Source organism: Bacillus sp. JJ1533 (assembly GCF_036965045.1).
In the GTDB taxonomy this organism is placed as follows: Bacteria; Bacillota; Bacilli; order Bacillales; family Bacillaceae_L; genus Ferdinandcohnia.
Map to the genome: position 1 here is coordinate 57,672 of NZ_JBALOV010000014.1, position 57,671 is coordinate 115,342.

Annotated in this window: 51 protein-coding genes, 1 pseudogene and 1 riboswitch (2 of these 53 cut by a window edge); of the genes and pseudogenes, 10 read left to right on the top strand and 42 right to left on the bottom strand. The window is 37.8% G+C overall.

Annotation, left to right across the window (positions count from 1 at the left end):
* From V7138_RS07675 to V7138_RS07745, 15 genes are all read right to left on the bottom strand, one after another.
* Positions 1–467: the 5' portion of an SDR family NAD(P)-dependent oxidoreductase gene (locus V7138_RS07675; protein WP_335395679.1), read on the bottom strand. It extends 301 nt beyond the left edge of the window; the window shows 467 of its 768 coding nt (coding positions 1–467); the start codon lies at positions 465–467; the stop codon falls past the left edge of the window.
* A complete protein-coding gene (locus tag V7138_RS07680) occupies positions 460–1,509 on the bottom strand; it encodes a LacI family DNA-binding transcriptional regulator (RefSeq protein ID WP_335395680.1) in 1,050 nt (349 codons plus the stop codon). The genes V7138_RS07675 and V7138_RS07680 overlap by 8 nt, the downstream gene beginning before the upstream one ends.
* Before the next feature lie 186 nt (positions 1,510–1,695).
* Positions 1,696–3,105 (bottom strand): aldehyde dehydrogenase family protein, encoded by a 1,410-nt coding sequence (locus tag V7138_RS07685; RefSeq protein ID WP_438824327.1) that lies wholly within the window; start codon positions 3,103–3,105, stop codon positions 1,696–1,698.
* Positions 3,106–3,187: 82 nt separating this feature from the next.
* The gene (locus V7138_RS07690) at positions 3,188–4,384 is read right to left on the bottom strand and encodes an iron-containing alcohol dehydrogenase (protein ID WP_335395686.1); all 1,197 of its coding nucleotides are present in this window, start codon (positions 4,382–4,384) and stop codon (positions 3,188–3,190) included.
* Between the two features lie 50 nt (positions 4,385–4,434).
* Positions 4,435–5,202: an SDR family NAD(P)-dependent oxidoreductase gene (locus V7138_RS07695; protein ID WP_335395688.1), complete on the bottom strand. Its 768-nt coding sequence runs from the start codon at positions 5,200–5,202 to the stop codon at positions 4,435–4,437.
* A 7-nt stretch (positions 5,203–5,209) separates the two neighbouring features.
* Positions 5,210–5,971: a cyclase family protein gene (locus V7138_RS07700; protein WP_335395691.1), complete on the bottom strand. Its 762-nt coding sequence runs from the start codon at positions 5,969–5,971 to the stop codon at positions 5,210–5,212.
* A gap of 623 nt (positions 5,972–6,594) precedes the next feature.
* A complete protein-coding gene (locus tag V7138_RS07705; RefSeq protein ID WP_335395693.1) occupies positions 6,595–8,019 on the bottom strand; it encodes an aldehyde dehydrogenase family protein in 1,425 nt (474 codons plus the stop codon).
* A 130-nt stretch (positions 8,020–8,149) separates the two neighbouring features.
* Positions 8,150–10,075, bottom strand: coding sequence for a primary-amine oxidase (locus tag V7138_RS07710; RefSeq protein ID WP_335395696.1), 1,926 nt, complete (start codon positions 10,073–10,075; stop codon positions 8,150–8,152).
* 387 nt (positions 10,076–10,462) lie between these two features.
* On the bottom strand, positions 10,463–11,110 hold the full coding sequence (locus tag V7138_RS07715) for a metalloregulator ArsR/SmtB family transcription factor (protein ID WP_335395699.1): 648 nt from the start codon (positions 11,108–11,110) through the stop codon (positions 10,463–10,465).
* 131 nt (positions 11,111–11,241) lie between these two features.
* Complete coding sequence (locus tag V7138_RS07720; RefSeq protein WP_335395702.1) at positions 11,242–12,507, bottom strand: MFS transporter; 1,266 nt, start codon at positions 12,505–12,507, stop codon at positions 11,242–11,244.
* A complete protein-coding gene (locus V7138_RS07725; RefSeq protein ID WP_335395704.1) occupies positions 12,500–12,952 on the bottom strand; it encodes a MaoC family dehydratase in 453 nt (150 codons plus the stop codon). Before V7138_RS07725 ends, V7138_RS07720 begins: the two co-directional genes overlap by 8 nt.
* Positions 12,953–12,977: 25 nt before the next feature.
* Positions 12,978–14,117: an acetyl-CoA C-acyltransferase gene (locus V7138_RS07730; protein ID WP_335395707.1), complete on the bottom strand. Its 1,140-nt coding sequence runs from the start codon at positions 14,115–14,117 to the stop codon at positions 12,978–12,980.
* A 17-nt stretch (positions 14,118–14,134) separates the two neighbouring features.
* Positions 14,135–14,545 (bottom strand): Zn-ribbon domain-containing OB-fold protein, encoded by a 411-nt coding sequence (locus V7138_RS07735; protein WP_335395710.1) that lies wholly within the window; start codon positions 14,543–14,545, stop codon positions 14,135–14,137.
* Between the two features lie 3 nt (positions 14,546–14,548).
* On the bottom strand, positions 14,549–15,715 hold the full coding sequence (locus V7138_RS07740; RefSeq protein ID WP_335395712.1) for a thiolase family protein: 1,167 nt from the start codon (positions 15,713–15,715) through the stop codon (positions 14,549–14,551).
* Positions 15,712–17,673, bottom strand: a complete 1,962-nt coding sequence (locus V7138_RS07745) for an acetoacetate--CoA ligase (protein ID WP_335395715.1) — start codon at positions 17,671–17,673, stop codon at positions 15,712–15,714. The genes V7138_RS07740 and V7138_RS07745 overlap by 4 nt, the downstream gene beginning before the upstream one ends.
* 586 nt (positions 17,674–18,259) lie before the next feature.
* On the opposite strand from V7138_RS07745, the gene V7138_RS07750 reads away from it, so the two are divergent.
* Positions 18,260–19,558 (top strand): MFS transporter, encoded by a 1,299-nt coding sequence (locus tag V7138_RS07750; protein WP_335395718.1) that lies wholly within the window; start codon positions 18,260–18,262, stop codon positions 19,556–19,558.
* Positions 19,559–19,796: 238 nt separating this feature from the next.
* Here V7138_RS07750 and V7138_RS07755 read toward each other — a convergent pair whose 3' ends face one another.
* The 7 genes from V7138_RS07755 to V7138_RS07785 all read right to left on the bottom strand — a co-directional run bounded on the left by V7138_RS07755 (position 19,797) and on the right by V7138_RS07785 (position 26,726).
* On the bottom strand, positions 19,797–20,141 hold the full coding sequence (locus V7138_RS07755; RefSeq protein ID WP_335395821.1) for a metal-sensitive transcriptional regulator: 345 nt from the start codon (positions 20,139–20,141) through the stop codon (positions 19,797–19,799).
* Between the two features lie 123 nt (positions 20,142–20,264).
* Complete coding sequence (locus V7138_RS07760) at positions 20,265–21,272, bottom strand: ABC transporter ATP-binding protein (RefSeq protein WP_335395721.1); 1,008 nt, start codon at positions 21,270–21,272, stop codon at positions 20,265–20,267.
* Positions 21,265–22,230, bottom strand: a complete 966-nt coding sequence (locus tag V7138_RS07765; protein ID WP_335395723.1) for an ABC transporter ATP-binding protein — start codon at positions 22,228–22,230, stop codon at positions 21,265–21,267. Before V7138_RS07765 ends, V7138_RS07760 begins: the two co-directional genes overlap by 8 nt.
* Before the next feature lie 3 nt (positions 22,231–22,233).
* Positions 22,234–23,094: an ABC transporter permease gene (locus V7138_RS07770; protein WP_335395725.1), complete on the bottom strand. Its 861-nt coding sequence runs from the start codon at positions 23,092–23,094 to the stop codon at positions 22,234–22,236.
* Complete coding sequence (locus tag V7138_RS07775; protein ID WP_335395727.1) at positions 23,087–24,064, bottom strand: ABC transporter permease; 978 nt, start codon at positions 24,062–24,064, stop codon at positions 23,087–23,089. The genes V7138_RS07770 and V7138_RS07775 overlap by 8 nt, the downstream gene beginning before the upstream one ends.
* Positions 24,065–24,139: 75 nt before the next feature.
* On the bottom strand, positions 24,140–25,945 hold the full coding sequence (locus V7138_RS07780; RefSeq protein WP_335395729.1) for an ABC transporter substrate-binding protein: 1,806 nt from the start codon (positions 25,943–25,945) through the stop codon (positions 24,140–24,142).
* Positions 25,946–25,976: 31 nt separating this feature from the next.
* Positions 25,977–26,726: a PIG-L deacetylase family protein gene (locus V7138_RS07785; protein WP_335395732.1), complete on the bottom strand. Its 750-nt coding sequence runs from the start codon at positions 26,724–26,726 to the stop codon at positions 25,977–25,979.
* A 213-nt stretch (positions 26,727–26,939) separates the two neighbouring features.
* Between V7138_RS07785 and V7138_RS07790 the strand changes: the two genes are divergently transcribed.
* The 3 genes from V7138_RS07790 (at position 26,940) to V7138_RS07800 (ending at position 29,995) form a co-directional block, all read left to right on the top strand.
* Positions 26,940–27,881 carry a cupredoxin domain-containing protein gene (locus V7138_RS07790; RefSeq protein WP_335395735.1) on the top strand — a complete coding sequence of 314 codons (942 nt, stop codon included), beginning with the start codon at positions 26,940–26,942 and terminating at the stop codon, positions 27,879–27,881.
* Between the two features lie 453 nt (positions 27,882–28,334).
* Complete coding sequence (locus V7138_RS07795; RefSeq protein WP_335395737.1) at positions 28,335–28,631, top strand: metal-sensing transcriptional repressor; 297 nt, start codon at positions 28,335–28,337, stop codon at positions 28,629–28,631.
* 14 nt (positions 28,632–28,645) lie between these two features.
* A complete protein-coding gene (locus tag V7138_RS07800) occupies positions 28,646–29,995 on the top strand; it encodes an MATE family efflux transporter (protein ID WP_335395738.1) in 1,350 nt (449 codons plus the stop codon).
* 623 nt (positions 29,996–30,618) lie between these two features.
* Here V7138_RS07800 and V7138_RS07805 read toward each other — a convergent pair.
* The 5 genes and pseudogenes from V7138_RS07805 to V7138_RS25270 form a co-directional block, all read right to left on the bottom strand.
* Positions 30,619–32,190, bottom strand: a complete 1,572-nt coding sequence (locus V7138_RS07805; RefSeq protein WP_335395739.1) for a SagB family peptide dehydrogenase — start codon at positions 32,188–32,190, stop codon at positions 30,619–30,621.
* Between the two features lie 21 nt (positions 32,191–32,211).
* On the bottom strand, positions 32,212–34,155 hold the full coding sequence (locus V7138_RS07810; protein ID WP_335395742.1) for a TOMM precursor leader peptide-binding protein: 1,944 nt from the start codon (positions 34,153–34,155) through the stop codon (positions 32,212–32,214).
* Positions 34,152–36,104: a putative thiazole-containing bacteriocin maturation protein gene (locus V7138_RS07815; RefSeq protein ID WP_335395744.1), complete on the bottom strand. Its 1,953-nt coding sequence runs from the start codon at positions 36,102–36,104 to the stop codon at positions 34,152–34,154. Before V7138_RS07815 ends, V7138_RS07810 begins: the two co-directional genes overlap by 4 nt.
* A 164-nt stretch (positions 36,105–36,268) precedes the next feature.
* Positions 36,269–36,448 carry a hypothetical protein gene (locus tag V7138_RS25265; RefSeq protein ID WP_438824326.1) on the bottom strand — a complete coding sequence of 60 codons (180 nt, stop codon included), beginning with the start codon at positions 36,446–36,448 and terminating at the stop codon, positions 36,269–36,271.
* Positions 36,393–36,545: pseudogene (locus V7138_RS25270) on the bottom strand (heterocycloanthracin/sonorensin family bacteriocin); the annotation flags it as partial. The pseudogene V7138_RS25270 and the gene V7138_RS25265, both read right to left, overlap by 56 nt.
* Before the next feature lie 317 nt (positions 36,546–36,862).
* Positions 36,863–36,966: riboswitch (SAM riboswitch) on the top strand.
* A gap of 84 nt (positions 36,967–37,050) precedes the next feature.
* On the opposite strand from V7138_RS25270, the gene V7138_RS07825 reads away from it, so the two are divergent.
* Complete coding sequence (locus V7138_RS07825; protein WP_335395746.1) at positions 37,051–37,248, top strand: Fur-regulated basic protein FbpA; 198 nt, start codon at positions 37,051–37,053, stop codon at positions 37,246–37,248.
* A gap of 455 nt (positions 37,249–37,703) precedes the next feature.
* On the opposite strand, the gene V7138_RS07830 is transcribed toward V7138_RS07825, so the two are convergent.
* The 9 genes from V7138_RS07830 to V7138_RS07870 form a co-directional block, all read right to left on the bottom strand.
* Positions 37,704–38,528: a TPM domain-containing protein gene (locus V7138_RS07830; protein WP_335395748.1), complete on the bottom strand. Its 825-nt coding sequence runs from the start codon at positions 38,526–38,528 to the stop codon at positions 37,704–37,706.
* Positions 38,522–39,601 (bottom strand): hypothetical protein, encoded by a 1,080-nt coding sequence (locus V7138_RS07835; RefSeq protein WP_335395751.1) that lies wholly within the window; start codon positions 39,599–39,601, stop codon positions 38,522–38,524. The genes V7138_RS07830 and V7138_RS07835 overlap by 7 nt, the downstream gene beginning before the upstream one ends.
* A 34-nt stretch (positions 39,602–39,635) precedes the next feature.
* Positions 39,636–40,922 carry an SPFH domain-containing protein gene (locus V7138_RS07840; RefSeq protein WP_335395753.1) on the bottom strand — a complete coding sequence of 429 codons (1,287 nt, stop codon included), beginning with the start codon at positions 40,920–40,922 and terminating at the stop codon, positions 39,636–39,638.
* Positions 40,923–41,206: 284 nt separating this feature from the next.
* Positions 41,207–41,878 (bottom strand): serine/threonine protein kinase, encoded by a 672-nt coding sequence (locus V7138_RS07845; RefSeq protein ID WP_335395756.1) that lies wholly within the window; start codon positions 41,876–41,878, stop codon positions 41,207–41,209.
* A gap of 225 nt (positions 41,879–42,103) precedes the next feature.
* The gene (locus V7138_RS07850; protein WP_335395758.1) at positions 42,104–42,919 is read right to left on the bottom strand and encodes an alpha/beta hydrolase; all 816 of its coding nucleotides are present in this window, start codon (positions 42,917–42,919) and stop codon (positions 42,104–42,106) included.
* A gap of 95 nt (positions 42,920–43,014) precedes the next feature.
* Complete coding sequence (locus V7138_RS07855) at positions 43,015–44,226, bottom strand: ABC transporter permease (RefSeq protein WP_335395761.1); 1,212 nt, start codon at positions 44,224–44,226, stop codon at positions 43,015–43,017.
* On the bottom strand, positions 44,223–44,903 hold the full coding sequence (locus tag V7138_RS07860; RefSeq protein WP_335395764.1) for an ABC transporter ATP-binding protein: 681 nt from the start codon (positions 44,901–44,903) through the stop codon (positions 44,223–44,225). The genes V7138_RS07855 and V7138_RS07860 overlap by 4 nt, the downstream gene beginning before the upstream one ends.
* Entirely contained in the window at positions 44,887–46,146 is a 1,260-nt protein-coding gene (locus tag V7138_RS07865) for an efflux RND transporter periplasmic adaptor subunit (protein WP_335395767.1), read from the bottom strand. The genes V7138_RS07860 and V7138_RS07865 overlap by 17 nt, the downstream gene beginning before the upstream one ends.
* 216 nt (positions 46,147–46,362) lie before the next feature.
* On the bottom strand, positions 46,363–47,037 hold the full coding sequence (locus V7138_RS07870) for a YdeI/OmpD-associated family protein (RefSeq protein WP_335395770.1): 675 nt from the start codon (positions 47,035–47,037) through the stop codon (positions 46,363–46,365).
* Positions 47,038–47,215: 178 nt separating this feature from the next.
* Here V7138_RS07870 and V7138_RS07875 point away from each other — a divergent pair, with 178 nt between their 5' ends.
* On the top strand, positions 47,216–47,848 hold the full coding sequence (locus tag V7138_RS07875; RefSeq protein ID WP_335395773.1) for a LysE family transporter: 633 nt from the start codon (positions 47,216–47,218) through the stop codon (positions 47,846–47,848).
* 53 nt (positions 47,849–47,901) lie between these two features.
* On the opposite strand, the gene V7138_RS07880 is transcribed toward V7138_RS07875, so the two are convergent.
* Positions 47,902–50,391: a DEAD/DEAH box helicase gene (locus V7138_RS07880; protein WP_335395776.1), complete on the bottom strand. Its 2,490-nt coding sequence runs from the start codon at positions 50,389–50,391 to the stop codon at positions 47,902–47,904.
* Between the two features lie 147 nt (positions 50,392–50,538).
* Here V7138_RS07880 and V7138_RS07885 point away from each other — a divergent pair, with 147 nt between their 5' ends.
* Together V7138_RS07885 and V7138_RS07890 are read left to right on the top strand one after the other, a co-directional pair.
* Complete coding sequence (locus V7138_RS07885; RefSeq protein WP_335395779.1) at positions 50,539–51,690, top strand: glycoside hydrolase family 18 protein; 1,152 nt, start codon at positions 50,539–50,541, stop codon at positions 51,688–51,690.
* A 58-nt stretch (positions 51,691–51,748) separates the two neighbouring features.
* Entirely contained in the window at positions 51,749–51,883 is a 135-nt protein-coding gene (locus tag V7138_RS07890; protein WP_335395781.1) for a hypothetical protein, read from the top strand.
* 35 nt (positions 51,884–51,918) lie between these two features.
* Here the strand turns inward: V7138_RS07890 and V7138_RS07895 are convergent, their stop codons facing one another.
* Complete coding sequence (locus V7138_RS07895; RefSeq protein WP_335395782.1) at positions 51,919–52,848, bottom strand: SDR family oxidoreductase; 930 nt, start codon at positions 52,846–52,848, stop codon at positions 51,919–51,921.
* A 132-nt stretch (positions 52,849–52,980) separates the two neighbouring features.
* Between V7138_RS07895 and V7138_RS07900 the strand changes: the two genes are divergently transcribed.
* The gene (locus V7138_RS07900) at positions 52,981–53,145 is read left to right on the top strand and encodes a hypothetical protein (protein ID WP_335395783.1); all 165 of its coding nucleotides are present in this window, start codon (positions 52,981–52,983) and stop codon (positions 53,143–53,145) included.
* A 44-nt stretch (positions 53,146–53,189) separates the two neighbouring features.
* On the top strand, positions 53,190–53,333 hold the full coding sequence (locus tag V7138_RS07905; protein WP_335395785.1) for a hypothetical protein: 144 nt from the start codon (positions 53,190–53,192) through the stop codon (positions 53,331–53,333).
* A gap of 32 nt (positions 53,334–53,365) precedes the next feature.
* Here V7138_RS07905 and glgA read toward each other — a convergent pair whose 3' ends face one another.
* The 4 genes in view from glgA to glgB are tightly spaced (at most 22 nt apart) and all read right to left on the bottom strand, a layout consistent with a single transcriptional unit that may run on beyond the window.
* The gene (gene glgA, locus V7138_RS07910) at positions 53,366–54,802 is read right to left on the bottom strand and encodes a glycogen synthase GlgA (protein ID WP_335395788.1); all 1,437 of its coding nucleotides are present in this window, start codon (positions 54,800–54,802) and stop codon (positions 53,366–53,368) included.
* 12 nt (positions 54,803–54,814) lie between these two features.
* Positions 54,815–55,921: a glucose-1-phosphate adenylyltransferase subunit GlgD gene (gene glgD, locus V7138_RS07915; RefSeq protein ID WP_335395791.1), complete on the bottom strand. Its 1,107-nt coding sequence runs from the start codon at positions 55,919–55,921 to the stop codon at positions 54,815–54,817.
* A gap of 22 nt (positions 55,922–55,943) precedes the next feature.
* Positions 55,944–57,098, bottom strand: a complete 1,155-nt coding sequence (locus V7138_RS07920; RefSeq protein WP_335395793.1) for a glucose-1-phosphate adenylyltransferase — start codon at positions 57,096–57,098, stop codon at positions 55,944–55,946.
* Positions 57,095–57,671, bottom strand: partial view of a 1,4-alpha-glucan branching protein GlgB gene (gene glgB, locus V7138_RS07925; RefSeq protein WP_335395795.1) — the end only. The gene runs 1,367 nt beyond the window's last position; 577 of the gene's 1,944 nt are visible here — the last part of the coding sequence; its start codon lies beyond the right edge, outside the window; it ends in the stop codon at positions 57,095–57,097. Before glgB ends, V7138_RS07920 begins: the two co-directional genes overlap by 4 nt.

The following is a 57,671-nucleotide window of genomic DNA, read 5'->3' on the forward strand; positions in this document are numbered from 1 at the left end:
TTAAAATATCCGACGAATGCCATTTGGGAAGACATATTTATAATTTTTCCTGACTTATTTTTTATCATATGTTTTCCAACTTCTTTGCTTAAAAAGAAGACACTTTTTAGATTGATATCCATCACACGGTCCCAATCCACTTCTGTAATTTCTAAGACTGGTTTAGGTATGAGCAAGCCGGCATTATTTATAAGAATGTCGATTTTACCAAAGTGATTGATTATCGTCTCCACACAGCCTGAAATACAAGGAATAGCGGTGAGGTCAATACTTATAGCTAATGATTCTGACCCAATCTCTCTTATTTCTCTCTCAGTTTGAGTCAGTTCATCCTCACTTCTTGCGAGTAGTACAAGCTTTGCCCCAGCACGGGCTAGTGACAAAGCTATACCTTTCCCTATACCTTTGCTCGCTCCAGTTATTACAATAACCTTTCCAGTTAAATCGAACATGGATAGATTACCCAAAAATCCCCAACCCCTCTTTCGCTTTTTCGTTACATAAGAATGAAGTCGTTTTCCGTTTTATCAGCTTGGGTTCTAGCATAACCTGAACCGGTGAAACTCTGTTAGATTTAGACTCTATTATTTCTATTAGCGAATTTAATGCCATTCGTCCCATTTCTTCTTTTTGGGCGGATATTGTTGTTAAATTAATATAGGGATGGGAAGCAATACCAATATCGCCAAATCCAACTACTGATATATCCCCAGGAACTGAATATCCAAGCTTACTTACTGAATCCATTACTGAAATTGCTTGTTGGTCAGTTGTTGTTACGAATGCTGTAGGTTTTTTTTCGGAAGAAAGTACTTGTTTAACAAAATTATAGATATTTTCATAAGAGAATTCCCCATCATAAATATTTAGCTTATTTTCTTCATTTCCATATTTTATTAACGCATTCTTAAAAGCGAGGTGTCTTTTATAATAAGTTGCAAATCTTGATGGGTAGGTAGTTACGGCAATATTTGTATGTCCTAAGTCGATTAAATGTTCTACTGCAATCGATGAGCCTTTTTCATCATCTAGACACACAAAATGCATATCTTCTCTTTCAGGTATTCGATTTAAATAAACAATTGGAAACCCGGTATTATTTAACTGATTTACAATTGTGTCCTCATGATGAATGGTAGCTATTAATATTCCATCAACTTGTTTTGAAGTTAGTGTCCTGACATTATTTTCAAAAATATCATTATCATAGTCTGTATCCGTAATGATGACATCATAACCTCTCTTTCTTGCTTCGGCCATGATCACCTTGGCGACTTCTGCATAAAAGGGGTTTGATATATCTCCTACAATTAATCCAATTGTTCTAGTTTTTTTGTTTACCATGCTTCTTGCAATTTCATTTGGCGAGTATCCTAATTCATTGATAGCCTTTAATACTTTTTGTCGTGTAGATTCCTTCATTTGAGGAAAATTGTTTAGGACTCTTGATACAGTTGTTTGAGATACTCCTGCTTTCTTTGCAACATCATTTACAGTTACTTTTTTCATACTATACCCTCTCGTGATTTGAATACGTATTCTGAAAACGCATTCAGAATACGTATTCATTTTAACTTCCAATCGTATGCAGTGTCAATGTTTTTTAGGTTGGATTTTAAATATTCTGAAATATTGATATGCAATTTATAAAAAGCATTAAAATAAAATAAACTTTACCTATGCTCGTATATATCTTTATTGTATGTTTATTGCAATCAGTTTTAGTTCAGTCATTTCCTCTAATGAGTATCTGACTCCTTCTTTTCCTATACCACTATTTTTTACTCCTCCATAGGGCATATGATCTACTCGGAAGGTGGGTACATCATTAATAAGGACGCTCCCTGATTGAATACTATCTGCTGCGGCAAATGCCTTTTTCAAATCAGTAGTAAACACCCCCGCTTGGAGTCCATACTGAGAATTGTTAACCTGTGCAATAGCTTCTTCCCAATCTACATATTTATTAATAATTACAATTGGCGCAAATGCTTCATTACAACAAATCGAAACGTCGGTGGATACATTCGTTAAAATAGTTGGTTCAAAGACAGAACTATCTCTGTTCCCCCCGACTACTACAGTTGCTCCATTTCTTTCAGCTTCATTTACCCATTTGGAGATACGAATAGCATCATTTTCATGTATCATTGCTGATACATCAGTATTCTCAGAAAGTGGATTTCCGATTACTAGGTTCTTAGTATATTTTTCAAATTTATCAAGGAAGGAATCATATAATGCTTTTTGAACATAAATTCGCTGGATAGAAATACAAATTTGTCCAGCATAACTAAATGCACCTTCTACACATCGGGCAGCCACTTTATCTAAATCAGTGACACTATCTACAATTACAGGAGCGTTTGAGCCGAGTTCTAGTGTGACTCTTTTTAATCCTGCCTTTTTTTTTATTTCTAGTCCCACTTCCAAGCTTCCAGTAAATGTTACCATTTTTACTCGAGGATCGGTCACTAGAACATCGCCAATTACACTTCCTTTTCCTGTTACAACATTTAAAACACCTGGCGGTAGTCCTGCTTCTTCAAAAGCTTCTGCTGTCAATAATGCAGTTAAAGGTGTCTGTGAAGCTGGTTTGAGTACAACGGAATTCCCACCTGCAATTGCTGGTCCAAGTTTATGAGCTACTAAATTAACTGGAAAGTTAAACGGGGTGATGGCAGCAATTACTCCTAATGGTTCTCGTTTCGTATAGGCAAATCGATTTTGAACGCCTTTTGCAGCATCAAGAGGAATAGTTTCCCCAGATAAACGTTTTGCTTCCTCAGCTGCAAATTTATACGTTTGGATTGCACGAGTAATTTCACTTCGTGCAGCTTTTATTGGTTTTGCGTTTTCTTTAGCCATCGTTTGGGCAAATTCTTCCGTTCTACGTTCTAATATAGTAGAAACCCTCTCCAATATTCCTGCACGTTCGTAGGCAGTCATATTTGCAATTACATGGGCATTTTCTGCAGCTGACGAGATAGCTTTATCAACGTCTATTGGAGTTGCTGAAGGAACCAATCCTATCACTTCATTGTCGTAAGGTGATTTGAGTTCGTATGAAGATGAACCTCCACACCATTGTCCACCTACAGTCATTTTATAGCTTATCAATGAAATCCTCCTTTACAATTTGGTTAGTAAAAATCAATTTAGGACAAAAATCTATAAATAAGACAAGCTAAACCGAATATTTGAATCCATGAAATGCATTTTGATAGATTTCTAGTATTTTTTGCTCATTTAATTCGTAAGGAGTATTTGAAAGCAAACGGTCAATCTTTGATGCTTGCGATGAAAGATTGGGCAGAGTCTCCTCTGGTATTCCTAACGCCTTTAGTGAAGTAGGTAAATCTAAATCAACTAATAATTTATACATGTAATTTACTACTGTCTTCAATGCTTGATGAGGTTGTGCTTCGAAATTACCTAATTGAAGTAAACGAGCAACGTCAACCATTTCTTCAATACAAGCTTTACCAGTCACCTCAAACACATAAGGCATAAGTAACGCATTTGCAATCCCATGCTCAATTTGATACTTTCCACCTAAAGGATAAGCTAATGCATGGACAGCGCCTACTCCAGCATTCGCTAATGAAACACCTGCTAATACGCTTGCCCAGCTCATACCCTCTCTTGCTGCAAGGTCGTTACCCTGAAAGACTGCTTTAGTAATATTTGCTTGAAACAGTTTCATTGCCTTTTCAGCATATATTTTGGTTAATGGTGTAGCTTTAACTGCTATATAGGATTCGATTGCATGAGTAAAAGCATCTACTCCTGAGGCAGCCGTTACGCGAGGTGGGCAAGATTGTGATAATACAGGGTCAATGATAGCAACATCAGGAAGAAATGCTGGACTGACTATTCCACGCTTGAGTTCATTTTGAGTATCTCCAAAAATAGCATTCATTGTAACCTCAGATCCTGTACCCGATGTAGTTGGTAAGAGGATGCAGTGTGTTAATCTTGAAACTACAGTTTGTGTACCAGCTAAATAGGGTTCGATCACTTCATGTTTTGAAAGAGCCGCTGCAGCTTTCGCCACGTCTAATGAACTACCGCCTCCAATACCGATTATCAGATCACAATCCTCATCATTTACAAATGTAACTGCTTCCTTCACGATTTCAAATGTTGGCTCTCCTACAATGTTAGTAAAAGTTACAATTTGAATAGGTAATTCTTTAATTTGATCAAAAATTTTATCAACTAAACCAACTTTTTCTAATCCTTTGTCACTGATGATAGCAACCTTTTGTGCATTCATCTTCCTTATTTCATTATTCAAAGTATAAGATGTATTAACTCCAAATCGAAATAGTTCAGGCATTCTAAAATCATGATAATTGACCGATTTTATAAGAGCATCCATGTGTACCTCCTCCTATGTACTGCACATCAAGAGTATAATAGATTAATTGTCTACCAAACAGTCCATCCACCATCAATAGGGATTGTTTGTCCAGTAACCATATTTGATGATTCTGAGCATAAAAACAAAACAGCACCGTAAAGATCTCCGACTTTAGCCAGTCGTCCAAGCGGAATCCTACTTATTACATCATTATAAAATTCTTTATCCTCAAACATTGGTCCTGTCATAGGAGTTTCAATAAAGGTTGGTGCAATTGAATTCACATTAATTTTGTGCTCTGCCCATTCAATAGCTAAAGCTCTCGTTAGTTGCATTAAACCACCTTTACTTGAACAGTAAGCTGCCCTCTTATAATATCCTACATAAGCCATTTGAGAGGACATATTAATAATTTTCCCTTTTTTTCTTTCAACCATGTACCTTCCAACAGCCTGTGTCAGAAAAAAAACACTTCTTAAATTGAGATTCATGACTCGATCCCAGTCTTCAGCTTTAACCTCTAATGCAGACTTTGGAATATTCGTTCCTGCATTATTTACTAAAATATCAATCTTCCCAAAATGATTATAAATCTCTGCAACCATTTCAGGGATTAGATCTACTTCCAAAAGGTCAAAGGAGATTGGAAGAGCCTTTCTACCTGTATTTTTAATCTCAGAAGCTAGTTCTTTAAGTTCGTTTTTACTCCTCGCAATAATAGCCAAATCTGCCCCGGCTCTCGCAAGCATGATTGAGATTTCTCTTCCAATTCCTTTACTGGCCCCAGATACTATTGCTACTTTTCCGTTAAGATTGAACATGCTCTCTACTTTCATCAAAATATTACTCCCAAAGTGCTAGTGCTCGCACTGGACATCCAGTACCATTAACTAGTTTTAAAGGGGTCATAATAAATTGAAATCGATGTAGAGGTATTTTATTCATATTTGCTATTAACTCTGTATGAACTACTAATCTTTCTCCATGTCTTGTATGATTTGGATACGTAATATCTCCCGGTAAATCGGTACTAATCGCATCTGTACATACGTTGATTACCCCTTGATCTAATATCCAATCCGTTGCTTTTCCACTTAAACCTGGATATTCTGTGACAAAAGCTTCTGCATTATTCCATTTTTCAGAGATTCCAGTATAATACATCAATGTGTCACCTGGTTTTATCGTTTCTCCAGCAGCTGCTAAGCCATTCTTTATATCCTCTAGTTCAATATGTTTACCAGGTCCAACGTAAGAAACATCAATCCAAACAGCGGATGTAAACATATGTTCAACTGGGAATTTTTCAATGGTTAAATCGGGACGATGTTTGTTAAAGTGATAAATAGCATCAACATGTGTAGACACATGATCTGAAGTAACCAACCCTTTAACAGCATACCCTTCAAATGGTGTATCTCCAAGACGCATCACACACTCTTCATGAGTTAGATGCCACCATTGTGAAGTCTTCGCGTGTCCTGGATAAACAGGTATTTTATCACTTAATTCTCTTGTTAAATCTAAGACATTATACTCCTTTCCAAAAATATTAATTTTTGTTTGTTCCTTGTAAGAGATTGGTTCACAAATATTCTTTCTCAAAATATAACCTCCCGCTTATTTTTAAATTTTCCAAGACTCCCTTTGTTAATTTAATTTAAATCTCTAAAGGTATTCTTATATTGGAATCTCGGGGGATTCCCCAAACTGTTTAGTAAGAAGTAAATTTACAATAAAACTTAGTTTTGAATACGTATTCAAAAAATATCTAAAAAATATCCCCAAGGCTTTTCAAATAGTCCATTAAGGTAAATTTTTGAAAGAATGTATTTGTTAAATGGATATTAAATAGTTTTTTGAATACGTATTTATTTTGTCATTGAATACGCTTTCAATTGAGTTACCTAAAATATAAACGTTCAATTTAGAATTGTCAATAATTTCTGATTATATTTTTATTTGAAATTAATTAAAAAAAACTTAGCACCTACTAATTCAATGTATCTTAATAATTTTAAATTTTAATAATGAACTATAACATTATTTCATAAAAGGTATCCTTTTTAAACGGCCTTAACCCTATAGAATATAGAGTTAAAGCCGTCCCAATCTTATTATTATTTCCACTTTCCACTTGACAGTGGGCAAGTTCATCGACTTATTTTTGTTACATCCACTCTTTTTTCGTTTTCAGGTTTTACCACAGTCTCAATTTTTTATTTTTCTTAGGATTGTATCCCCATCACAGCTTTAGGCTCAAGGTATTCTTCTATACCAAAGTCGCCCCATTCGCGTCCGATACCAGATTGCTTGAAGCCGCCAAAAGGTGCTGAGAAATCGAATGGTGCATTATTGACAATGATAATTCCTGCACGGATGCCTGAAGCAGCTTTTTTTAATTCCTCGGGATCCACACCCACGACATAACCCGCTAGACCGTAGACGGTATCGTTTGCAATCTCGATCGCTTCGTCGAGTGAATCATAAGTGATAATCGTTGTTACCGGCCCGAAGATTTCATCTTGGGCAATCGTCATATCATTACGCACATCCGTAAAGACGGTGGGCTTTACAAAATAACCTTGATTCAGCCCTTCAGGTTTACCTGTACCACCCGTCAGTATAGTTGCACCTTCATCTACGCCTTTCTGAATATAACCTTGAATACGATCCCATTGTTTTTTCGAGACAACCGGGCCAACCTCATTGTCTTGTTTTGGGTCACCGACGGTTAATTCAGCAACCAACTCTTTCACTTTCTCTTCGAATTGCGCTTTCATCTCTTTTGGAACAATCACGCGAGTGGCTGCAATACAAGCTTGGCCTGAATTAGTAGAAATATTGGAGACCGCAGTTTTGGCTGCCTTTGCCACATCCGCGTCTTTTAGTACGATTAGCGGCGATTTTCCGCCTAATTCTAGCGAGACTTTTTTAATATCTTTCGACGCGTTCTCCATCACTTTACGACCAGCTACATTTGAACCAGTAAAGGAGACAAAATCGATGTCCGGATGCGCAGTTATGCCATTTCCAATTACTTCACCCGTACCATTAACAAGATTGAAGACCCCTTTCGGGAGACCAGCAGCTTCAAAAATATCTGCAAACATCATTGCCGCATAAGGAGTGATTTCTGCCGGTTTCAAAACCATGGTGCAGCCAGCTGCAAGCGCACTCGCAATTTTAGTTGAGGGTTGGTTAGTCGGAAAGTTCCATGGTGTGATCAAGCCACACACGCCAATCGGCTCTTTGATAATCGTAGATTTCCCGCGTTTTTCTATAAAAGAATAATCTCGAAGTATTTCAGCAGCTTGTTTAAAATGGGCATATCCCAACAAGTAATGGTAGCTTTCCGAGAGCTTAAGTGGGGCACCAAGCTCTTCTGTAATGATCTCGACCAGTTCGTTCTTACGTTTTTCATATTCGTCTGCAATTCTCTCCAGTAAATTTATTCGATATTCTCTGGAAGTTTGTGCAAAAGCTGGAAAGGCGTTCCGAGCTGCTTTGACAGCCCGATCCAGGTCTTCTTTGGTCCCAAGACTAATATGTCCTAAGACTTCCTCGGTCGCTGGATTAAGAACTTCCATCGTCTCTGAACCAGTTGATTCGACCCACTCCCCATTAATATAGTGCTTAAGATAATTACGCATAAGGTGAACCCCCCTCTAAAATAATAATTTCCTTTAACGTACTTCTTATGGGATACGCAACCAAACTCATTAAATCTCCTTTATTAGAAAGATAACTAGTAGGGATTATGAAATAATCCCTACTAATAAGTTAGTTATGGCCACAATGTGATCCCTGCTGATGTTTCGCAGGTGGAACATCAAGAGCAGGATTTTTATCAAAGAATCCATAAGGTATTAAACGAAAGCCCATTTTATGAACCGGCATAACTGGCCAATCCTCTGGGCGAGGAATATGATGATGGTTCATACTGTACCACACCACGATATCAGTATTTTCAATGGATCGATTTTCCTCAGTCCACTTTGGCAACCCATCACCACCCTTATGCTGGTTCGGATAATCTCCACCTGCATATTTTTCATTAGGGTGATAAGGAGTAACCCACAAGTGATTCTTCATAAAGCCAGCACGCTGCATTATACTAGAATCATTATGTGCAAAAGGATAGCCATTTTCCCCCGTTACTAATCGGTAACCAACATGGCCACCAGCGATATTTTTCTTGTCTGGGTTAATTATTTTCCAGGTTCGTGCTGATTCTAAATTAATATTTCTCATTGCTTCACCTTCCGTCTTAAGAAGTGTAGATTTCGCAATGAAAGAATTTTTATACGGATTATGTGGACCCTTAATATCACTTTCAGTGTTCACCTCGTAAACAGAATTATTTATTCCGTCCACCATCATATCCAAACGGATATTAAATACGTGCTGATGATAAGGTGCCAGCAATTGCGGAGCAACGAAACTCGCATAGTTTGATGTTTCTCCTGGTGCAATAGCCATTGTATGGAGAATACCTGTTAACTTTATTTCACAATCAATGGCTCCGTCTTGATAAAAATTCCAGTAGAATCCATACTCATAATTTCCAACAGTTGAGATACTGGAGAGGACTAGGCGGCGTGAACGTCTAACTTCAACCTGTCCGGTCCTCCAATCCTCATGTTTCCACAAAATACCATTATCCTCTTCGTGCAGACAGATTGCATTTGGAATAACAATAGGCTCTCCCTTGCTATTTGTTACAACAGCATCAAAATATCTAATCACACCCAAACAGTCACAACCAAGTTCTAAAGAATTTGCTAGCATCCCAATACCATATTCTCCTGCATCAAAGGCATTATTTCGGTCGGCAGGTTCTTCAGGGGTTCCATAGGGAACGACCATTTCCGATAGAGAAGCACGATATAGAATTGGACGATCTTCTCCTTTATCGTTGTAACTAACAGTATGGAGAACAAGTCCTTCACGGGCATTAAATCCAAATCGAATCTTCCATTTTTGCCAATCAATTTCATGACCATTTACTTTAAAACTTGGTCCTTTAGGTTGAATAATGTCCAGTGGTTTCAGATCATCTCTGTATTTTTCAACCCCTTCAGCATTATAATTACCGTCTGTGGGTGGTAAAGGAATAATCTCTTTATCTACAATTTTTACAACTTCCATTTTATTGAGGTCAACCATGGCATAGAGTCCCGTAATTGGACGAGCATAGCCATTATCAGTCTTGGATGTTTTATACCATAAAAGCACACGGACAAGGCGAGCACCTACTTCATCTTCATGACCAAAGTCACCTGCTGACCATGGATCGGCCATGAGGAGATCAAGGTTTTTAATTCCTCGCTTTAATAATGCCGCTTGCATTTCCGGATTATTTTTCACTACCTCCATCGACTCAAAAAATTCGTCTAGCATAATATTAGGTTGTACACCTGGAATATAAGTCCATGATACGACTTTTTGTTGGTTTAGTGAGACGACAGCCTCATAGGTTTTATTCTCCGAATTATTTAGGAGTACAAAAAACACTTCACGATCAAAAGAATCACCTTGAGTATAATTTAAAACAACATCCTTTGGCGGTTCTTTTAATGATACATTAGCAAAACGATAATTCTCCTTAATCCCATTTTTCTCTTTAAGTATTTTTGTGGCAAGTTTAATTTCATCCGCTGTTAACGGTTCCAATGGGTGCTTGACCTGAATTTGGTTTTTAATCAAAATTTCCCAACTCCTTTTTGATAAATTTAATTCCACATGCAATTTTCAAGTTATTTTTGTAGATTTAACTAGAATTTTAAAATGGTTTTAAATTTAAGTGTATTATAAATCATAATATTGATTATATTCTGACTATTAAAGTGTTAAATTTACCAACCATCAAATTAATAATGGTTGGTCGGTGTCGAAAATGTGTCGGAAAACCTTATTTTACATTTTTCATTTGTAAAAAGTAAAATAACTTATACGCTGAAAATTTCTAGTTAGTACAACACTTTTGCAATTTAATATTGCATAATTTTTTAATAATTTGGTAGATTCCTTGATCTAATAGCTACTATTTTTCATACAACTGTTTTTCACTTTAGTGTAATGCAATCTATTTATTCAATTAAACTTCTTTTTCCAATGCTGGATACCGGGATTTAGACGTTTAGCTTTGTATCCTTTAGAAACTAAATATTGAACGACTTCTGTAGCGTATACACAATAAAAGCCTCTACAATATACGATAATTTCTTTTTCCTTTGGAAGTTTAGAAACTTGGTCCTTGATTGAATCAAAAGGAATCGAAATCGCACCTTCTATATGTGATGCATTATACTCGGTTTCCGGGCGAACATCGACGACCACAATATCCTTCTTGTTATATTCTTCTAAAAATTCCTCTATTTCTAAACTCTCTATTTCTTTTGACCTTACTATAAAATCCATTCGCAGCTGGCGCACTTCATCAAAGCGGTCTTCTGTTACCTTTTGCAGGGATTGCACTAATTCACATACTTTCGTATTCCCTAACGAATAGACCATGAAGTTGCCTCGCCTTCGAAATTTCACTAGTTTTACATCCAATAAAACCTGTAAATGCTGTGATGTATTGGCGATGCTCATCTCCGTTTCATTAGACAACGCCTCGACTGTTTTTGGGCCTTGCGTCAACAAGTCTAAAAGCTCCATTCGTTTTGGACTCGTTAATGCCTTTCCTACCTTTGAAAAATAATAATAGATTGTATCATTAAATTCTCTTTTATTCATAATAACCGTCGAAATTTATCCCCCCTTTCTAATATATCTACTATGATGGTCCTAACTTTATTACTAGATTGATAAAAATCTTCTATAATATTGTTTTTTCATAATGATTCACCATTAACTTACTATAAAAACTACTTAGTCTTTTGATAGAAATTCCTAGCCCCCCCCCTTTTATCCTGATCACTCATTGCAACTCTAGTTTTTATCCGATGTAATCGGTACATCGAAAGGAATCCGAGAACTGGTCCAGGTAATAGAATTAAAAACGTATATTTCCAACCAATAATTGATTCTATAAAAGGTATGAGAAAAATAACAACGATTGTAAGGATATACCCTATGGCCAATTGAACTGTTAAAGATGAACCGACATAACGTTGGTCGGCATGCTCGGTGATGAGCGCTGAGAACTGAGCTGAGTCCGCTATAATACTCACTCCCCAGATGATACCCAATATGGCAATAATCCAAGGAGAACTACCGAAGAAAAATCCAATGATAAGTGTTATTGTTCCAGAAACCCCTAATGACCATAATGTCACTTTTTCCTTACCATTTCGATCGGCAGATACACCTCCAAACCATGCACCAAAAAATCCCGACCCAATAACAACAAATGTAACCATTGAAGCCGCTGAGGAAAAGTTACTCATCCCACTTGCTTTAAAGCTTTCTGATAAAAATAAGCCAAACCAGGACCACATCGCGTAAAGCTCCCACATATGGCCAAAGTAACCGAAGTTTGCAAGGCGTACCTTATGATTTTTGAAAACACGTAGAATGGCTTTTGGATCAAAATTACCTAGTGGCAGTGGGTAAGGTCCTATCTTCACAAAAAGTATTAAGATTCCGGATAAAATGGATAAAAAACCTGTTATAGTTAAAACCAGTTCCCATGAAGAAATTCCAATTCCTTTGAATAAATGGGGACCAGCCGAGCCAATCGTAAGTGCCCCTACGACTAGCCCCAACGCTGTCCCACGCCGAAGACGAAACCAAGTCGATACAAGCTTCAGACCTGGTCCATATACACCGGACAAGGCAATTCCCGTGATAAAACGGAAAATCAATGCAACCATCAAACTATTTGCAAGTAAAGCTGTTAAAATGGTTGAGACTCCCGCTAGCACTGCTGACCAATAGAATAAAATATGTGGCTGGATTCGATCGGGTAGATTTATAAATGCTGAGACCAGGGACCCCACAATAAACCCTAAATTGACCATAATGGTAATATAGCTTACCTTATTGCTGTTCAAATCCCATATATCCATTAAAGTTGGAAGAACCGCCGTCATCGAAAACCAAGTTGTCATTGTGCCTAGCATGGCAAGTGATAACAACAGTAACTTTGTAGTGTGACTTTTTCCGTATTCGAAAGAGTCGTTCTTACTCATCCAATGCAGCAGTATACGTGACCGCCGTACCCTCTAGGCATATTTCATCATTTTGATTACGTACCGTAGTTTTGATTTTACATATTGGTTTATCATCCCGTACTTCAAGTATCTCAACCTTCCCCGTAATCGTATCGCCCACATAGACTGGCTTTTTAAAATCCCATTGTACGGTTAAAAAGACAGAACCTGGACCAGGGAGATTTTCAGCAACAATGGCATTTAAAATACCGGTAGTCACGCCACCTTGTACAATCAACCCGCCAAATCGTGAAGCTTCAGCCGCTTTTTTGTCAGTATGAAGTGGATTTCGGTCACCCGTCATCGCACTAAAAAGTTCAATATCTGCTAAACTAATTTCCTTAACAATTTCCGAGTATTCTCCTACTTTAGGTTGATCAAAACGGCATTTCGTCCACCCATTCATGTTTTTCGCTTCGCTCATCTCAAAACACTCCTTTAAAAAATTGTTAAACATCGATTAGAATTGCCATTCCTTGACCTCCGCCACCACAGAGAGTAGCGATTCCACGTCCTCCACCTCGGCGTTTTAATTCATAGGCTAATGTCAGTAAAAGACGGAAACCACTACCTGCAAGTGGATGCCCAACTGAGATGGCACCACCATTGACATTGACCACATCCATCGACAGACCTAATTTCTTTTGACTTGCGATGACCACTCCTGCGAAGGCTTCGTTGATTTCAAATAAATCGATATCGGAGAGCTTTAATCCCGTGCGATTGAGCAATGCTTGAATCGCATTAGCCGGTTGAAGATGTAACGAAGTATCAGGACCTGACACAGTTGCCCAATCTATTATTGTTGCTAGCGGTTTGACTCCGATTTTCTCAGAGATTTCTAGAGTTGTAACAATTCCTGCACTTGCGCCATCTGACATTTGGCTGGCATTTCCGGCTGTGATGGTGCCTCTGGCTTCGATTGGTTTCAGTTTGGTTAATTTTTCAAACGTCGTCCCTGGCCTTACTCCTTCGTCCTTTTGTAGAAGATTTTCCACTGTCACAATTTCGTCTTCAAATAGTCCTTTTTTCTGCCCATTTGTTGCACGCGTTTGAGAAGTTTCGGCATAGCGGTCTTGTTCTTCTCTCGTAATATTCAACTCAGCATTTGATTTTTCGGCAATCCCAAGCATCGACTGGTCTGAAAGTGAGCACCAAAGTCCGTCATTCAATGTATCGTAAAAGGAGACATTCCCTATCTTTTGTTGGTGGCGAATCACAGATGTGTGCGGGGCGTTTGTCATTGACTCAAAACCGCCGACAATGTAGGTTTCCCCTTCTCCTCTCTCAATTCTCCGTACCGCATCGGCTACTGTCGCTAACCCTGCAAGACAGACACTATTTAATGTTATCGCAGGGATTGTTAAATCTAAGCCAGACTTTACAGCCACTTGTCGGGCAGGATTTTGTCCTTGCCCCGCTTGAATGACTTGAGCTAGGATGACCTCATCAATTTTCACCTCAGGGACTCGCTCGAGAAGCTTTGTGACAACGGTCGCACCAAGGTCTACCGCAGTTTTTTCAGATAAAGCCCCCATAAATCGACCAATTGGAGTTCGACAGCCATCAAGTAAAACTGCTTTTTTCATGGAATACCACCCCTCACTTATTTAAAAAAAGGTAAATAATGCTCCCCACATTTTTGAAAATGAACCTGTAGGGGTAAGCCGATTTCAAGGTTTTGCGGATCATCAATTAATAAATGACTAAGCATTGTTGGTCCTTCCTCTAACTCTACTAATCCCACCATATACGGAATTGCAATGTTCCAACCAGGGTGTCCGGGTTTATGCACAATAGACCAAGTCTTTAATCGTCCTTTCCCAGACACCTTTTTCCAGTTTAGATTTTCACTCCAACAAAATGGGCAGTGTGAGCGAGGGTAAAAAACAAACTCCTCACAGTCTGAGCATTTTTGTAAAATGAATTCCTTCCTTGCAATAGCTTTCCAAAATGGCTCAGAAACTGGTGTTACTGTTGGCCCCGGAACCGATAAACGTTGATACTCTACCGTCATGATTTAAGCCCCCAATACTAATGCCGTAATTTCACTCATCGTAGCACCGTTTCCTGTCACTAATGCAAGTCGTGCATTTGGAATTTGTCGCCCATGTGCCTCGTGCCTAAGCTGACGAACGGCTTCAATAATATGTGACATCCCTCCTGCTAAATCCGCCTGACCAAAGCCAAGCTGACCTCCATGTGTGTTTAATGGAAAATTACCATGATGATCAAATGACTGATCCTTCATCCACTCGCCAAATTGTCCAGGCTCACAAAGCCCTGTATTTTCAATTTGATTCGCGACAACGCTTGTGTAGCAATCATATAAAGACAGTAAATCCATTTCCTTAACACTCACATTTGCCTGCTGTAATGCTTGAGCAATCGCAAATTTAAAAGGTGAATCCGCTAGTGGAGGTGACTGGCTAACAGCACGATGCGTTATTTTTTCGCCAGCTCCGTATAAGTAAATAGTTGGTCTGGGTAACCTATTTGCATTTTCAACAGATGTTACAACAAATGCGGCTCCCCCTGCAACTGGCATGACAATTTCAAATAAATGAAGTGGATCAACAATCATCGGTGAATTTAAAATGTCTTCAACAGTTGCTGGTTTTCCGTAAAAAATGGCTTGCGGGTTGTTTTGTGCATTATGGCGAGCCCAGTAAGCAATTTGTGCAAAATGTTCCTGTGTAGAGCCATACTCTGCCATATGACGTTGCTTTAGCAATGCATAGGAAGTATTTGCACCTGAAGCGCCAAATGGAACATCAAATTCACGAATTGGATTTCGGTTTGGCGACCTTGGACCTGTTTTCACTCTTTCATTTGTATTTGCCAGCACACAGACAACCGATTCACACATACCCATACGTATCGCTGCCGCTGCTCGCCAAAGCATTCCAGCTCCTGATGCACCACCAAGATCAACAACGTTCGACATTTTTGGTTTAATTCCTAAGTACTCGACTACAGTAGCCGGGACATGCTGAGGTGTTTCACCCACTTGAGGTCCAACTAATAACCCGTCAATTGCATCTTTTTCAAGTCCAGCATCTTCAACCGCTAATTTTACTGTTTCGGCGATCATCCCCAAAGTTGTCTTACCTTCTGTGTACCTAACAGGCTTCAGCTCCCCAATTCCAACAACCGCTGCTAGTGGTTCACGTTTTTTCAATATCATAAAAATTCCCTCACAGATAGATTTTCATATTCACTTAAACAGCCTGGATTAATGATTGACCCTTTATTTTTCACAGGTTTTCCTGCAACAACCGAACGAACCGCCCCTTCAACCTTTTTTCCATTTAAGGTATACGGGATCTCCTGCACTTGATAAATTCGTTTTGGGACATGTCTTGGAGATGCCTTCATACGTATATCTTGACGAAGTTGTTTAACAAACTCTGAAGTCATCTTTTCCTCCATAACAAGACATAACACTACCTCTTCATCTCCATCAATCTTCATTCCAAACACAATGGAATCTTGAATTTCAGAGAATTGATCGATAACACGATAGATTTCTGCAGTACCTATGCGTACACCGCCAGGCTTTAGAGTTGTATCCGTACGGCCATATATAATTACTGTTTCATTAATCGTTTGTTCTGCTAAATCACCATGAACCCAAATTCCATCTCGTTCTGCAAAATACGTATCGAAATAGCGTTCGTCTCCACCCTCCCCCCAGAAGGTAATCGGCATGCTTGGAAAAGGTTCAGTACAAACTAATTCTCCTTTTTGATGTAGAACAGATGCACCGCGTTCGTCCAAGACATCAACTGCCATTCCAAGTGTTTTACATGTAATTTCCCCCTTGCGAACTGGGTGTAACGGTGAGCCCATAACAAAACATCCTAATATTTCAGTTCCACCAGAACATGAGGCAAACAACATATCTTTTTTAATATTTTCATAAACCCATTCAAAATGTTCCGGTGAAACAGGCGCTCCAGCGGAAAACACACTTCGTAAATGACTCATGTCATGTAAATTTTGAACATCATAGGAACTCTTCATCAATATGTCTAGAAACTTTGGACTTAATCCGAAGTGGTTTAAACCGACTTCTTCTGCAATTTTCCACAAAAATCCTAGATCATCCCTAAGAACTGCCGCACCGTCATAGAGTAATAGAGTTGCCTCACTCGCCAGGCCAGAAACCAACCAATGGTACATCATCCAAGCGCTATTGGTATACCAAAACATCACATCTCCAGGTTTCACATCACAGTGCAATTGATGTTCAGTAACATGCTTTAGTAACGAGCCGCCTACAGAATGAACAATTGCTTTTGGTAGTCCTGTCGTACCAGATGAATAAAGAATATAGAGTGGGGAATCAAAGTCAACTTGTTCAAACTGTGGGTCTGTTGCACCATTTTGAGTTAACTCACTCCAGTTGATAACGTTTACATTTTTATCTTCAAGCAAAAATTGAGCCGTCTCTAATGTCACAATCGTAGAGATTCCTTCCATCATTCCTAACACTTCTTGAATCTTCTCATTAAGGTCAAATTTTTTACGATTATATTGATAGCTTAACGAAGCAATAAGGACCTTTGGTTTAACCTGACCGATACGATCAACTATTCCTTGAGGACCAAAATCAGGTGAACACGTCGTCCAAATCGCTCCTAAGGAGGCCGTAGCTAGTAAACCAACGAGCCCTTCAATTCCATTGGCGACAATCCCAGCAACTCGGTCTCCTTTTCCAACACCAATTGAACGTAAGCCTGTTTGCGCTTTTGCAACCATAGTACGAAGCTGTTCCATTGTTAAGGTGCGGGTAACCCCATCTTCTGTTGCCTCAATAATTGCCTGACGTTTTCCATCTCCACGTAATAGATTCTCGGCAAAATTTAGTTTTGCCTGTGGAAACCATCTCGTTCCGAGCATTTTTCCGTCATTAGGCCGAACTAGAATATCATTGCCTTTCACCCCAATTATTCCTGTATAATCCCAAATTGCTGACCAAAATTCCGTTGGATATGCATACGACCATTTGTGAAACCGGTCATACTGAATCGGCCACATACTTACCCGCTTCGCAAATGCAGTCATATTCGCATTGCTAATCCATTTATCATCAGGCTCCCAAAGAATGATTGGCTTATTTTTCACATTTTCTAAAATCATCACGTACCTCCTTGTTAGCTACTAAATTCATTAAGTGTAACCCGAGTTTTGATAATTATTAAATGATTCAATTGAATAGTTGTGTTATTACATTATTAGGGGAGCTATCTATTTATGCTAAAATGAGGGATCTTAATTCAGAAAATTTAAAAATATCTATTTATTTAACGCTAACAAGATAAATTTTTGTGATGAAGATTTTTTTGTATCTCTGTCACGTTTAAGTGAAAAGAATATTCAAAATTTACTGACATATAAATTAATCAATCATTAAATTGAATGATTTAATAAGAGATTAGAATTTATATATCAGAAAATATCTATCTCAAGTTTATCTCCAAAATTTACTACTTGGATTTGTTTAATCTTTTATTAAAGCATTAAGGAGGAGGAATAAATGATCAAAATGGAGGGCTGAGTCTCTACGAGTTTTTTGGATTAATTTTGCAACGGATGTCTCCTATATAAACTGCAATAATGTATGGTATCTTTCTAAAAAAACTCTATGTAAATTAGCAAATAAGAACTCTTGACTTTTGTGCAAATGAGGTAAAACTGACCAATAAAAATACAAGGAGGTAAATGAATGATGAAGAACAAAAATCAAGGTCTCTCTCAGGAACAAAAGAAAGTAGCAATGGCGAGCTTCATGGGTACTACTATTGAATGGTACGATTTTTATCTTTATGGTACAGCAGCTGCACTAGTTTTCCCTATGATATTTTTTCCAAATCTAGATCCATTAATTGGAACATTAGCTGCATTTGGTTCCTATGCTGCAGGCTTTATCGCTCGTCCACTTGGAAGTATGATCTTTGGTCATTTTGGAGACAAAATCGGACGAAAAAAAATGCTAACGATGTCCCTCTTATTAATGGGGATAGCTACCACTTTAATGGGTGTATTACCAACATATAGTTCAGTTGGCTTATTAGCTCCGATATTAATAAGTCTATTACGCATTGTGCAGGGCTTTGCAGTTGGAGGTGAATGGGGTGCAGCGGTTGTAATGTCGGTAGAACACGCTCCACCTAATAAGAGAGGACTTTTTGGAAGTTTTCCTCAAATGGGGGTACCTGCTGGGTTACTATTATCCACCATTGCGTTTTCAATCACATCCAACACCATGTCACCTGAAGCATTTTTGGTGTGGGGTTGGCGTGTTCCATTCTTATTGAGTGCTTTATTAGTTGTGGTAGGTCTCTATGTTCGATTAAAAGTGAGCGAATCACCAGTATTCCTAGAAGTAGCTACTAAAAATCAACAAGAAAAAAGTCCTGTGAAAACAGTACTTCTTGAACAGAAAAAGCCTTTGTTCCAGACAATCGGTATGAAGCTATTGCAAAACGCTGTGTTTTATATATATACAGTATTTGTTCTTAGCTACATTGCCACCACACTGAAAATGGATAACTCTGTTGGATTAAATGCCGTTATGATTTCATCCGTTATTGGATTAGCCACCCTCCCTCTTTGGTCGCATTTATCGGATAAGATTGGACGAAAACCTGTTTACATGTTTGGTACTATCGCTTCAACTCTGTTTGTGTTTCCATTTTTCTGGATGATGAACACAGGATCTGTATTATTAATTACAATTGCGATTATAATTGGATTGAATATTTTACATGATGCTGTTTATGGCCCTCAAGCAGTGTATTTCTCTGAACTTTTTGGTACTAAGGTACGCCTAAGTGGTGCTTCAATTGGTTACCAAATAGGAGCTATTCTTGCAGGTGGATTCTCCCCGCTTATCGCTACCTATCTACTAGCGGAATTCGACGGTCAAAGCTGGCCAATCGCCGTGTACTTAAGTATTCTTGGAATATTAAGTATTATATCTACTATTTTTGCTCGCGAAACTTACCGTGATTCGCTAACTTAGATTAGCTAGAAATATACTGGAAATTTTAATGTATTGTTCTCACTCGAATGTTGGGTCAAGGCTACCTCGCTTCTCTGGTAGCCTTTTTCTTTAGTATGTTCGGTTCTCATAATCTATGTTATAAGAACTCTTTTATTTTTAGTTTTGATCTTAAACTAAGGCACATTGCGTAATAGAAGGTCAATCAGAAAAGACAATATTTCTTTTTGACCATTTTAGTATCGAATTAACCATCTCATTATTTTTTCATTAATTTTTGAATTGTTATTATGACTTCATCCAAAACTTCCGTATCCCCTTCTTGAAGTCGATCAACAACACACCCTTTTAAATGACCCTCCAAAAGAATCTTTGCAACACTATTTAGTGCAGATTGAGTTGCAGAAATCTGTGTTATAACATCATCACAATAAGTATCTTTTTCGATTAATCCTTTAATCCCACGAACTTGACCTTCTATGCGGTTCAATCTTGAAATTAAATTCTTCTTAACTCTATCAGAATGGTGGCTTTTTCTATCACTTAAAGGTGAGCAACATCCTTCTTCTGCTGATAAGAGGCTATTCCCATGTTCTAAATCAATTGTCAATTTAGTTTCCTCCCTCGTCAAAACATCATTATTTATTAATTTTTTGGATATTCAATAATCCTATTATGCTAAGAATGTATATATTCTATTTCTTATTAACCTATTAAAGTATAACTATCACTTATGATGTTTTTCAAGTAATTCTGAATGGCAGTGACAAGAGACAGAATGTCCTGAATCCACTAGTTCAAGTTCAGGATATTTCGTATGACAAACACTTTCTTGGTGTGGGCACCTCGATACAAAAGGACAACCCACATTATTCTTCGTAGCATCCACTTCGCCATCGAGTATCAATTTCTCTCTATTTTCAATAAAATTGTTAAGATCTTTAACTACAGAGACAAGTGATTTTGTATAGGGATGTGAGGGACGCTGGATTATTTTCTTTGTTGGTCCTATTTCAACGATTCTACCTTGATACATAACTGCAATCCGATCACACATATAACTAGCTGTTGTTAAATCATGTGTAATAAACATCATAGTTAAACCCATTTTTTTCTTAAATTCTAATAATAAATTAAGTATTCCAGCCCTCACAGATACATCCAGCATTGAAGTGGGTTCATCTGCTGCAATAAAGGATGGTTTTAAAATGATTGCCCTCGCTATGGCAATTCTCTGTCTTTGTCCTCCACTTAATTGATGTGGGTAACGGTACATATAGTCATCTGCTGGCACTAACCCTATGGATTCAATTGCTTCCTTGACTATTTCGAGTTTTTTACTGTATGGTAAGGCCTTTTCATGAGCATTAATTGGTTCCATAAGAATATCTAGTGTTCTCATTCCAGGATTTAAGGTGTCATAAGGGTCTTGGAAAATCATCTGCATTTTACTTCTAATCCGATTAGTTTCTGCTTCCTTTAAAGTACAGAGATTTCTTCCATCAAACCAAATTTCTCCACTAGTTTCCTGCATTAAACGCATAACCATTCTCGCTGTTGTTGTTTTACCACAGCCGCTTTCCCCAATAATGCCAAGAGTTTCTCCTTTGTGGATTTTAAAGCTAACATTATTTACTGCATAAACATTCGTAATTTTTCTCTTTAAAAATGGACCTGTTTTTTTCACAAATGTCTTTTTCAAATCGTTAACTTTTAGAAGTACTGAATTACTCATTTTCCTCCCCCTCTAAAAAACAAGCTGAAAAATGGCCAGGCTTAACCTCAACTAAATCTGGTGATTCTTGAAGACATCGTACAAAAGCGTGAGGGCAACGAGTATGAAAACGGCAGGATTTAGGGAAATTAACAAGGTCAGGTACACTTCCTGGAATTGAAACTACTTCTCTATCTGGTTCTGCTAAATCAGGGGTCGCTTTTAAAAGAGCTTGAGAATACGGATGTTTTGGATTTTTTATTATTTCTTCAGTTGTAGCCCATTCCACTATATTTCCTGCGTACATTATAGCTATTTTATCGCAAATCGCTGTTACCATTGGTAAATCATGCGATATGATAATTACTGAAGTATTCATCTTCTTTTGTAAGTCCTTTATAAGTGCAATAACTTGTGCTTGTGTTAACACATCTAAACCTGTTGTCGATTCATCAGAGATTACTAGTTTAGGGTTACAAGATAATGCCATCGCAATGGCTACCCTTTGTTTCATTCCACCGCTGAATTCATGAGGATAACTTTTCCACCTGTCCCCATCAATACCAACTAGCTCTAACATTTTTTTTGCTCTAAGAATAGCTTCTGATTTTTTTATATCCTCATGAAGCATTATTGCTTCAATTATTTGATCCCCTACTGTATAAATGGGATTTAATGCATTCATTGCACTTTGCGGGATCACTGAAATCTCTTTCCATCTTAATTTATATAATTCTGATTCTGTTGCTTTTAATAAATCAATTCCATTTAGTTTTGCGCTTCCTGATACAACCTTTCCAGGGTACTCTATTAACCTTAAGATAGATTGAGCAACAGTAGTTTTTCCACATCCCGATTCACCAATTAAGCCAAGCATCTCCCCCTCTTCAACGGTAAAGGAGACATTTTCTACAGCTTTCGCAATACCTTTGTCCGTTTTAAAATAAGTAGATAAGTTCTCGACTGATAATACCGTCATCATTTAGCGCTCCTTTCTTAAACGAGGGTTTAAGATTTCTTCTAATGAATAGCCCGTAAAAGCAAAACCTATAACAAGTGTGGTAATTAATAAGCCAGGCGGAAGCACCCACCAAATCCAAGCATCTGTTAAAAATGCCCCTCTTGCTTGAGCATAATACAGGATTGTTCCCCAACTTTTTGTAAAAGGGTCTCCAAGTCCAAGAAAGCTTAAGGAAGCTTCTATTAATATCGCGTTACTAGCCGCAAGTACAAATTGAGAAAGGGCAATTGGTATAACCCCAGGTAAAATGTGACGCATTAGAATAACCTTAATACTGGTCCCTATTGACTTTGCTGCCTCAACATACCCTTTAGTTTTCAATGTCAAAACTTGAGAACGAATAACTCTTGCCGGACTTGCCCATGAAATTAAACTGATAACTAGAATGATATTCCAAAAACTTGGCCCTATGAAAGCAGCTAAAAGTATCATAAGAGGCAGAAAAGGTATAACTAAAACCAGATCTACTAGTCGCATTAAAATAGTATCGATTTTACCTCCATAGTAGCCTGCAATAATACCAACAATGCAGCCTAACAATATAGATATAAAAGCTGCAATTACTCCAATTAATAAAGAAATCCTAGTACCATATAAAAGTTCACTTAATATATCTTGACCGACATCGTTTGTACCTAACAAAAATAGTGAACTTGGTTTCTCGAATGGAGCTCCTACTCTTAGAGAAGGGTCAAAAGGAGCAATAAGAGGTGCTAACAAAGCAATCAAGAAAAATACCCCTAAAAGACACAAACCAAACATCCCAAGATTACTAGAAGTCAATACATTCCAATATTGTTTCCACTTATTTTGATTACCCATTATTGCTTCCCACCTTTGGATCTAGTAAAGGATAAATCAAGTCTGCTAGGAAATTTGCAATAACAACACTAAACGTAATAATTAAAAAGGTTGCTTGAATTAGTGGATAATCCCTACTTAAGACAGATTCAAACATTAAACGGCCTACTCCTGGATAAGCAAAGACAGTCTCAATTACGGTAGCCCCACCTAGTGTAAAACCAAGACTTAACATAAATACAGTTGCTACCGGTAATAATGCATTTCTCATTGCATGTTTATATTTAATAACTTTTTCTTTTACTCCTTTAGCTTTAGCCATCATGATATAATCTTCACCTAAAACATTTAGCATTGAATATCGCATGATCATAAATGTACTCGTTACTGATATAAGAACGAGGGTCGTTAAAGGGAGAATAAGATGTTTCCCAATATCCAACATTCGATCAATACCTGTAAGGTTTGACCATGCCTTTTCAGCACCAAATGCTGGTAACCATCCAAGTTGCGAAGCAAAGATCGATACCAAAATCATACCTACCCAAAATGATGGCATTGCACTTAAAAACATAAACAAAGTTAAGAGGTTCGCATCAGTTTTAGTTCCCCTTTTCCACGCTGAAACAGCTCCAAAAATAACACCTATGATTGTGGACAATACAAGACCAAGACCAGTCAAAAGCATCGTCCATGGCAAACGTTCTAACAAAAGTTCAGATATTGGCCTTTTTTGTTGATAAGAATAACCAAAGTCTCCTGTTAAAATACTTTTTGTATAAGTTATATATTGCTGCCATATGGAATCATTCAGCCCATGTTTTTCTAGAATTGCTTCCTTTTCAGCACTTGACATGAAACCTACGTCCTCACCAGCCAAAAATACCAAAGGATTTCCTGGCATGAGTCTTGGTAAAAGAAAATTTAAAGTTAGCATCAAAAAAATAACGATTAAATATTGTAAAAGCTTATTAGCAATAAATTTACCCAAAGCCTTCACCCCCAAGAACCTTTTTTAAAATTACTCCCGTAAAAGGTAATCCTATTACGGGAGTAAATGTATTAATTAAAAATCAAAATCATCATCTTGCTTAGTTTTGTTTTTGTTTCTTTTAAATAGGAAGAAAATAATTCCACCTAAAAGAATAATAGCCCCAAAAACATAAAGCATAGTGTTGTTCGAATTAGTAGATGCATTATCAGACTGTTTATTCTTCGTTTCAGATGCCTTATCTTCTTCATCATTTCCTTGATTTCCCGTTTCTTCTAGCGACTGTTTTTCACCAGAAACAAAAGACAATTTGTTGATAATACCCTTACCTACCTGAAACACAAATTGATCATACTTTTCAGGATTATAAGCATTAATTATTTCTTGATAATATAACGTCACAAAAGGCGCTTCTTCAGCCACAAAAGACTGCATCTCTTTAATAATGTTATTTCGTTCAGCCTCGTTAAAAGTTTGCCCTAGTTCTTCACCCAATTTGTCAAAATCCGGATTGCTGTAACCACCTATATTTACAGAGCCTATTGCTGGATCTGAATGGAATAGTTCTACCATACGATCAGGGAACAATTGCATGGTATTTGACCAACTCCAAACTCCTAGATCATAATCTCTTCCTTTACTAACATCAAAGTCAGGCCACATTAATGAATCAACAGTTGTTGCATCCATTGCTTTTACAGTGTTTTTAATCCCCACTTGATTTAACCATTCTGAGATTAACTCTGCTGTCCGGATTCGGATTGGATTACTTGCGTAAACTAGCGTAGTTAAATCAATTTTTTCACCATTCTGACCCTCTCTTAAACCATCTCCATCTGTATCAACAAAACCATCACTTTCCAATAATTCTTTTGCCTTTTCTGGATCAAATACCGGATTTAAGTCACTATTGTAAAATGTGGATGAAGGATGAATAAATCCTGGACTTCCAACTTCCGCATATCCAAGTAATACGGTATCCACTATATTTTTTTTATCAATTGCATAATCAATTGCTTGACGAAATGCAGTTTCTGTCATAGGATATTTCTCTGCATTAATCTGGAATAAACTAGTGCTATATCCTGGACCCCTTATTACCTTCAAAGAAGGGTTAGAATCAAATTGTTCAACTAACTCAGGAGATATACTAGAAGAAATAGCATCTATTTCACCAGCTTGAAGAGCATTTAACATAGCGGTTGTATCTTCAATAATTGGAAATATTATTTCATTTATTGGTGGGGCACCTTTGAAGTAATCTGGGTTGGCTTTCATTTTGTAGTACTGACCTGATTTATGTTCTTCGAAAATATATGGTCCACTTCCGAGTGCATTTGTCTCATCGTCTGGCGTTGTAATTGATGACCATATATGTTCAGGTAAAATTGGTAAATCAGCAAGTGGTTGAATCATGAAGTTTGGATTAGGTTCCGATAACACAAGTTTAATCGATGTGTCATTTGCTGCTTCTATTGATGTGATTGTTTTTAGTGGATTAGTAAACCGCGATTTTGGATACTTAATAAAATACTCCATTGTGAATTTGACATCTTGTGCAGTGAAAGGTTCACCATCGTGCCACTTAATATTTTCATGAAAAGTAAATTCATAAGTTAAACCGTCCTCACTTACTTTATAATCTTTAACAAGCCATGGTTGCGGAATATTGTTTTCATCAAGGTTAAATAGATTATCGTAGAGTAAATTTACTAAATCCAATCCCGGATAGCCCGTTACATAAGTATAAGGATTTAAACCATTTTCATCTTTTGTAATACCTACTCTAAGTGAATCGACAGGTTCTGCAGCATTTACAAAAGATAAATTTGAAACTAATAATAAAAAAATTAATCCTATGCTTAGAAAAGATTTCTTCATATTTACCCCCCTAAATTTAAAAGATAGTTTATTAAATGGTTAATTCCTGCAAATGAAAGTTCCCTTCTCTTTTGTATGCTTCTGCAAGCGCAAAATGTCCATGTGAAGGAAGACCGTGATAAACATGAACAGCCTTGTCAAGGACCTTATGGATAGCTCTTCCTTTTTCGTGATTATTCTTTAATTGTGAAAAACCGGGACATAATATTTCCGCTGTTTCAGGATCTAACATTCTATCAAAATGCATCCCACTAAATTCCAATTGGCTTTCTAACATGTCCATAGCTTTTTCTTTCTTTTCCCATACATCAGCAATATCCACTACCGTATTTGGATGGTGTGGTGTCATATAATAAATTGTTGGAATCGGATGTGGGCTTAATCCTGGCAACTTATCTAAACCAAAGTCCCTACTAGCTAATGCAATAGATTCTAACAATAATGTCATCGCAGGGCGACGGTCAGGATCTAAATCATGGAAAGAGTGCTCTGGATCTTGGGTAATAATAATATCCGGTTTTACTTCTCGGATTACCTTGATTAGTTTTAATTTGGATTCTTCACTTAAATCTACTTTCCCAGCTTGAAAATTTAAGAAGGAAACTTGAACTCCTAATACTTCCGCTGCTTGTCTTACTTGTGGTTGACTTTTATCCCGACAGAGCATTATCGATGCGTATGATTCCCCGCCGCTTAATACATTTTTTGCTAAAGCTCCACCACATTCGACAACTTCCATCCCATAAACACCTAAAAATAAAACTCTTTGACCTTTTGCCAATGTAATTCCCCCTTAAAATACAATACCCCACTACTGTATATTGTGGGTGTTAAAAATATCATAGTATTAAATCAAATGATTGTAAATACTAAAAATTGAGAAAATTTAAAACTGAATGAACGTTTTTTCACCTTCTTTGAAAGAATAAATTTTTTTTGCATTGCATGTCTAAGTTATACATATGATTTAGCAAATACAAGGAGGTAAAAATAGATGAGTTTATTTTATAATTTTGTTATTATTACCGTCATTGCCTGTACGGTGCTAGCAGTGTTTTTTTCTTTTCTTCTGAAAAATAGACTGAGTAATATGCACAGTATGGTTTTGTCGATGGCTATGGGAATGAATGTTGGACTAGTAGTTGGTGTATTATTTGGTTCTTTATATCAAGGCAATCTATATTATTCCACAATACTATCTGTTGCTATTGGTACACTTGCAGGACTAGCATGTGGTTTAAGTTTAGGACTACTTCCAATAGTTGAAGGATTCATGTCTGGGCTTATGGGTGGAATGATGGGTGCAATGCTCGGGGATATGATTACTCTGGAACAAGCAGATGTTTTGATCAATATCCTACTTACTCTCACAATCTGCTCTTTATTTCTATTCTTGATTTTGCCAAGTTCGCTAGGAAAGGAAAATCGAATTGAAAAAAGAAGTTGGTTTTTAAAACCAATTCTTACATTTGCCTTTATAATCACTTTACTCTATTTTGGTAATCAATTGGATAAAAACACGAAAATATCAAAAACTGAATCCTCAACAGGGACAAGTCATAATAACCATGAAAATCATGGAGGAACAACTGTAAATAATTCTTCTGAAATCACAATTAATGTTAACTCATCAACATTTTCTTACACTCCTTCTAAAATTATTATAAAGAAGAATCAGCCAGTTATACTCACTTTAAAAAATAACGATGCAATAGAACATGATATTGAAATTAAAGAAATCCCAATTCATTCTCAGACAGAACAGAACCATTCTGAGCACTCCCATGGTGAAGCAGATCTTCACCTGCATACCACAGAAAATAGCAGTAGTGTGATACACTTTACTCCCTTAAAAGAAGGCATTTACAAATTTTATTGTACCATTCCTGGACATGCCAAGAATGGTATGATTGGAGAATTAGTGGTATTAAACTAGCAGCAGGCTAAAGGCCTGCTGCTTTTATGTTGATTAGATTTTAGTTCTAATTACTATTTTTATTGTAGACTGAATTACTAAACAAAAAATTGCCAATTCTTAAGCGTGTTTATTTAAATTAAAATAATGTTTATTTCTACCCCTTTTTCAAAAGCTTTAATATCTTCATCGCTAACTGATTTGAGATTGTGAAGAATCCACGCTTCGGTACCTATTTCAATTTTTGTATGAAGAAGAACACACCTTACAGCAACACTTTCTATACTTTCGAATTATTTCATTTTTATGTGTATCAGAACCAGGTGGAACCATGTTTTTTTCCTTTATTAAATTCTCCCCTATTCAATAAGAGTTATTAAAGGTCATTTTAAGACTTTACATAAAATTCAAAATATTTTTAATGACAATATCCCCCCTACGGGGATATAATCCCCTTAGGGAGGGGTCAATAAAATGAGTAAACGAGAAAATCAAAACCAAAAACACAATCACAAAAATAGGAAAAGTGTCATTAATAGACTAGCAAGAATTGAAGGTCATGTAAGAAGCGTTAGACAAATGGCTATTGATGACAGAGATTGCTCGGAAATCCTTTTACAAATAGCTGCGGTTAGGAAAGCATTGGATAATACAGCAAAATTGGTTCTAACTGATCATATGGAAACTTGTTTAGTTGATGCTGTGCACGACGGAAATGAAGAAATAGTCATCAAGGATATAAAAAAAGCACTAGATAATTTTATCCGTTAGGGAGATGAAAGGACATGGGGGAGGTAAAACTTCAAGAACTCAAACTAAATGAAAAGAAAAATACAAAACAAAAGATATTAGTTATTCTTGCTTTGGCCGTTCCAGCAATGATTGAAAATATATTACAAACAGTTGTCGGATTTGTAGATACACTTTTCGTTGCCAAACTTGGGTTACATGCTGTAACGGCTGTTGGGATTGCAAATACTGTGATAGCTGTTTATATTGCTGTTTTTATGGCACTAGGAGTTGGAACTACCTCTCTCATAGCAAGAAACATAGGGGCTGGTAACCTTCAAAAGGCAAGATCAATTGCTCGTCAATCAACGTTCATTTCAATAGTCAGCGGGTTGATTTTTGGAGCCATTTCTTTATTTTTTAGTGAATCTTTACTTCGTTTAATGGGGGCCGAAGGTGAAGTACTAAACAATGGTATTATCTATTTCCAAATTGTTGCTGTACCATCCGTTTTTATTTCACTGATGCTCATCTTTGGAAGCATTTTACGGGCGGCTGGTGATACGAAAACTCCAATGAAGGTTAGCTGGTGGATTAATATTATACACATCGTGTTGGACTATTTTCTTATTTTTGGTTTTCTTGGGCTAACAGGATTTGGGGTAGCCGGTGCCGCTTGGGCAACAGTAATAGTAAGAATTATCGGTACAATCGCTTTATATTATTATATTAAGAAATCTCCAGTCGCATTTTCTTTAAAGGAAGAAGCCTCTAAAGAAGATACAACATCAATATTAAAGTTATCAACACCAGCTGCCATTGAACGATTAATCATGCGTCTAGGTCAGGTTCTTTATTTTGGTCTTATTGTAAAAATAAGTGCCGATACTTTCGCAGCTCATTCTATAGCTGGTAATATTGAAATGTTTGCATATATGCCTGGCTATGGATTAGCCATAGCTGCTACTACATTAGTTGGTCAAAACGTGGGAGCAAATCGCTCTAAAGAGGCATATCAATATGGAATGATTACATCATGGATTGCTGTTGTTTTTATGTCTGTTATAGGTATTTTGTTATTTTTCTTATCTCCATGGTTTGCTTCTTGGTTTACCACAGACAAAACTGCAATCGATATGGTCGTAACCGCACTAAGGATTGATGCTTTTGCTCAACCAGCTTTAGCTATTGGATTAGTATTAGCAGGTGCCTTACAGGGGGCTGGCGATACAAAAAGCCCGATGTTTAGTACTGCAATTGGTATGTGGGTAATCAGAATAATAGGCGTATACGTATTAGGGATTCAATTTGAAATGGGGATAACGGGGGTTTGGCTTTCTATTGCTTTTGACTTATACGTACGTGCCATATTCCTATATTATAAATTCAAAACAAAAGTTAATTAGACCTTCAAAAATATTATTACAAATTTTAAAAAAGTACATGTGCATTTTTATAATGCACTTTGTCTTTTCAATAAACTATAATTTTGGATTACCTCCAATTATGTTTCCTTTTGATTTTTAATTATAGTTCTTATGAAATAGATTACCCCTACTTTTAAAGTATAGTAGATTTGGGCTTACCTTCTGTTGTTCGATTGATTACTTGTTTCACTGAATAAGCTTCAATAAGTACTGCTGGAATCTTTCAAATTGAACTTGCAAATAGAAATACGCTTAGATTAACTTTACCTATTGTGGAGGTAAAGGTCACTAAACCTGATGGAACAATAGGTCTCAATCACATAGAAAAGGATAAGAAAAATAGCATCCTTCCCTTCAGTGCCAATGGGTTTAGATACAAGTGGATATTTATCCACCTTTTTTAAAAAATATCCTTTAAAACCCTTTCGGTATAGTCAAAAAGATACAATGGCGCCTACATACTCTCCAAAATAAGAATTGTGAAGTTGCCCCCTCTACCTTATCCATTTATTATTTTACAAATAAGCTGCTTTGCTTATATCAAAAAAAGCAAAGAAAACACCTTCTCTTTGCTCTTCTAAACTATTAACTTTTAAAGTGTTTCAGCAACGCAAGCTACCCCTTAGCCATGGTCGTGGTCGATAAGGACCGATTGGGATTTGGATTAAACTTGTTGAATTACGTGAATCCATCTTGTAAATTTGATCAGATAAGCTCGCACTAAATCCAAGGAGTGGGTGCCCTCCCCACCCAATCGATGAGGCTGCCAAAAGTAATCTCTGCACCAGCATACCCGCTTCCATTTGTTGGATACGGTATCCTCTTATACCTAGTGATGTTTTGTAGTGATCTTTATCTCCTGCTACGTGAAAGCATAATGGTACTTGAATTAAATTTACATTATCTGCAGACATTCCGTATTGAAGGGTAAGTCGGTGGTCTCCAGGCTCTATCTGTCGTAACGAATGAGCCGCGCTATCATAAAAATAAGCAGCATCCGGAATTCCCTCTACATTATGAAAACAGCCATAGAGTGCGACACGTGGCTCATGCCCTTTTAGTTCGCTATCCAGATCATTTCGATATGCGAAGGCAGCTGTTGCCTCTTGTAGTAAACTAGCCAGTTCCAGTTGGTCTACCTTTCCCATCGTGAAGTCCGTGTCCGGTGAAAAACGCTTTTGTAAGACGGACGCAAGGTCGTACTCTAGACGATATACTTGAGGCAGAGATACTTTCGGACCTTCACCAATCATTTTCCTTTTTGGCTTAATCTTAGTAATTGATTCTGTTGATTCAATAAAAGACTCTTCATTCAACTTAGTTAAAATGGGATGCTCTAGTATTCTTTGTGATCGTAAATAGTAATTATTCTCCTTTATTTCATTCAAATTAGAAGCCAATTCCACTGAATTGACATTCCCGAATCTGTTACTCTGATTCATATTCCAGTTTGTTGCTTCAACGGTGAGTGGAATCACCGCATATACGCTTTCTTCTTTCTCGGATAGCCCAAGCAGATGGTTGATTGACTTATCGAGAAATTGGAAGTACACCCCTGTCTCAAATCCAAATCGTTTTGCTACTTCGAGTAACTGTCCAATTAGAACACCTGTGTCCAAGCCTTGTAAACGGTAGGAAAAGTTGTGGTATTTAAAGAAGTTTTTCCAAAACATCGTGGATATAAAAACCGTACCAAAGCATGTAGACAAATCAATGCGATTACCAAGTGCTTGGTTGATATAAAGATCGAAATTGCCTTCTCGCAGTAATTCCAATCGATGAAGTGCGACATCATAGTGGTATACCCCAACAGGCAAATCCTCCAATTTCAGATAAATGTATAATTCGTTTGGATATAATGCTCCACCGGAAGGAACATATCGTCTGAACGACTGTATTAGATCAACGTCATCATCAGTTGTGAAGACGGATTGGCTTATTTGACTAAGACCGAAAACATACCAAAGGAAATGTCCCATTCTGCTATGAGTAGGTTTGCTGGGGACATCCTGCTTATCTAGCTTCAAAGGCACGTCTAACGATAACGGAAAATCATGCAAACCACGGTATAGTTTATAGGGCAATGGTGAATCTTCCCAATCAATTACCCGATCCGGCGGGCTTACTTTATCAATATCAAAATGTAAGTTGTGTAGAAATTCATCCAGACTCATCCTACTACCTCCTAGTCATTCTCATGGAAACGGGTGTGGATGTGGATTAAGCTGTTCAAATGTAAGGGGTTGATCCGCATACCCGAGTTCCATCGGTACCCTGTGTACCCTCTCCAGTCCAGTTATTCGGGTAAGATGGTGTCCGAATGTCATGGGTAACATCCCAGGTATTATAACTTTTACACAGTGAAGTCCATTTCGTAGGGTTTCTGATGTCGTCTGATCCACTACAATCACTTCGAGTTTCAAGCGACGAAACTCCTGAAGTATGTCTTTAAGATCTTCGGTAAGGTCTGAATGAGGTACCTTTAACTTAAATTCCTCGGCAAATGTTCGCAATGGACGACTATCGTCCAGCAAAAAATTTAGACGTTCTTCAGCTTCCGGTAATCCATAGAGCATGCCATGATCATCCATTTTCTGAACAAGGGTTGAATCGTGCAACATTTGAACAAACTCTCCCTTGTTCCCCTCGAATTTCTCGTCAAGGGTAAGCATCATACCTGCTAACTCATGAACTGCGCTTTTTACAGCTCGTATCGGGTCAGGATGCGCCCCTGCAGCACAAATAATATTTAATCCGACATTCTTCCTGTTTTTTGCCAATGCCCATATGCTCGGAATACCGTGTTCCATCGTCGAATTGAATAAAAATATATCATATCCTGCAACTGCACGTATACGTTCTAACATTAAATCTAATTCCTTATCCTTAGCGGAATATGGGTCTAATTGTGGAAGTGACATTTGCGCGTACCAAGTCATCAGAAATGAATCACGTTCTACGACTTCCATCATTCCGTAGAAAATAGCTTCTTCTAAACTTCCACCTAATGCACATCCGTTTGAAGTTTCATAAACAAACCCATCCCCATCGCCTAAGCTGTAATAAGCAAGCAACTCTGGAACAAGAATCGGGCGTTCCTGCAAAAACGAATAGCCCCATACCCAATTCATGGGTCTATCTGGATCAAACGGTTTAAACGGAAAACCAGATTGAGAATATTTTTCCGTTTCATGAATACCTACTGTGAGAGGATTTAGTGCTTTTCCTTCTAAATTGCGGAAACTATCATGGATGACAGTTCTTTTGCCACGTGGGGAAAGACCACAGTACCGCTCCAAGCCTTCTAATATCGCAGTTAATTCACTTACTGCGTATGAATGAGTCCGACCCGCTACCCCCTCATCGCCGTGCATCAAAGGCAGATTCACACCTACATCGGCAAAAGGTGGCAAGAGGTCATACATTTTCCCATTTAAAAAGCCAGCCTTAGAATCCAGATAGTCATTTACTAAGAATTTTTCTAATTCGTCTAAAGAACGGCATCGGTAACTGTCAATGCTGGTCTTGGGACTTGGTTGCAGAGTAATTTGTGCACTACTTGCTGAATCATCGGGAATTCCACCACAAACCGAGCATAATGGGTTTGAAAGAAAGGAATGCCATGAACTTTTAAGAGTATTCAAGTTTAGTAAGAAGATTTTTCCTTCTGCGTGAGAGTCCTTTCCACCCAAAATCCTCTTTGACTCTTCAACTATCAAGTGAGCCATCTGAAAAAGCCCTGTATTAGAAGCCCATACATCACGAGTAATACCTCTTTGTATGGAAAGGTGTTCCTGCAAATGCCGCATATCTATTCGGTCACGTCCAGCCATAAGCCGCCTCATGTCAGCACATTGGGAGCATCCTGGAGAATCTGGTCGAACCAACGGACCAACCACACCCTCACCAAATGAAACAAAGCCTCGTAACCAGGGGATGCCCTTAGGGCGTAATAGCTCTTCCGCCTTTTGATGAATGGAGGGATCCCAGGCTTCATGTAATACTAAAACCAAATCAGCCTCTTCTGGTATTCCTGAGTCGAAATCGGGATGACGAATTAACATGAAATGGGAGGCTAATTCTTTGGACACGTGATCCGCTAAAAAACCTTCTCCGATAATCACCACGATACCATTCAAGTGGATTCCTCCTTTATTAAAATAACACCATGCAACTCTACCAATTCATTTTTGCTAAATGGTTCAAATTCAAGTTCAAATACCACGATTTGCCTGCTGTTTCGTTCTAATACTTTTATTGCGGATTTTAAAATCTCTGAATGTGTCATCTCTTCACTTGAAGGTATTTCCAGGCTTAGTGGTACATTTTGCTCCAGAAATACGGATGAACCTTCATATGAATGAGCTGTGCGAAAATCCTCTCTGTTTGTTGTCTTCATAATGGCGTGCTGTAATGCATTTTCCAATGCCCTTGTGATAGTAAAACCTATACCGCTATACCAGCGGTTATTAGTTCTAATCCAAACAACAGGGAATCCAGAAACCTTCTCTCCTACGCCGATAAGCGGTGCCCCATTCAATCTATTCAATACCTGAAGATAAAAATGACAGTGTTTATCTTCTACTGATTTCAATTCTATACGTGAAACAGTATGCTTCTGTTCGTCATTTTTTTCACTTAGCTCCTTAACCAAACACTTTTGCAATCCCCGGCAAACACTTTCTGCTAACGATTCTCCCATTCCTACACCGATAAACTCGTTTTTTTCTATAATTCCTTTATCTACTTCCTGTTGTGGGAGAGTTTTAAAGAGATGAGACACATAGGCTTCAATCCCTGTTAATCCTGCTTCCCTTCGTGCTTCAACATGAGTCAAGCCTGCACAGATAATGTCTGGCAACAGTTTAGCGGGTCCTTCTGACAACGGGTTGACTGCCTGAACCCGGCATTGTGATAAGGGAAGCTGCTTTAAATCTCCTTCTTCCCAACTATGAAGAATGCCAGTTTCAGGTGAAGTCAAATGATTGAATAATAGAAATAATTTATCTACATCACCACTGCTAGATGCATCGTTGATCCGTAGATCTAAATCCTTTATCCATCTAGCTTCTGCAAATTCCGTCACTAAAGGGTGTGGAATGAAGGAATGCCAGTTTCCCTCCAGAGTATTTAGATTAAGCAGGAAGAATTGATTAACTTCTTTTTCCGATTCGGTTACTCTGGTCAGTTCTTTGAATAATTCAAAGGCGATTACATTTGCTAACATCGCTCCTGCTACTTGAGAGTAATTGGATGCCGGCTGTTCTTTGTGAAGCGCAGATTCATGTATGCTTCTCCATGCAGATTCCCAACATCCCTTTGACTCAGGAAGCACAAGAGGACCTGCCATACCCATGTGTTCTAAACAAATAGCGGGGAGAAACCCCTTCTTCTCTTTTTTACAAATCTCATTAAGAGCACGCAGTTCCTCCAAATCACCTTCTTTTGATACATACAAAATGAATTGAAACTCTTGCACTATTTCCCTCCATGAACTCATGACATCCTTTTGAAGGGTTATTTCATTAATCATTACCTCGGGGTCGGTTTGACGTGCGTGTTCGACGTGTTCATACAATCTCTTTCTATTAGTAGACTCTTGGTCAGTAATTAGTACATGGAACTTCGGTAATCCCGATTCGAGTAATGCAGATACCAACGATACTAAAAATGGACCGGAACCAACTGCCAAAACTTTTGACTGCCGATATTCTTGAAAGCGGTAAGCGCCGGAATCCCCGAAATTTTCCAGGAATTCAATTTGGGATGCATATTTCTTCATAACCTGTGATTGCAATTGATGTGGCAAGTCTTGACTTACATCCTTAACAAATCCATTGCGGTACAGTGCTTCCGCAATTTCATATACCCGCTTTCGGTATGGGTCGGGTAATCCTTCTGTTAAATTCCCCAAAGTGTACTCTCCATTGAACATCGGTATTAGCTTTTCAATCCACTTATCGATTGTATTTCCTTCCATACGGAACGAAATTGTGTTGTTCCGAAAATATACACCGCTGTTTTCATAAGGGAGAAAAAACGTGTCTCTTTTTACCTTGAGACGCATAGAAGGGGTTAATTTTGTCATTGCGCTCCTCCTTTACTTTAAATCCAGCTTGAGATTCTGTACGATAACTGTCACTATAATCCTATGTAGTGAAATTTGTCTATTATGTCTAATCACAAAGGGATAGCCCCTAATGTATTTTTTCAGGGGCTGCACTTTTCAATAGGCTGGATATGTTTTATATTTTATTTTGATTTAGTAACCTCCGCAGCGTCCGCCGCCTCCACAACGGTGTCCACCTCCACAGCGTCCACCACAATGAGAGCAACTAAAGCAACTAAAACAACGGAAACAATTAAAGCAACTGAAGAAGCAGTTAAAGCACCTAAAACAACTAAAGCAACTAGAACAACGTCCAAATCCACCAAATCCACTTATTTGTCGGGCAGATTCATCATAATAATACTGGTTTGGGTCCCAAGGAACTGCCTCACTCGAATGAAAATCTCCAAGGTTCAACATTTGGAGTTCATTTTGAAAATTGTTCACGTATATAACCTCCGTTTAATAATGTAATTTGATATGAAAGCACTTTAAAATGAAACAGAACGAACAAATAGAAAAGTAATGTGTTCAAGTTATATTGGAAATATTTCAAAGACTTTCCTCAACAAATTATGTGCGGTAATTGGGTATTGTGCCTGATTGCATCGCCTATTTTTTGTCTTGGGCTCCGTCTAATGTCGAATATTTTAGTTAACATCTTTTTTATGTATAGTCATAGTAGACACATCGGAATATTAGGTTTAAACTTAAGATACTATAGACAAAAAAATAAACGCTTATCTAGAGAGGTGGAGGGACTGGCCCATAGAAACCTCAGCAACAGATTCATAAGAATACTGTGCTAAATCCTGCAAGCTTTCAGCTTGAAAGATAAGTTGAGGTACACCCTAACTAAAAATCCTCTCCTTATCTTTTCAATGATTTTCAATGAAAAATATTTGTAAAGGGAGAGGATTTTAATATGAGTTTACTAAGAGATTCTTTTGAAAAAAGACGGAACGAGCTAATTAATAAATTACTAGATCTTGATCAATATAAAAAAGATGGAAAGCATCTTTTTGAATTAACTTTATCCGAGTTAGAATATGCACATTTTAAAGCTCAATCTGACGGACATCCGCATTCTAATAATTCATCCATAAGGTGGAAAAATTTCTAAACTGTAAATCACAGACAAAACTGATAAAAAAGGACTACCCAGAAAAGTCATTGAAAATTTACTTTTCTGGATAGTCCTAATTATTTGCATTACAAAAGTTAAGATAGTGAATAGACTTTTGAATACTTTTCATCTAAATAGTTCACTAGATAAGTAGCATTTAAGCCTTCACCAGTGACTTTCCTTATTAATTCATCAGGTGTATATATACCACCACTGCTACAGGCTATAGAAAAAATTCTTTGCAGTATAATTACAAATTAGAAAACCATGTAATCGCGCAAATATTTTTTGCTCTTAAACGCCCTCTATTAAACCTCACTAAAGTCCACGTTGAAAGCTTTGGGAAATAAATTATTCTTAGTGAATTAATGTGTTATCGTGAAATAATTTCATTACACTCTACCATTTTTTCAAACAGAAAAAAGCATGAGGCCCTAGTCTCCTCATGCTTCCTAAAACCCTCTTCCCCCTCCGCCAGATCGGCCACCGCCTCCGCCAGAAAAAGAGGAACCTCCACCGCTATTTGAATTTCGTTGAATTTTTTGCTGTGTAATGCTTGTGTTGTAATGTCGATCCATTTTATTTGTTACTTTGAACGAATTTGAGTCTAGATACGTATGGGCCGTTGTTGTGGAACGGCCTCTATTAAACATGGCCATTGTTCCAACGGATATCACTCCGATCCCAATTGCAATCGCAAAATAGATTAAGAGTTCTTTGACCAATTCCCCTTGTGAGTTTCTACTAGATGTATAAGAGCCCTCTGACTGAGCATATCCCGCATTAGAGATTGATCCCTCAGGAATCCCGGCATTCATCGTGGCCTCAAGATCTGTCAAGAAGGCTTTTGCACTGTCACCAAATGCTTCCTCGATTAAATATGGATAAACGTGATCAAGAATTTCTTCAATGGTATAGTCCGGGAAGTAATCAACAATCCTATCTCTTGTAAAGATATACACTTCGCGATTATCCATATCAATTAAATACAAGATTCCATCCTCTGTTTCCTCATATCCAAACCCATGACTGTCGTAAAAATCACTTGCATATTGTCTGGCTGATTTTCCTTCACTGTCATCCGTTGTGACAATTCGGATATCCATTTGGAATTGTTCACTTAATCTATTAGCTTCATCCTGTAGTTCGACTTTTTCCGTGTCCGAAAATAAATTAGCCTGATCAAAAATTTTTTCAGTATTTGCAAATGTAGGGATCACTAAAATTAAAAAGGTAAGGAGGAAAAATGGTAGGATGAGAAGCTTTTTCTTTACCATATAAACAACCCTCCTAACGATAGGACTGCAAAGACACTAGCTGAAATCATACCAAACCACTTACTTGCTTGACCGATGCTAATTGGCAAGTTCCCAGCAATTTTACCTGTTTGCCCATTCATCGCAAAGACATAGGTCTTGCCTTTAAATTGATACGTAAACATCCAAACCGGTAATAGCACATATTTCGCCTTAACATTCGATAGTCTGACGTTTGTATTATGAATTGAAACCGAACTATACCCATGGATTGTCCCTTGAAGTAAAGTTCCCACATTATTGCGAAGGAGGCTTGAGATTCTACCGTACACATCATTTTGGTTCATATCGTACTTTTCCGCAAAAAAACCAGATAAATAGGACATCGAAAAATCAGTTAAATCCTTATAATCATAGGGTTCAAGGATGGACATAAGCTCATCATCCATTTTCTTTGAACCGTCCGCTGGTACATCGCGGAATTTTGCGATTCCTTCTCGCATCACCTTATAATGCTTTGTTTCGGTATACCTTGTATCTCCCCTTGTATAGGTTCTGACTCTCCTCGCATCACCTTCAATTCTTCCAGATGTATTACTATCAAACAACCAAAATGGAACATAGATTCCTGATAGTTTTTCTAGCTGTGAAGTTGAAGTAAAGAATTTAGGAAGTAGAGGCTTACCTTTACACCATTTTAAAAATAATTCTTCCGCTTTCTTCCGGTCAATTTTAAACGGAATGACTTTTTCAGGACGGTATTCTCCTTCTAGCTGCCTAGGAATAATCGTAGGATTATGGCAATAATAACAAAACGTTGCTGCAGTTGTGTCATCGGTTACGATTTCTGCACCACAGCTGCTACACGTATAGCCTGTTGCTTTGTCGTTGAATTCTTGATCCAATTCCTTTGCTTGGTGTAACGCCTCTTCACTTGTTTCGGCTTCTTCTTCAGCCTTTTCGTTATCAACAAAATGTTTCACATCTGCTTCGGTGAATTCACTTAAGCAGTAATCACAGGTCCAGTTTTGGGTATCTGCCTTAAATGCTAATGGTCCCCCACAGTTTATACATTTATATACTACAACCCCCAACCGATATCACCTCTTATCTTTCGAATATGGTTGATTAATGTTCAAAACGTGTTCCGCATTCCGGACAGAATTTCGCATTTGGATTAGTAGGTTTAAACCCACAATTTTTGCATGTTAGTTCTTCAGGCTTTTTATTGCCGCAGTTTGAACAGAACTTCCCGCTATTTTCTTGGCCACATTGGCATTTCCATGTGTCTTTTTTAGCTTCCTGTTTTGGTGAACCACATTCTGAACAAAAGTTTCCAGTGTTCGTGTGTCCACATGAGCATTTCCATTGATTTGGGTTTGCTCCCTGTTGACTTTGCGGTTGCTGTGCTTGTTGCTGCATTTGCTGACGATTGGTTTCAGAAGCAGCACCCATAAATCCGCTACTACCTTGCATTCCCATACCCATGCCTAAAAATCCTTGCATAGAACCAGCTTCATTGGAACCAGCAGCCTCCAAGCCTCTTGCAATAGCACCTTGCACATATCCTTCACGAACAGATGGATCTTGGAGCATGGCCCCTTGGTTTCTCATGTTGATGAGCTTTTGAGATTCCTGATCGTACGTAATACTGTTGATTCCTACAGATTCAATCTGCATTCCGCGCATCCGTGTCCAATCTTCATCAAGGACTTCGGACATATACTTTGCGAGCTCCATTCCTTTTGAGGTAACGTGTGAAATTCGGATGCCATCTGCGGACATTTTATTAATTGCTGTTTGTAGTGCATTCATATATTCAGATAAATATTGTGCATTAATATCATTAATATCTACATTTGATTTATTTCGTGGAATGGCTTCCATGTAAAATTTGATTGGGTCAACAATTTTTATCGAATAGGTCCCATGGGCACGTAAAAATAATTCCGCATTATAAAAATTATCGAAGTAATTGATTGGATTACGTGTCCCAAACTTAATTCCCTTGATTTCTTGAAGGTTGATAAAATACACTTTTTGCGATGTGGATGGGACCCCGCCAAACTTAAATCGATTGAAGGTTTCGTATAAGGCTTCTTCAAACTGACCATTGAATAATGATGGCTGCGAAGAGTTTACAACCTGGTAATAACCTTCTTCTGCTGTATAATCAACGATTTTTCCACCATCAACTAAAATCATAAATTGGTTAGGATACACATGGATGATTGAACCATTTGAAATGGTTGAATCAGTTCCTTTAAAATTCTGATTGCGGCGATCTTTTGCGCGGACTTTCACTCCAACCGACATGACGGTTGTATCACTCATCGCCTGTGGTTCGATGACCTCAAGCCATTGGTCTGCTATGTTTCCTGTTACCGCACCAACTGCTGCTTTAATAATTCCCATTAATAACCCCTCCTGCTTAAGCTCGAATCTTTTTAACTATTTAAAATGTCTTATTATACATACATGATAACAGTAAATTGGTTATCTGTAATTGCTTTCTAGTAGTGTAATACGATTTTCATAGGCGAATGGTTTCATTTTGAATGGAATTTAATTGGGAGTAGACATTTTACAAAACTGGATGGGAATTTCCCCTCAGTTTACCTAATGAAGAAAAAAAGAGCTAAGATTAGTCACCTTAACTCTAGAGGGTGCATCGAAAACATGATAAAGATCAATGTCTCCTATATACGCATAAGCTTCTGGATGATTTTCATAAACTCATCAATTGAAGGAAAATATGTACTCTGTTGGTTGTACCACTTACGAACAGTTTCTACTACCCAATACGGAACAGCTTTCCCATCTATTAAGTGATAATATTCTTCATACCCTTTTTTAAGATGTTCCCATCGAAAATCATTGCCCGGCTGAATGTATTCAGAAACATCAAGAATTTTTGCTCTTCCGTTTTGAAGTAAAATATTTTTTAAATGAATATCACGTGGGTTTAGCCCCTTACTGCGAACAAAACTTCTTGCTTCCTCCACATCTATGATAATTTGTTTTGGGATATGGATCCCTTGAAGTATGCAGTCGTAGAGAGTTATTCCTTCTTCATAGCTTAAAACAAGGTAATGATCATAAGAAGCATAACATTTAGAAAAGAAAGGGGACTCCCCTAATTTATGATAAACATTTGCCTCCACAATAACTTTTGCAACTTTGTCATTCGCATATTTTTTAAATGCATATTCTGGGGCATTAAGGGATTGAAAAACAGCCGCATCTGTCCCGACACCGATACATTTTAGATCATCGGTGTCACCAATAATGGTTACTGGCTCATTATTTGGATTTGATAAAACAGTAATAGTAGATAGTGAATCATTAGCAGTTTCCCAGCTTCGCTTCACACAATCTCTCCAATCGTTGTTTGAATAAGACCAGTTTCAAATTAGCTTCTTTTAACCGTATTTTATCATTTTACTCCTTTAAAAAAGGAGTTAGCAAGTGCTCAAATCTAAAACGGTTAACTTTAAGGAAAAAGTCACGGAAAAAACAAACTACCTGGCTCCCATTAATATGGAATCCAGGTAGTAAAGGTGTTTTATCGTAGTCTCATTTTCAAGGGTCAGTCCTTATAATCCCTTCACCCATCTCCCCGCCATCTCAATCCAATTCTCTACCTCTGGTTGAAGATGATTATCTCGACCTATTGATTGTGTTTCTTCCGTTCCAAGAGATAATCCATGGACACCTTCGGGATAAATATGCATTTCGAGCGGGACTTTGCGCATCAGTAAACTTTGTGCAAATAGCATGCTATTTTCCACGGGGACAGCAGCATCTGAAACCGTGTGCCATAAAAAAGTTGGTGGAGTTTCGTTTGTAACTTGATTTTCCAAAGATAAAAACTCTCTACTTTGTTTGTCCTCGAATTTATCACCTAATAATGCTTTGAAGCTCCCCTCATGTGCATGAGGACCAGAAGAAATAACCGGATAGCTTAGAATTAAACCATTTGGTTTAATTTGTTCCTTTGAATAAGTGATTTGTTCTGTTAGAAACGCTCTATTCCAGAAAACGCCTAGACTTGCTGTTAAATGACCACCAGCCGAAAAGCCCATGACAATGATTTTTTCGGAATCAACGTTCCAGTTCTCAGCATTTTCACGAATGAAGCCAATCGCACTTGCTAATTGGCATAGTGCTGTTGGAAAAACAGCTGGTTCCACACTATACCTAAGAATACTTGCGTGATATCCTTTACTGAGCATCTGGATGGCAACAGGTTCAGCCTCCCGGTCAGATGTATGCGAATATCCACCGCCTGGGCAGATGACAATCATGGGTCTTTTACGGTCTGGGTCAATACTCTGTGAGTTATCAAGGATATAGGTAAAAAAATCTGCTTTTTCGTTGTTATGGTTTAACTCATATTTTTCATGAATCATTCTTCTCACACCTTTTATTTATGTTGTATCTATAAAACTTCGACATTTGTTGTTAACTTCCTTTAGGCAAAATAAAAAAGGCTGGAAATCCAGCCTTATTCATAACGTAACGCATCGATTGGGCTAAGTTTTGAGGCTTTGTTAGCTGGCAAAATGCCAAAAATAATCCCAATGAATGCCGAGAATCCAACACCAACAACCACGATTAGTGGACTGACGGTAGCGGAGATTGGTGAATAAATTGATACGATAATGGTTCCTAATGCTGCAAGTCCGATTCCGAGTAAGCCTCCTAATGAGGTTAAAGTCATCGATTCAATTAAAAATTGAAGCAAAATTCGTCCTCGTGTTGCACCGAGTGCTTTTCGCAAACCAATTTCCCGCGTTCTTTCAGTGACGGAAACGAGCATAATATTCATTACACCGATACCACCTACTAATAAGGAAATCCCTGCGATACTGCCGATAACTAACGTCATAATGGTAAGGACGGTATCGACTTCTTGTTCATATTCAGAGAAATCGTTCACTGTGTACATCCCGTCTTCAAGTTTTTTGGCCCTTGTTAATGAATCAGCAGCGGAACGACCGATTTCGGAAATTCGTTCCGGGTCATCTGCGATAATGGCTAAGCGTTCAATTTCTCGATTTCCAAACATCATCGAAATGACTCCTCGTGGCATTAGCATTTCGCCTGATTCATTGTAACGATATTGTTCAGGGATAGGAGATTCATAGACACCGATTACCTTATATGGATTTCCATTAAGGTCGACGATTTCACCGATAATATCTTCTTTATCTTTAAAGAATTTCTCCCTTGCAACAGTATCGACCATCACGACACGGTTTTTTCCATCATTATCCCTAGCGTTGATTGGACGTCCTTCGACAATTTGAATATCTCGAGCCGAAAAGAATTCAGGCCCTACCCCGGTAATTTCCATATCGCCCTGTTTATCATTGTAAATCATCGGTCCCCAACCTTGGTTTGTGGCGATTACAGCTTTTACGCCAGGAACAAGGGAAAGAGTTTCAACATCTTCAGAGGTTAATTCCGGTTCCGTCCAGAACATTTCTGACTCCTCTTCCCCCTCTTGAGGCACCGGTTGATACCAAATGTCGACTGCATTTTTTTCAAGACTAAACAAGTCCTCTGTCATTTTTGTTTTGGCACCCTGACCTATCGCAACAATAATAATAACAGCTGCAACACCGATAATAATGCCCAGCATTGTTAAAATAGATCGAACCTTATGATTCCAGATCGAGGATAATGCTACTTTAAAGCTTTCTAATAGACTCATAGACTTCTCCTCTGGTCATCCGTTATCAACCCATCCTTTAAGGTGATAACCCTATTTGCATATGCTGCCACTTCTTCCTCGTGCGTAACAATGATGACGGTTCTACCTTCTCTGTTTAGTTGAACCATAAGCTCCATTATTTGTTCACTCGTTTTGGAGTCAAGAGCACCCGTTGGTTCATCTGCTAACACAATAGAAGGATTATTAACAAGAGCTCTTGCAATCGCCACCCTTTGTTTTTGTCCACCTGAAAGCTGGTTGGGTAAATGTTTAACCCGGTCTCCAAGTCCAACCTTGTCCAACATTTGTTTTGCTCTTTCCGTTCGCTCCCGCTTTGGTACTCCTGCATAAATAAGTGGGGATTCCACATTTTTTAGTGCATTATGTCGCGGCAACAGAAAGAACTGTTGAAAAACGAAACCGACATGCTCGTTTCGTAATTTTGCTAGTTTTTTATCCTTAACTAAGCCGATTTTCTCTTCATTTAATTCAAACGTACCTGAAGTTGGAGCGTCTAGAAATCCAATAATATTCATCAATGTAGATTTACCTGATCCAGATGGTCCCATAATAGCAATGAATTCTCCATCTTCAATGGTTAAATCAATTCCGTGCAGGACTGGTACCTCAAGAGCACCATTTCCATACACCTTTGTAATCTTACTCAACTTCATCAAAGGAGGTCACTTCCATTCCATCATGCATTCCTTCGTATGGTGTTAAAACAACAAGCTCATCCTTTGTAACACCTTCTGTAACTTGAATAAATTCATCATTCATTGATCCAGTTTGAACTTCACGTCTTTGTAGGATTCCGTCTACTAAAACATAGACAACTGCTACGCCACCTTCATCTAAAATAGCGGTATGCGGAATAACAGGGAGAATAACTGTTCCTGGAATTCTTACCTCAAGTGAAACGTGAAACCCGTGACGTAGTTCAGATGTGTCATCCGTAATGCCGACTTTAAATGGATACATCGTGACATTACCGCCACCGCCCATTCCATAAAATTCACCTTCTCCTCCACCACCATTATCATTTGGAAAATGGGAGACGGATTCGACAACACCCTTCCAATCGCGATCTTTAAATACCTTTGGGCGAACAATGACTTCTTGTCCCTGTTGGATTTTAACTGCATCAAACTCGCTCATTGTCCCAATAACCTTATACGGTTTACTTGAAATGATATGTATAACAGGTTCATTAGCACCCGCTTCGGTTGCGGCAATATTTTTATTGACTTTCACAATGATTCCATCAATTTTACTTACAACTGTCATTTCTTTTTTCTGATTTGTAATTTCTGTGATTCGTTCATTAGCTGCTGTGATTTCTGATTTCGTATTTTCGTATTGTAGCTCCATTTGAACCTTTTCACTTGTAAGCTGGTTTACATCCTCAACTGGGGCTTCCTCAACTTGTTCCGGTTCTGTACCTTCTGGAGTCTCAGTTTTGGGTTTGTTTTTTTGTGCAGCGAGAGCTTTTTTCGCATCTCCAATCCGTTTATTTAAGGCCGCAATTTGGTTTTGTTCTGTTTTTGCTCGGGTTTGGATTAAGTCTCTTTCTCGGGTCGCTCGTGCCAGCTCTGCATCTAGCTTTGAAGAATCATAGACAAATAGCGGGTCTCCGGCTTTTACAGTTTTGTTCTCCTCAACTTTATATTCCTTGATTTCTCCATGCTCAGGGTTTAAGAATACCTTCTGCTCTCCTTCAGGTACAATTTCACCTGTTACTAGAATCGTTTCAATTAATTCTTGTTCCTTTGCTTTTTGAACAGTAACATTTACTTCTTCCATTTGATTTCCTACCGATGCAACGCTCCTTTCTTTTATAAAAAAAGCTGCTGCACCGCCTGCGATTGCCAAAACACCGACAATCGACAAGACCCAAATTAAAACCTTCTTTTTCTTCACCATACTTCCCCCTAAAGTTTTCATATCACGGGTAAATTCTCCACTTCTCTCTATCTAATAGTTATCGTGTTATACATGCTGATATTGAATAAAAAATATCAAATTTATCCCTAACCATTAAGACGGCAAAGAATGTCAAAAGGTTTCATTTTTTTACAATTATTTTAAAAATTTACAAAAAAAGATCAACCAGGAAATACTAGTTGATCGTTTAGATTATTTTTTATTTGCGCGATAATGATCACGGGTCTTATACCCTTGAGCGAGGATCATTTTCATTTCTTCACGTCTCTTTTGCTTAGTTGTATCTTGCTTAGCACTATACACGTAACGTGCCCAATCCTTTTGGTACCCAGGAGTAAGTGCTTGATAAAAGGTAAGAAGGTCTGGTGAGTCTTTCAAATCTTCTCTAATAGTTGGAATCATGTCAATATAATCATCCACACTTTGACTTGCTTTTGTTGATTTTACCGATTTCTTTCCGGCTTCTTCTTTGAATCCAACAACCGTAAACACATCATCTAATCCAACCATTCGTGCAAATTTGATGTCACTATTACCAATGTACCCTTCATCATCTGCTCCAAGCCCGCTTAACAAATCATCCCGATGAATGAATGTTGGATATACTTTATTCCCCTTTTTAGGATAAGCCGCAAAAAGATATCCTTTTTTATTCAATAATTGCTTCTCAATCACATTATTAACTAATTCTTTTAATGAATTCAAATCGAGTACAAAAGCAAATATCATGTCATACGAATTGCCTTCAGTGAGATTCGTTTCAAAATCTGTTAATCCTTCAAAATAATTGGCCCCATCAGGAATGTGCATGATTGCTTTTTTATCGTATTTTCGCAGGTTTAATTTATCAATAATTGTTTTAGCCATTCTCTCACCTATTCTTTATTGTTCTACTAACCAGTTTAAAAGTTTCTATGATCGATATCAACAATCGCGGTTAATGTTTTTTCAATAAACAATTTGATTTTTTGGGACAAACAGTAATACGTTTACAAGTTCTTCATAAAATGTACAAGTTGTATTTTTGAGGATGGAGTGATTGCGATTGAGTGTTACGATATTAGTTAGTTATATTATTTTGGGGTTGACGCTAGCTGCCCCCATTGGTCCAGTTAATTCTGCACGGTTAGATAAAGGTATTAAAAATGGATTTTGGCATGCTTGGGTGGTTGGCTTCGGTTCAATGATAGCAGATGCTATTTTTATGTTAATTGTCTATCTGGGTTTAGTGCATTTTCTTGAAATACCACCTGTACAAGTTTTTTTATGGTTATTTGGTGGCTTTATTCTGCTTTATTCAGGAATAGAAAGTATGTTTGGAGCTAATTCTCTTGAACTAGAATATAACCGTGACAAGGAATCCCTGTTAAAGTGCTTTCTAACAGGTTTTATTATGTCAATAACGAGTCCGTTATCGATTTTATTTTGGCTCGGAATCTATGGCTCTGTATTGGCTAAAACAGCACAAGAAAATGGTACGAGCGATTTATTAATTTATAGCTCGATGATCTTTCTTGGCTTAACCCTTTGGGATCTTTTTGTGGCCGCACTGACTACCGTATTTCGTAAATATCTTAATAGTATCGTTTTGATTTGGATATCTATTTTATCGGGCTTATCTCTTGTTGGCTTCGGGCTTTATTTTGCCTACCAAGGTATCATGACCTTGTTGGGCTAGTATGCAGACACGAAAAAAAGTAGCAAAAGCTACTTTTAAAATCCGTGATTCCTTTATCCTCTTCTTCTTGGGCGTTCGAAATAGCATTCATTACATATTGCAAACGAGAATCCGATTGGAAGGTTTTTACCGCAACGTTTACATACTCTCTTAGTTGGTTGAATACCTGATTTTAAGTGTTCATGGATTTTATCACTAATTTCTTCCCTAATTCTTTCCCAATATTGGGCTTCTGTGTGCTTTCCTAATTTATAAAGGAACAATAAATGAAGCCCTACCGCTTTATAAGAGAGTTCGAGCTCCTCAAGTCCGGATTCCTTCAAGACGGGGTTAGGTAATGGTATCCCATCAACAATTGCCTCAAGATTTTTCTTCCATTGTGCTCGCAGTGAAGGTTCATTTGACGAGAAGGGCAAATGTAAAAAGCCGTAAAGGTCCGGTAATGATAGCTTAGCCTCAATGATTGTGTCTTCAACCAACTCATACAGCATTCTTTCTTCATAAAGGCTAGCTTTTTTTGTGCCTTCAGGGCTTTTGAATTGATCCCAAAGGTAGAAAAACATCCTCATTTTTCGTGAGTATTTTTGAAATCGTTCCAGGACCGCATTCGTTGGTGCAATTGCAAAACCCTCCAGCGGCTCATCTTCTTGTTCCAATAACCGTGTCATCGTCTTAATATCACTGGTAAATGCAACTTTGCCGATATCATAAATACCACGTCTTCCTGCACGTCCTGCTATTTGCTTCACTTCCTGAGAGGTTAACAACCTTTTTCTCGTGCCATCGAATTTATCATTTTCTAAAAACACGATACGTCGAATTGGTAAGTTTAATCCCATCCCAATTGCGTCTGTAGCTACTATCACAGTTGTTTCACCATTATTGAAACGTTGAATCTGCTTTTTCCTTGTTTCGGGAGGCATACTACCGTATATCATACTCACCCGACGACCACTTCTTTGTAGTTCTGAGGCTGTTTCAAGCACTCTTCTTCTTGAAAAACAAACGAGTGCGTCGCCTTTTCGTGTGTGATTCAAACGAAATAGCTGTGGCTCTACCTCTAATGGCACATCCCGATGATATTCGTGAACCTCTACATCTGAGTTTCCAAGCAACTGCAGAATCATCCATTTTGCATGAAAACTGCAGATGATATGAACCTCTTTTGCATTTGCATTTGTAATGGCTTTATACCAAGAGAAACCACGGTCTTTATCGGAAATCATTTGTGCCTCATCAATTACAACCACTTCATAAAAGTCTTTTTCTCTTAACATTTCAACGGTTGCGGATAAATGGTTGGCTCCCTCTACTTGCTTTTCTTCTTCACCTGTTTTTAAGTTACAAGGCACACCTGCCTCATTCAATGTTTCATAAATCTCAAGTGCTAATAATCGCAAAGGAGCTAAATAGATCCCGCTATTAGCATCCTTCATACTTTGGATTGCCTTAAAGGTCTTTCCAGTGTTTGTTTCTCCGACATGAAGAATATACCGAATATTTCGTCCTGGGGATAAATGATAAGCTCGTCCGAAAATATCCTCCATCATTTTTTGTTCTTCTTCCTGTTGACGTCTAAGGTCTTCTTTTTCTTTTTCAACCCGTTCTTTTCGGTCGGTAATATCCCTTTCAAATATTTCTTGGTGTGTATCCAAATCAAAAGGTATATCAATCAGCTTCACAAGATCAGACACATATTCCTCTAAAATATCCTCAAATAAATCATCACGTACATCTAGAAAGTACTCATATGCTACTTCCTGTAAAAAAGCATCCGATAATGGTTCTTGAAAGCTACTTTCACACTCTTCGAATATACGTTCTGGCAAGTGAGATTTTAACCAGTTTGGCCCAAAATCCATGAGTTGGTGTAAAATGAGATCTTCATACTGCTCGATTAAATTCTCTTGGTAAAAATACCGGTTATGTGCGAGTTCTGTTTCTTTGTATAAATATGAAGCGAAAGTGATGTCATCTGATGATAAAATCATTCCTTTTTGATCAATCTCAATCGCTAAATGACTTCCAAGTAAATATCGAATCCGAAGATATAGTTCTTCGTAGTGGTCACCTAGTATTTCATTCAGATAAAAATTAAGCTTTTGGATAAACTTTCTCTTATTTTCTCTATCCTGTTGTTTCTTCAATCGAGCTTCATAGTCTGCTCTTGCCGATTGATATTGTTGCTCCCATTTTTTCGGTTGATTTGCATACTTTTCCTCAAGCCAGGAGATAAAATCATAGGGTTCAACATCGCGAACATCCGATCGAAATAAGTTGTTGAGTAGCTTTTTAGCAACACCTTCTATGTCAAAGCCCCGCTCTTCTAAATAGGCCTTTTTTTCCGAAACAGGTGCTTGAACCGCTGAATTTAGCCATGCATTTAGCCAGATTTGTTCAAAGAAAGTACTGCGTTCACGCATATATTGTTCATAGGAAGGAAGTGTTTCTTTTTGTTCGAGGTAATGGTTGATATCCTCCATGATGAGTTGTTTAGCTCGTTCAACAGCTTGATTATAGTATAGCTCAAGTTGATTGCTCATTAAATTGCTCCTTGTCAAAAGACGTATTGTTTTTAGTTTATATAAGACGAGTCAAAAATATTATGTATATAGGATGATATTACCACAACCATGTGCTTGATCAGTTTGTTACAATTTGAGGATAATGAAGTTCAGGAGGACAACATCATGAAAAAACGGTATATCTTCCTTTCTATTTTGTTGGTTGTGGTATTTATTGGTGGAATTTTAACAGGTACAAAGCTTACAAACCAAAGTCAACATGAAAATAAGATAACGAAGCAAACCCCCCATTCTTCTAAAACACCGGCACCTAAAGAAATGCCGAAACTCGATAAAAAACAGTCGAAGGTATTAATTGGCTATGTCCAGGATTTTAGAGATCCAAATCAAATCGATTATTCGAAATTAACGCATATCATCTTTTCTTTTGTTCATCCAACAAAGGATGGTCAGATTCTCTTTACAGGCGATCATGCCGAAAAAAATCTTAGAAACATGGTTACAAATGCACATAAGCATCATACAAAAGCGATGCTTGCTGTTGGTGGTTGGTTCCATATGAATGGCGGAGAATCCTATGATTATTTTTCAGCCGCACTTGCAAACCCTCAATCTCAAGCAAAACTTGTAAATGAGCTAATGGGAGTCGTTGAACGGGAAAACCTTGATGGAATTGATATTGATTTTGAACATCCACGTACAAATGCAGATGCGAAAAACTTACATCAATTTATTAAAAATCTAGGTGATAGGTTGCATGCCAATAAAAAAGAATTATCTATAGCTGTTCACTCAAAAATTCATGGACAAACATTAACAGAGCTCGGGTATGTGAAATATGAGACTGCTATGTTTCAATATGTAGACCATGTAAATATTATGGCCTATGATGGTCAATGGGACGGTGGCTATTTTGCCGAAAATTTATCTCCCTATCCATTTTCTGAAAGTATTGTACGATACTGGTCGACTTTATTTGATTCCCATAATATAGCTAAGGATAAGCTTGTATTAGGTGTTCCTTTTTATGGGCAACCCGCTGATTCAAATATCAAGCCTGTTTCCTATGAGGCAATTATCAAAAACAATCCTAAAAATGCAGAAAAAGATACCGTCAATATGAATGGTACAATTTATTATTATAATGGCCAAACGATGATGGCTAGAAAAACGGAGCTTGCTTTAAATCATGGTTTTGGCGGTATGATGATATGGGAACTTGGCTTAGATGCCAAAGGAGCAAACAGTTTAACAAATACTCTTTTTGAATCGATTGCTACAGCTAATATAAAGAACTATTATTCGTTGAAGAAATAATTTTTGCGGTCATGATATTTTGTTTTTCAACCATCCTAAATAAATGGAGGTGAAAAACATGGCAAATCGCAATCCGGTTGAATTTACAGGTAAAGTATTAGATAAACGTAATACCTTAACAGGTCCAGATGATGAAGGTAAAGTGGGCCATCCGAAACGTCCGCAAAATGTGAAGATAAATAAAGATAAGTAAAGAAGAAAAAAGTGATTCGGTGAGAATCACTTTTTTTAGGATGAGGTAATTTGACCACCATTCACATGAATCGTTTGTCCGGTTACAAAGCGTGAATCATCAGAAGCAAGATACACATAAGCTGGAGCAAGCTCAAATGGCTGTCCTTGTCTATCCATTGGATTACCTGCAAGCGGGACTTGGTCTGCAGAGAAACTCGAAGGAATAAGTGGTGTCCAAACCCTACCTGGTGCAACAGCATTGACCCGAATACCCTTTGTTACAAGATTATTAGCGAGTGCTCGAGTAAATCCAACATTCGCTGCTTTCGTCATTGAATAATCAATCAGTTGATCATTCCCGTAATAAGCTACAACAGAAGCTGTATTAATGATAGAGCTTCCAGCTTTTAAATGCTTTAATGCTGCTCGTGTCGTATAAAAATGGGAATACACATTGACCTTAAACGTATCATCAAACTGCTCGTCAGATATGTCTAAGAGACTAAGTTGCTGGAATTGAATGCCGACGTGATTGACAAGAACATCGAGCGTTCCAAAGGTTTTAACGGTGTTTTCTACAATATGAATACAGTTTTGTTTTTCACGTAAGTCCCCTGGTAAAAGCAAACAACGCTGACCAATCTCTTCGATTCTTGCTTTTGTTCGATTTGCATCTTCATGCTCATCCAAATATGATATCCCCACATTTGCGCCCTCTTTTGCAAAGGCAATTGCGCAAGCTGCGCCAATGCCACTATCCCCACCAGTAATTAAGGCAACTTTTCCGTTTAGCTTACCACTCCCTTTATATTGTGGATTGTCAACAATGGGTCTTGGTACCATTAGGCCTTCAACACCGGGCTGACGATATTGGCGCTGCTCCGGTACTGTTAAAGCGACATCCTTGAATTCTGTAATTTTTCCGTAATTCGGATACATGGGGTAATGTTGATTCTCCCTATCTTCTTCTTTAAAACTCGACATAGGCAAACCTCCTCAAAAACTCAATTTGCTTTAGTCTATGAAGGCTGCTGGGAACAGTGATAAAAACGTACGGGCTCCATTTTTAGAAAGACTGAATAAACTAACTTAGAAATCACGAAGGAGGTTAAACTCGTGCAATATTATTACAGTCCAGAAGTGAAGTTTTTACTAAAAAATGAATCAAAAGAACGTGTCGGTGTATCGTATATAAATCAAAGCTTTGAATTGCCTCAAATTGGCTCAAGACCGCCCTATTACTACAACCCACGCTATGAACATCATTTTCCTTTGATATAATACATTCCTTCCTGGGGATGATAAGCCTATAAGGAGGAGTCCCCATGATGGAAAACAATGATGATAAGCTAAATCCAATGATGAATGGCAATCCCATTCGTGAACAGATGAAAAAAAGAAATGCAACAGATTTTAGCAGTTCTTCCTTAAGAAGAATGGCATTAACTCAATTGAGTCGAAAACAGTAAAAACGTTAGGGCCATGTCCCTAACGTTCTTGCTCATACCAACGTAAAGTGTAGTGATTCATACATTTTGATATATTCCTTTGAGGATGCCTTCCAGCTAAAGTCAAGGTTCAATGCTTTTTCGGATAACTCTTTCCATTTCTTTGGCTGGAAACGATAAAACCAAATCGCGCGCTCTAGTGTATACAACATGTCATGTGCATTGTAATTCGTGAAACTAAAGCCATTGCCCTGGTCAGTGAATTCATTGTATGGCTGAACGGTATCCTTAAGTCCTCCCGTTTCCCTTACGAGTGGGAGTGTTCCGTATCGAAATGCAAGTAGTTGGCCAATCCCGCAAGGCTCAAATTGTGAGGGCATTAAAAATAAATCAGAACCGGCATATATTTTACGAGAAAGTGATTCATCAAAAAAGATATTTGCGGATACCTTTGTCGGATGTTGTTTTGCTAAAGTCCGGAAGGCATCCTCATAATGGCTTTCACCTGTTCCGAGTAAAACAAACTGTACATTCTGCTTAAGGATTTCTTCAAATACATGTAAAACAAGATCAATACCCTTTTGTTCCACGAGTCGTGTAATCATGGAGATAACAGGAACTTCTTCGTTAACTGGAAGCCCTAGATGCTCCTGTAATGCTCTTTTATTCTCCATTTTTCCTTCATACGAATCAAATAAGTGAAAAATGGCTTTGTCAGAAGCTGGATTATAGTTTTCATGATCAATTCCATTTACAATTCCTTGCAACTCCAACCTTCGTTTTCGTAAAAAGCCATCTAGCTCTTCCCCATAATATGCTGTTTGAATTTCATTTGCATAGGTTGGGCTGACAGTGGTAAGAGTGTCAGCAAATGCCAAACCAGCTTTCATATAACTGACATTCCCATAAAACTCTACACCATCAATATGAAAATAGCGTTCACTCACATCGAGTAATTCACCTAAAACAGATTTCGGAAAAACCCCTTGATAGCGTAAATTATGAATTGTAAATACCGTTTTTATCCCCTGATAAATAGGATGGTTTGAATAATGTGCGTTTAATAACAGTGGAATCGGTCCTGTTTGCCAGTCGTGGCAATGAATTATATCTGGTTTTACATCAAGATATGGAATTGCTTCCAGCACAGCTCTAGAGAAAAAGGCAAACCTCTCCCCATCATCATAGAAACCATAGCTGCCATGGCGTTTAAAATAATATTCATTATCTAAAAAATAATAGCTAATGCCGTTGTGGACTAATTTTTCAATGCCACAATATTGTCTCCGCCAGCCTAATGGTACTTCTATAATTCGTTCTAAGATAAGCTGTTCCTTGTATTTATCAGCTAAGTCACCATATTTCGGAAGGATTACATTTACATGTATTCCCTCCTGCTGCAAGCCATTTGGTAAAGCCCCTATTACATCCCCTAGACCGCCTGTTTTTAAAAATGGAGCGCATTCGGATGCCGTGAATAATACGTTCATGATCTTCCCCCACTAAATTATCTCTGCTTTTTTGATGACTTTTGGAATAAATTCTCCAATGATTATTTTTTCAGATGTGATATTTACTTGTTTATCTGTTATTACATTTTCTAGGTAGGTTCCTTCGTCAATGACGCCCTTTTGCATGATAATACTGTTCTTAACAGTGGCTCCTTTGCGAACCTTTACCCCTCGAAAGATAATGCTATTTTCAACCGTCCCTTCAATGTCACTACCGTTTGCAATTAAAGAATTGCTGACATTTGAAGTTGTGGAATATTTAACCGGTGGTTCATGCTTTGTTTTCGTATAAATCTCCCAGTTATCGAAGAAAAATTCCTTTGTTACCTGTGGATTCAAGAATTCCATATTTGTTTTATAATAGCTTGAGATGGAATGAATAAATGGCATATAACCTTTAAAATGATAACTGTTTACTTTAAGACGAGGGAGATTAGCCTTGACTAAATCTCGAATAAAATCATATTCACCATTTTCATAGCATTTTGTAATAAGTTCAATTAAAAGCTTTTTTGAAAAAACAAAGGTTTCTGTGCAAACAGGGTCACCCTGTTTTGGAGAAGTATAGAGTTCTAAATCGGTTACTTTCTCATCAGCGTTAAGGATACATTTATGATAGATTGGTTTTTCAATTGGTTCTCCGTCATAATCTTTATAAACAATTGTGAGGTCTGCTCCATTTTCCCTATGGCTTTTAATCACTTCATTAAAATTAATTTTATAAACATGATGTCCAGGAGATAAAATCACCGTGTCTTCGTGGGAACGCTTGAAAAATTCCAGGTGATCATAAAATTGCTGGATATCACCAACTATACTTTTGTCCTGATTGATTGGAGGTAAAATAAACAATCCCCCATTACGTCGATCAAGGTCCCATTCCTTTCCATTACCAAGATGATCCATGATGGAACGATATTTATCTTTTGTAAAAACAGCCACCTTTTTAATATGGGCGTTAATAAAATTGGACATCGTAAAATCAATTAATCGATATCTTCCTCCGAATGGCACAGCTGCCAAACACCGATGCTGGGTTAATTCTTTTAAATATTGTTTATCATTCACTAAATTAATTATACCAATTACTCGTTCCACTCCCGATCGCTCCTCAAGATATTTATTTACTTACGGTTAATGGTCTTACGATGGTTTCATCCCCAAATAATGTAATGGCAGCATCAGGGGCAGCTGACCCAATATGTGCTCCATCTGGAATACATAAATCACTTGCGATAATCGCTTTGTGAATGGTCACATTTTTTCCAATTTTCACATTCGGCATAATAACAGAGTCTTTAATAACAGAGTTTTCACCAACCTGCACATTGTATGAGAGAACGGAATGATCAATTGTTCCTTGAACGATACAGCCTTCATTGATTAATGACTGAGATATATCCGCCTTAGGTGATATATATTGTGGTGGATGTGTTGCAATTCCGGTAAAAAATGGCCAGCTTGGATCATGTAAATCGAAGCCTGGAGTATCATCTAATAAGTCCATATGAGCTTCCCATAGGCTTTCGATGGTGCCTACATCTTTCCAATAGCTATCAAACTGGTACGCATATAATTGATTATTATCTGCAAGTAATTTAGGGATGATATCCTTCCCAAAATCATTGGAAGAATGAATATTTCCTTCATCCTCAATTAAATATTGTTTTAATAATTTCCATTTGAATAAGTAAATTCCCATTGACGCAAGATTGCTTTTTGGATTTGCTGGTTTTTCATCAAATTCAACAATCTTCTTTTCCTCATTTGTATTCATGATTCCAAAGCGATTTGCTTCTGCCCATGGAACCTCAATGACAGCGATTGTAGCTGCAGCATCCTTTTCCAAGGAGAAGCGTAGCATCTTACTATAATCCATTTTGTAAATATGATCGCCAGATAAGATAAGGACATACTCTGGATCATATTGCTCGATATAATGGATGTTTTGGTAGACTGCGTTGGCAGTTCCTTTGTACCAATCCCCACCGTTTTTTCCAAGGTAAGGCGGAAGCACTGTTACTCCTCCATTGTTCCGGTCTAAATCCCAAGGACGCCCATTACTAACATAATTATTGAGCACATGTGGGCGATATTGGGTAATGACACCTACTGTATCAATTCCTGAATGAGTACAATTACTTAATGGAAAATCAATAATCCGGTATTTTCCACCAAACGGAACAGCGGGTTTGGCAAGGGCTGTCGTTAATTCCCCCAATCTTGACCCTTGACCACCTGCTAACACAACTGCAATCCACTTCTTTGACCTCATTTTTTGACGACACCTCGTTTTCTCTTTTTTGTCTCTTTTCTAAAAATACTCAATGCTAAAGGTGGAACTTTAATTGTCATGCTGTATGGCTGATTATGAGCTGGCGTTTTATCAACTGTAATAGCAGCTGCATTAATTTGACCAGATCCTCCAAACTTTTCTGAATCACTGTTGAATAATTCTATATAACTCCCAGCTGATGGGACGCCAATACGATAATTTTCATAGACTTCGGTAGAGAAGTTACAAACGATGATCGAGTAATCACCTTTACGCTTCCCATGTCTCATGAATGTAATCACAGATTGATCATGGTTATCCGGGTCAATCCATTCAAAGCCTTTTTGTTCATGGTCCATTCTCCAAAGGCTTGAATTCAAAAGGTAAAAATGCTGAAGTTCTTTAAAATAGGTCTGAAGCTTTGAGTGAGAATCATAGTCTAAAAGCATCCAGTCAAGCTCCTCAAGCTCCTTCCACTCGGAAAATTGTCCGAATTCACCACCCATAAATAGAAGTTTTTTTCCTGGATGGGTCATCAAATAGCCATATAATAATCGCAAATTTGCAAACTTT

Coding starts and splice junctions, on each gene's coding strand:
- V7138_RS07680 (WP_335395680.1), bottom strand. CDS start 1,509: ATGAAAAAAGTAACTGTAAATGATGTTGCAAAGAAAGCAGGAGTATCT.
- V7138_RS07685 (WP_438824327.1), bottom strand. CDS start 3,105: ATGACTGTAGGTGGACAATGGTGTGGAGGTTCATCTTCATACGAACTC.
- V7138_RS07690 (WP_335395686.1), bottom strand. CDS start 4,384: ATGGATGCTCTTATAAAATCGGTCAATTATCATGATTTTAGAATGCCT.
- V7138_RS07695 (WP_335395688.1), bottom strand. CDS start 5,202: ATGAAAGTAGAGAGCATGTTCAATCTTAACGGAAAAGTAGCAATAGTA.
- V7138_RS07705 (WP_335395693.1), bottom strand. CDS start 8,019: ATGCGTAATTATCTTAAGCACTATATTAATGGGGAGTGGGTCGAATCA.
- V7138_RS07715 (WP_335395699.1), bottom strand. CDS start 11,110: ATGAATAAAAGAGAATTTAATGATACAATCTATTATTATTTTTCAAAG.
- V7138_RS07720 (WP_335395702.1), bottom strand. CDS start 12,507: ATGAGTAAGAACGACTCTTTCGAATACGGAAAAAGTCACACTACAAAG.
- V7138_RS07725 (WP_335395704.1), bottom strand. CDS start 12,952: ATGAGCGAAGCGAAAAACATGAATGGGTGGACGAAATGCCGTTTTGAT.
- V7138_RS07730 (WP_335395707.1), bottom strand. CDS start 14,117: ATGAAAAAAGCAGTTTTACTTGATGGCTGTCGAACTCCAATTGGTCGA.
- V7138_RS07735 (WP_335395710.1), bottom strand. CDS start 14,545: ATGACGGTAGAGTATCAACGTTTATCGGTTCCGGGGCCAACAGTAACA.
- V7138_RS07740 (WP_335395712.1), bottom strand. CDS start 15,715: ATGATATTGAAAAAACGTGAACCACTAGCAGCGGTTGTTGGAATTGGG.
- V7138_RS07745 (WP_335395715.1), bottom strand. CDS start 17,673: ATGATTTTAGAAAATGTGAAAAATAAGCCAATCATTCTTTGGGAGCCT.
- V7138_RS07750 (WP_335395718.1), top strand. CDS start 18,260: ATGATGAAGAACAAAAATCAAGGTCTCTCTCAGGAACAAAAGAAAGTA.
- V7138_RS07760 (WP_335395721.1), bottom strand. CDS start 21,272: ATGAGTAATTCAGTACTTCTAAAAGTTAACGATTTGAAAAAGACATTT.
- V7138_RS07765 (WP_335395723.1), bottom strand. CDS start 22,230: ATGACGGTATTATCAGTCGAGAACTTATCTACTTATTTTAAAACGGAC.
- V7138_RS07770 (WP_335395725.1), bottom strand. CDS start 23,094: ATGGGTAATCAAAATAAGTGGAAACAATATTGGAATGTATTGACTTCT.
- V7138_RS07780 (WP_335395729.1), bottom strand. CDS start 25,945: ATGAAGAAATCTTTTCTAAGCATAGGATTAATTTTTTTATTATTAGTT.
- V7138_RS07790 (WP_335395735.1), top strand. CDS start 26,940: ATGAGTTTATTTTATAATTTTGTTATTATTACCGTCATTGCCTGTACG.
- V7138_RS07795 (WP_335395737.1), top strand. CDS start 28,335: ATGAGTAAACGAGAAAATCAAAACCAAAAACACAATCACAAAAATAGG.
- V7138_RS07800 (WP_335395738.1), top strand. CDS start 28,646: ATGGGGGAGGTAAAACTTCAAGAACTCAAACTAAATGAAAAGAAAAAT.
- V7138_RS07805 (WP_335395739.1), bottom strand. CDS start 32,190: ATGAGTCTGGATGAATTTCTACACAACTTACATTTTGATATTGATAAA.
- V7138_RS07815 (WP_335395744.1), bottom strand. CDS start 36,104: ATGACAAAATTAACCCCTTCTATGCGTCTCAAGGTAAAAAGAGACACG.
- V7138_RS07825 (WP_335395746.1), top strand. CDS start 37,051: ATGAGTTTACTAAGAGATTCTTTTGAAAAAAGACGGAACGAGCTAATT.
- V7138_RS07830 (WP_335395748.1), bottom strand. CDS start 38,528: ATGGTAAAGAAAAAGCTTCTCATCCTACCATTTTTCCTCCTTACCTTT.
- V7138_RS07840 (WP_335395753.1), bottom strand. CDS start 40,922: ATGGGAATTATTAAAGCAGCAGTTGGTGCGGTAACAGGAAACATAGCA.
- V7138_RS07850 (WP_335395758.1), bottom strand. CDS start 42,919: ATGATTCATGAAAAATATGAGTTAAACCATAACAACGAAAAAGCAGAT.
- V7138_RS07855 (WP_335395761.1), bottom strand. CDS start 44,226: ATGAGTCTATTAGAAAGCTTTAAAGTAGCATTATCCTCGATCTGGAAT.
- V7138_RS07870 (WP_335395770.1), bottom strand. CDS start 47,037: ATGGCTAAAACAATTATTGATAAATTAAACCTGCGAAAATACGATAAA.
- V7138_RS07880 (WP_335395776.1), bottom strand. CDS start 50,391: ATGAGCAATCAACTTGAGCTATACTATAATCAAGCTGTTGAACGAGCT.
- V7138_RS07885 (WP_335395779.1), top strand. CDS start 50,539: ATGAAAAAACGGTATATCTTCCTTTCTATTTTGTTGGTTGTGGTATTT.
- V7138_RS07890 (WP_335395781.1), top strand. CDS start 51,749: ATGGCAAATCGCAATCCGGTTGAATTTACAGGTAAAGTATTAGATAAA.
- V7138_RS07895 (WP_335395782.1), bottom strand. CDS start 52,848: ATGTCGAGTTTTAAAGAAGAAGATAGGGAGAATCAACATTACCCCATG.
- V7138_RS07905 (WP_335395785.1), top strand. CDS start 53,190: ATGATGGAAAACAATGATGATAAGCTAAATCCAATGATGAATGGCAAT.
- glgA (WP_335395788.1), bottom strand. CDS start 54,802: ATGAACGTATTATTCACGGCATCCGAATGCGCTCCATTTTTAAAAACA.
- V7138_RS07920 (WP_335395793.1), bottom strand. CDS start 57,098: ATGAGGTCAAAGAAGTGGATTGCAGTTGTGTTAGCAGGTGGTCAAGGG.